Genomic DNA, 57,671 nt, shown 5'->3' with positions numbered 1-57,671 from the left:
CTGTCGAATCAGCGGGCCGTCGTAGTCGACAGCCGCGCCGACGACATCCGTGAGCGCCACATCGCCGTAGAACTCGTGCTCGGTGATGATGCAATGGATTACAACGGGCAGACCGTGCAGATTCGCGCCGACGAGGTCTCCCATGACACCCGCGCCGGATACAAGTCGACCAGCGTGACCCTGCAGCGCGGGTTCGGCGGCTTCTTCGACGCGTTGTGAGCGGGAACGGTTCCATCACAAGACGCGCCAATTGCGCACTGAGTATGCATTTCGTAGGGTTGTGGCCAACGTAACCAATACTCAACCGAGCAGAGGGGTGCACAGATGCCGGAACGTCGCAGCACCCCGCTCCCCGTCGCACTGGCGGGCACGGCGTTACGCACCATCCGACCCCAGGACGTCACCGATACCTACGCCCATCCCCGCCCCGAGTTTGCACGACTGGTCGAACGAGGAGTCCTGCACCGGGTTGCGCGCGGCTATTACGTCGTGATTCCGCAAGAACACCTCGGCCGGCCATGGCTGCCCGACCTCGAAGCCACCGCGGCGGGCATCGCCTCGGCAATCTACGGGCCCGAGCAAGCGATCCTGATGGGGATCAGCGCCGCACGGTTGTGGGGGGTGATCCCTCGCGCGCTGGCCACCGCGATCGTCGCCGTCCCCAAGCAGCACGGCACAGTTGCGTTGACGGACCGTCTCGGGACCGTCAGGTTCGTCAAACGCGACACGGATGCGCTCGACGCCGAGCTGGCTCAGACCCCGTTCGGGGCGGCATTGGTCACCACCGTCGAGCAGACCGCCCTCGATCTCGCACGACGACCGATGCTGGGCGACGCCGAAGTCGACGTTCCCGCAGCGATCGCATCGCTCTATCACCGCAGCGACAAGCAGCGGCTTGCCCGGATAGCGTCCGCGCAGCGCCTCACCGCGGCACTGCGCCGCGCCGAAATGTGGGCGAGGGCGCAATGATCCCCGACGAACTCGACGTGGTCGCGGCACAGTTTGCGGTGGCACCCGAACAGGTCGAGCGCGATCACCTCATCTCCCACCTTCTTGCGATACTCAGCGAGGGTTTTGGCGACCGGATCCACTTCATCGGTGGAACGGCACTTGCGCGCACCCACCTGCCTGCTGGTCGGCTCAGCGAAGACATCGACCTGATCGCGCTCGGCAATCGTGGTGCCCTCGCCGCCGAATTGGATGCGGTGCTGCCGCGTTCGGCTGCTCGCAGCCACGGCCGCCTCGCCTGGGCGCCCGCTTTAAGCGAAGTCCCTGACACCATCGCGGCGAACTTGCACACCGATCGCGGCGTGTCCGTCAAAATCCAGCTGCTCTCGGCGCGTGACCGGACAGTGTGGCCCACAGAGCGTCGAGACCTCCTGCGGCGCTACAACGACGTCCCGCCCGCAAGCCTGATGGTGCCCACCTTGCCGGCATTCGCCGCCTCGAAGACGGCAACATGGCACGATCGTCGCGCACCGCGCGACCTCTGGGACCTGTGGGCGCTGAACGAAGTCGGCGCAATCGACGATGCGGCCGGAGACTTGTACTGCCGTTACGGTCCCACCAACCGGCTGCCGGGAGCGCACTTGTTCGAGGCTGCACCAGCCGAGATCGCCTGGCGTTCGCAGCTCGCCGGCCAGACTCAGCTCACCGTCACCGCCGACACAGCGCTGCGGGAAGTGCGTGAGGCGTGGCGACTTGTCACACAATCCGGGCCGTTCCAGGAAGATGGGTGACTGTGACCGACTCCGCTGCTTCCGCCGCACAAGAACGATCGTTGTCGCCCCTCGACGTCAAAGCGAACGCCGCATTCCCTGGGCTGGTCGTCCGCAAGGACCTCGTCGGCAGGGTGCGCGGTAATGCGGTGGTTCCCGGATACGTCTTGGAGTACCTCCTCGCTCAGTACTGCGCGACCGACGACGAGGCCACCATCGATGCCGGGATCGACTCGGTTCGCGACATCCTCGCAAAACACTATGTGCATCGGGGTGAAGCCGAGCTCGTCAAGTCGACAATCCGGGATCGGGGCCGGCACCGCATCATCGACAAGGTCGGCGTCGTCCTCGACGACAAGAAGGACATTCATACCGCCACGTTCGCAAACCTGGGATTGAAGGGGGTGCCGATCGACGACGGTACCGTCAAACGGCACCCAAAGCTTCTCACCGGCGGGGTGTGGTGCATGGCCGATCTCGAGTACGCGCCCGGCGAAGCTCACGAGGACCGCTGGATCATCTTCGGGCTCAAACCAATTCAACTCGGACAGTTCGATGCGAACAGTTACGTCGAGGCCAGGGCGCAGTTCTCCACCGCGGAGTGGATCGACCTGCTCACGCAAACTGTCGGCTTCGCGCCTGATCGGCTGTCGCCGCGTACCAAGATCCTTCAGCTCGTCAGGCTCATTCCCTTCATCGAACGCAACTACAACCTGGTCGAACTCGGACCGAAGGGTACCGGCAAATCCCACATCTACTCCGAGTTCTCGCCGCACGGCATGCTCATCTCCGGCGGCGAGGTGACCGTCCCGAAACTGTTCGTCAACAACGCCAATGGGCGCATCGGCCTCGTCGGATTCTGGGATGTCGTGGCTTTCGACGAGTTTGCCGGACAGAAGCGGGTCGACAAGTCGTTGGTCGACATCATGAAGAACTACATGGCCAACAAGACCTTCTCTCGCGGCGTCGAAACCATCGGTGCCGATGCGTCCATGGCGTTCATCGGCAACACGTCTCGACCGGTCCCGGCGATGCTCGCGCACTCCGATCTGTTCGAAGCCCTCCCCGAGTCGTATCACGATGCGGCATACCTCGACCGATTGCACCACTACCTGCCGGGTTGGGAAGTAGAGACAATTCGCCGCGAGTTGTTCACCGACGGGTACGGGTTCGTCGTGGACTACCTAGCCGAGGCTCTCGCCCATTTACGGGCACAAGACTTTTCGGACGTTTACGCGAAACACTTCGCGTTGTCGGAGGAGATCTCCACGCGCGACCGCGATGGTGTGCGCAAGACCTTCTCCGGGCTGATGAAACTCATCTATCCGCACCGGGATGCCTCAGTAGACGAGATCGAGGAGTTGTTGCGTTTTTCGATCGAGGGCCGTAAACGCGTCAAGGACCAGATTGTGCGTATCGACCACACCATGGATCCGGTCCGATTCGGGTACACCGACACTGCCGGAACCTGGTACGACGTCCTGACCCAAGAAGAGCTGGACTTTCCGCACCTCTACCAGCGAGACGCCCATCGAGCTGATTCCGAGACGGTCGAGGCGGCCGTCGATACCGGCAGGAATTCGGGCAGCGCACCCGAAACGCTAGAGTTGCGCACGGGGCCGCTCGACATCCCCGACAACGCTCTGGGCTACTCCTTCGCGGATCTTTTCGCGCCGCATCTGCGCGGTGCGGTGAAGATCGAGATCGTCGATCCCTACCTACGGGCCCCGCACCAGTTACGCAACCTCTATGACCTGTTGATGGAGATCATCGTCGCCAAACCGGTCGACGAGATCGTCGAGGTGCACATCGTGACCGGCGCGGAAACCAGCAGGGAGGATTGGCAGCGCAATCAGCTAGTCGGCCTTTCCGAGATCAAGGACGCGACCGAGGATGCAGGCATAGAACTCACCTGCGAGTTCGCCAAGAACCTGCACGACCGCCAGATTTCCACCGACACGGGCTGGCGGATTCTGCTGGGACGCGGACTCGATATTTTCCAGCCCTTCACCAGCGCCAACCGGTACGACTTGCGGCTGCATTTGCAGGAGCGGAGACGGACCAAGGCGTGCACGATCACTTATCTCCGGTCATAGCCAGGGTCCTCAACTGGTGTCGTTCGCACGGTGAGCGTGGCTGTCGGATTTCCATACTCGGCCGGTATTGATCGGCGCTCGAGCCTGCCTACATCACCAACCGCCAGATCGAGTCGGCGCGTATTGCAATGACTCGCCACATCAAGCGCGGCGGCAAGATCTGGATCAATATCTACCCGAATCGCCCGCTGACCAAGAAGCCTGCCGAGACCCGCTTGGGTTCCGGTAAGGGTTCGCCGGAGTGGTGGATCGCGAACGTCAAGCCCGGTCGGATCATGTTCGAGATGACCTACCCCAACGAGGAGACCGCTCGTGAGGCCCTGCGCCGCGCGATGCACAAGCTCCCGTGCAAGTGCAGGATCGTGACAAGGGAGGAGCAGTTCTGATGGCTACTGGAACACCGGCCGCAGAGCTCCGCGAGCTCACCGAAGAAGAGCTTGTCGCGAGACTGCGTGAATCCAAGGAAGAACTGTTCAACCTTCGTTTCCAGATGGCTACCGGTCAGCTGGACAACAACCGCCGCCTCCGCACTGTTCGTCACGAGATTGCGCGGATCTACACGGTCATGCGCGAGCGCGAGCTCGGTTTGGCTGCAGGCCCGGCAGGTGACGCAGCATGAGTGAGGACAAAGTGACCACGAGTACTGAAGAGCGCAACCGCCGGAAGGTTCGCACCGGCTACGTTGTCTCCGACAAGATGCAGAAGACGATCGTGGTGGAGCTCGAAGACCGGGTCAAGCACCCGCTCTACGGCAAGATCATCCGTCGCACCACCAAGGTGAAGGCGCACGACGAGAACAGCACCGCTGGTATCGGCGACCGCGTCCAGCTGATGGAGACCCGTCCGACCTCGGCGACCAAGCGCTGGCGTCTGGTCGAGGTGCTCGAGAAGGCCAAGTAACACAAGCACAACTCACAGAGCCCGTCCTCTTACGAGGGCGGGCTCTTTGCGTTCGCAGGAAGACGCTGTTGTAAGGTTAGGCTACCTTTCTTATAGCGACGGACGGATCATTCGCATGCGCATCGTGACCTTCGGGTACCAGACCTGGGGCCGCAAGACCCTGCAAGCCCTCATCGATTCGAAGCACGAGGTGGTGCTGTCGGTGACGCACCCGCCGAGCGATCATGCCTACAAAGGGATCTGGTCGGATTCGGTGGAGAACTTGGCTCGCGAGCATGGCATCCCGGTGATCCTGACCGAGAAGGCCGACGACGCGCTGATCGAGCAGGTGCGCGCTGCCGAACCGGACGTGATCGTCGTGAACAGCTGGTACACCAAGTTCCCCAAGGAGCTCTACGAACTGCCGCCGCACGGCACCCTGAACCTGCACGATTCGCTGCTGCCCAAGTTCACCGGATTCTCGCCGGTGCTGTGGGCGCTGATCAGCGGCGAATCGGAGGTGGGCCTCACCGTGCACCGGATGGACGAGGACCTCGACACCGGCGACATTCTGATTCAGAAGACGATGCCGATCGATCCCGACGACACCGGCACCAGCCTGGTGCTCAAGACGATGGAGCTCATTCCGGACGCCGTCGGCGAGGCACTCGACGCGATCGAATCGGGCACTGCCACCTGGACACCGCAAAACCCGGCGCACCGCACGTTCTTCCACAAGCGGTCCGAGCGTGACAACCTCATAGACTTGAGTTGGCCCGCAGCGGATTCCGCGCGACTGATCCGGGTGCTGTCCGACCCGTACCCGCCGGCGTTCGGCTACTACCGGGGTCAACGGGTGCAGCTGCTGGAGGCAGGAGTCTCGGCGGGACGCTACGGTGGCACGCCAGGTCGCGTCGTGGTGCACGGTGACGGCGCTGTGGTGGTGACCGGGCCGGAGGCTTTCCGCGGCAACAACCAGGGTCTGGTTCTCTACCGCGTGCGCACCGACGACGGCGTCGAGCATGCCGCTGCGGAGTTCTTCGCCAAGGGTGGCTACGTCACCGATTCAGTACCTGTGGCGTAGGGAGCGCAAGCCGATCGAGCTTGCCGTGCGCCGTCACCGGAATCTCGTCGATCACGGCAAATGCCGTAGGGGCCAGATACTCCGGTAGCAACAACGCAACATGGCGGTGTACGGCGGCCAGGTCTATCGGCCCGTATCCCGACTGTCCGACGAGGTATGCCGCAAGGATCCGGCCCTCTTCGGTCTCGGTCGGCAGCACCACACACTGTGCGACGGCGGGGTGGGTTGCCACAGCTGATTCCACCTCGCCGAGTTCCACTCGGACGCCGTCTATCGTCACCTCGGTATCGGCGCGGCCGACGAATTCGATGTTGCCGTCGCTGCGTCGGCGAGCCAGATCGCCACTGCGGAACAACAATCCGCCCGTGACAAACGGATCGGCAACGAAGCGCACGGCAGTCAGACCTGCGAGATTGGCGTAGCCCCTTGCGATCTGGTTGCCGCCCAGATAGATCTCGCCCACGGCATTGTCCGGGACCAACCGGAGCCCGCGGTCGAGCACGTAGAGGTAGACGTTTCGGTTCGGCTTGCCGATAGGCACGGTACGGGCGCCCTGCGCGTCATCGATCGCGAACCTGGTCGCGGAGACGATCGCTTCGGTGGGGCCGTAGTTGTTCGAGAGCGCGGCGTCGCACACGGTCGCGAGGCGGTCGGCCACTTCGCCGGGCAGCGGTTCGCCACCGACAGGAATGTGACGCACGGTGAGCCACTGATTGACCTTCGACAACAGCAGGAACGTCCGCAACATCGACGGCACCATGTGAACCACGGTTGCTCGCTGCGCCACGATGAGCTCGGCGATGTACGGATAGTCCCGTGCCGCATCGGCTTTCGGGACGATCAACTGGGCGCCGCCTGCAAGGGTATGGAAGATCTCGAGCAACGACGCGTCGAAGCCGATGGACGAGGTCTGCAGCAGACGATCGTCGGCGGCAAGAGCGAACTCTTCGCGCAGGCCGGCCATATGTTCTGCGATGGCCTCGTGCGACACCAACACGCCCTTGGGGATTCCGGTCGACCCCGACGAGTAGATGACGTAGGCAAGGTTCGCCGGTCGCAGTGGGCGGATCCGGTCGTGATCGGTGGGGTCGGTATCCGGGAGGTCGCTCAGGTCGGGCAGCTCGTCGAGTACCGACACCGGTCGAGCATCGGCAAGGAGGTAGTCGACGTGATGGGCGGGGTAGTCCGGATCGATGGGCAGGTACGCGGCACCCGCCTTGAGGATGCCAAGCATCGCGGTAACGACATCGGCGAGGCCTGCGACTCGAATGGCCACGACATCCTCGGTCCCGATACCGTCGCGAATGAGACTGTGCGCCAGCTGGTTCGAACGCCGATTCAACTCACGGTAGGTGATCTGGATGTCGTCGGAGCCCAGTGCGACGTGGTCGGGTGTCGCGGCCACCTGGGCCTCGATCATCGCGATCAGCGTGTTCGGCGGTGTGTCCGCCAGTACGCCGTGCGAGGCGTCGACGAGGGCGTCGCGAGTGAGCGGGCCGAACAGTTCGAGGTCGTCGACAGGCGTGGTCGGGTCTGTCAGGGCCTCGGTCAGCAGATGTACGTATGCCGCGGTGAGTTGTTCCAGTGCAGTCGGTTCGAGCACGCCGGTCCAGCATTCGGCCTCGACCACCGCATTGGTCGCATCGTCGAACTCGACGGTGAAGTTCACGGGCAGGTCCGCGGTCGATTCGACCAGTGGCAGGCGGGTGGCATCGACGCCGGCAAACTCGGGATCGGCGACCCGTGGCCTTGTGCGAAAACTCAACCCGCCGGGACGGGCCGGCCTTGCGATTCCCAATTCGGCGGTGGCCCTGTCGATATCGGCATGTTGGTGCGCCGCTGCCGCGGTGCGAAATCGATCCGTCCGCGCGACGACGTCGGCGAAGCTGTCGGTGGGTCCGATCGTCGACCGCAGGAGCAGCGACCTGTCGAAATTGCCGATCGCGGAGCTGTCACTCCTCGCATCGGTCAGCAGGGTTACGGCGAAATCCGTTGTCGCCGTGTAGCGGTAGATCAGCGAGTCGTAGGCGGCCAGCAGCAACGTCGACGACGGCACTGCGAGCTCGCGGGCGGCCGCTCGGACGCGATCCACCAGCTCCGGCGGCAGTGCCTGCACACATCGATGCGACCGATGCGGGCCGGGCGCGCGAAAGGCTCGCTCGCCCGGCAATGCGGGCTGGCCGGGCGGGGGAACGAGCGCTGTTCGCCAGTGGGCGATGTCGGCGTCGTCGAGCCGATCGGCAGGCGGCGCGAGGTAACCGAGGATGGTTGTTCGGTCGGCGCGGCGCACACCGTTGTAGTGCTCGCCGATCTCGGCGAACAACAGGTTCCAACATGCGTCGTCCCAGCGGTCGCGCCGCGCGACGACGACGAGAACAGCGGTCGCGGGATCGGTGTCGATCAGCTGCGCTCGGAGGGGCGCGGTCGATCGAGCGTCGAACGGTCGGGCGAATTCTCGTCGAACCAAGACCTGCAACCGTCGTTCGCGCGAACCTTCGCTCACGTCGGAGAGCGAGGTCTGAGCCCACGGCAGCTCCGAATCGCGCATCGAGCGGCGGTCGAGGAACGCGGCGAATGCCTCGCGTACCTTCGTCGCGTCGATGGGGCCGGTGAGTCGATACACGACGCCGGTGTTCGCGGTGGCTGTGGCAGGACGAGCGTGCCGTCGCGGTGAAATCGACGTGGTCATGAGGATAGGCTAACTTACCTATGGGTACCCTGACTTGGTTGCCCACCGCTTGTCGAGAGGACTGCAATGCCCATATCGCTGTCGCAGCAGGCCGCGCTGGTACCGGAGCGAATGGGGCGATCGACCCCCGCGACCGCTCTGTTCGTGGCGATCGAGCTGGCCGATGTCGATGTGTCGGCGTTGGAGCAGGTCGTCGCAGTGTTGTTGGCCGACAACGAGATCCTGCGCACCGTGTACCCGGACGATCGGCGGCTCCCGTACGCAAAGGTGCTCCCCGCGCCGACGACTGCCGTCGAGGTCGTCGGATCGGACCCCGATCTCGACGCGGACGCCGCACATCGATTCGATCTCGTCGACGAGATTCCGATTCGTATCCGCTTCTACCCGAGCCGTTCCGTGTTGTCGATCGCTGTGCACCCCGTCGCCGCCGACGATCGTGCGCTCGACCTGCTGGTAGCGGCGATCACCGACGGCACCCCCGTCGCAGGCCAGTTCGGCGACTTCGGTGGTGCGCAACTGAAGAATCTCGCAGCCACGGCAGCGAACGATCCAGCCCTGGCGTACTGGACCGACCGACTGGCCGACCTGCCAGATCTGGTCGCGGCGCCCCCGCTAGCCGAGACTCGATCCTTTCGCCTTCCGACTGCCGACACCGCCGCTATCGTCGCGGTGATCGCCACAGCGCTGCGGGACGCGGGAATCGGCAACGACGTGGTGGTCGGCCTCGTAGACCCGGCGCGATCGGCTCCTGGGGCCCAGCACGTGATCGGCCCGTTCGCCAACCAACTGGTGCTGCGGCTCGACCTCGCGGCGACAGTCGATCCGATCGCCGCCGCCTCGCAGGCCGTCGCGAAGGCGCGCGAGCACGCCGGAACGCGCATCGAGCGCCTGGCGCATCTCCTGAAACGCGACTCGCTGTTTCAGGTTCTGATCAGCGTGCGCGCGGCAGGCAGACACGAGATCGCTCGTCGCATTGCCCGCCCGCACGGGGTAGCGGTGGTGTTCGACGTCGTCACGGACGCGGATTCCGCAGTCGTGACGGTGGACCTGCCCGCCGCCTTCGTCGAGCATGCCGAGCGCCTCGCAGCGGGTTCGCCTGCGGGACAGTACGGTCCGGCGCTGTTCGAAGCTGCGGTTCCCGAATTCGACCATTACGCACCGGGGCAGGGCGGCGAGCCGGTCACCGACGACGAACGGGCCATCGCCGCCGCGATCCGCGTGGTGCTCGATCTGGACGCCGACGACGAGGTGGGTCGCGAGGACACCTTCTTCTCGCTCGGCGGTGACAGCATCGCGGCGCTGCGCCTCGTCACTGTTCTTGCCGATGACGGTCATGCCCTCGACGTGCAGACGGTGTTCGAGTACCCGGTGATTGCGCAACTCGCGCAACAACTTGCGAACACGACCCCGGAGCAGGCGCCCGCGCCGTCGACCGCGGCGATGAGCGCGTCCGGGCTCGACGGCGCCGCGTTGGCCGCACTAGGTCGAAGGTTTTCGTCGAAGTGAGCGTGGAGATCCTCGACGTAGTTGCGTTGTCACCGCTGCAACGCGGGCTGTACTCCGTTTCCACCCTGACCGGCGACGTGGATCCGTACCTGGTCACTTTCTCGGTTCGGATCGACGGCCTCGCCGATCCCGCTCCATTGCGGCAGGCGTTCGACGCTGTCCTGCAACGCTATCCGCACCTCGGTGGGGCAGTGGTGAGCGACGGCATGCCGCATCCCGTCCTTGTCGTCACCGCAGACGGTCGAATCGACTGGAACGACGTTGACCTGCGCGACGCAGCCGATCCGGACTCCGCTGCGGTACAGCTCTATTGGGATGCCGGTCGGACCCGGATCGATCTGGACAACGGTCCGCTGTTCAGGGTCACCGCGGCACGAGTGGGGGATCAGTGCTACGAGCTGATCTGCTCCGCGCATCACATCGTCGTCGACGGTTGGTCGATACCACTGCTGTTCACGGACCTGATTGCGCTGTACAGCGGAGTAACGGACCTGCCGCCTGCGCCCCCGCTGCGTGAGCACGCCGCGTGGCTGGCATCGCGTGACACCGCCGCCTCGATCTCCGTGTGGACCGATGCGCTCGCCGATCTGATCCCCATGCCGATGATCGGACCGCCGTCGCCTGCCGACCTCGACTTGCCTGTGATCGGCGAAGCCCGATTCGACCGCACTGCAACGGAATCGATCGCCGGCTGGGCGCGCACGCGCGGCCTGACGATGAACACCGTGCTCCAGTTGGCCTGGGCGAGAACACTGTCCGGTCTGACCGGTCGTGACGACGTGGTCTTCGGTCAGACCACGTCCGGGCGAGACTCGTCGCTACCGAACGCGGATCGTATTGTCGGGGCGCTGGTCACGACGATCCCCGTGCGCGTTCGCATCGACGAGCGCGATCCCGCCGCGATCGGCGCAGAGCTGCAACGCGATGTGGCGCGCCTGCGTGCGCACGAGTACCTCGGCATCGCCGACATCACCCGGCACGCGGGCGTGGGGCAACTCTTCGACACGCTCTTGGTTTTCGAGAACTCGCCGACCGGATCAGTCTCGGCGCAGGTGTCTCTTGGCGACGGCGCATGCCTTGCCTTCCGTCGAATCGATTCGCCGAGTCATTATCCGATCGCCGTTGTTCCGGTGGTCGCCGGCGGCGAGTTGATCTGTCGCGTCGAGGTGCGACCCGACCTGGTGGCGCGCTTCGACCCGGACCGACTCGCGCGACGGGTTCTCGCCGCGGTGCTGGGTATCGTCGACGCGAGCCGAGCCTGCGATGCCGACATCTTGCTCGATGACGAGCCGGCCGTGCTGGTGTCGCCGCACCGTATTTCGAACGCGCACCGATCGGTGCCGAACGCCCTGTTTGCCGCTGCCGACGGTGCGCCGGGCGCCACCGCCGTCATCGACGATGCGGGGGAGCAGACCTTCGGCGAGTTCGGCTCTGCTGTGCGGGCTTTGGCTGCGAACCTGCGTGCAGGTGGGCTGCAGCCACGGGAAGCTGTTGCCGTGATGCTGCCGCGAGACCGTCGCGTCTTGCAGGCGCCGTTCGCCGTCGGCCACGCGGGTGGAGTCTGCGTGCATGTCGACCCGGCCACTCCTGCCGACCGCGTCGCCTACCTGCTCGAGACCGCCAGGGTGCGGATCGTCCTCGCCGACGAATCTTCGGCCGGTGTGCTGGCGGACGTACGTGCACAGGGCGTCGACGTGATCCATGCGGTCCCCGATGTCGATGGCGGCGTGGTGCTTCCGCGTGGATCGTCCGTAGCGCTACCGGCGTCGACCGAGGTGGACGACCCCTTCTACGTCGTCTTCACCTCCGGCACGACCGGGAGGCCGAAAGGCGTTGTCACGTCGCACAGGGCGCTGCTCAACCATTGGTCGAATCACGAGCGTCGCATCTTCACGCCGTCCGCGGCACAGGCAGGGCGCCGGCTGCGCGTCGGTCACGGCTGGTCGACCGGCTTCGACGCGGCGTGGCAGCCGACCGTGGCTCTCCTCAGCGGCCATGCCGTCGTCCTGCTCGGGGAGCAGGCACGCACCGACGCCGAGCAGATAGTCGAGGCGATCGACCGGCACGGCATCGACATTCTCGATACGTCGCCGTCGATGCTGAATCGTTTGGTCGATGCCGGTTTGTTCACCTCGACCCTCGACGGAGAGTCCTGTGCCCTTTCGGTCCTCGCGCTCGGCGGTGAGGCGATCAGCCACGACACGTGGACTCGCCTGAAGGGCCTGACGAGTACGCGCGTCATCAATTTCTACGGCCCGACCGAGGCCACCGTGGAAGCTCTGATGGCCGACGTGGACGCGCACGACGACCCGACGATCGGTGGGCCGTTCGATGGTATGGCTGCCGAGGTGCTCGACCATCGGCTGCGACCGGTGCCACCCGGTGGGCAGGGCGAGCTCTACCTATCGGGTGCTCAGTTGGCGCTGGGCTACCTCGGCCGACCGGGGACCACAGCGTCGGCTTTCGTTGCCTGCCGGGGCGGGCGGCGCTATCGCACAGGCGATCTGGTGCGTCGCAACTCGGACGGCACGGTCGTTTACGAAGGCCGCATCGACAGTCAGGTGAAGATCAACGGCTATCGCGTCGAGCCTGCCGAAGGTGCGGTGGTGCTCCGCGAACTCGACGGCGTGCAGCACGCCGAGGCGTTGGCGTTCGTCGAGAACGGGCGGACCCGACTCGGTGCGCTCGTCGTCAGCGACCTGCCGATCGTCGAGATCCGATCGGCAATGGCGAAACGACTTCCGCAGTTTCTGATACCGACGCGGATAGTGCAGGTCGCTCGGATTCCGTTGAACCGCAACGACAAACTGGACGTGCACCTGGCAACGTCGTTGCTGGTCAAACCCATCGGTGCTGGAGTTGCGGTCGAGCCCGCCACAGATACCGAACACGAACTGCTCGCGATCATCGATGCGATGGCGGACGGCGGCAAGACCGGTGTGTTGGACAGCTTGCTGGATCTGGGCATCGACAGCATCGGCGTCATCGATCTGGTCTCACGGTTGCGCGGCGCGGACTATCCCGTGACCGCGCACGATGTGGTTGCAGCCGCCGACATTCGAGACCTGGCAAGGCGATTGGACGAACTTGTGGCGCTCGGTCCTGATGCTGCCGTCGACGTGATTCCTGCCGGAACACTACTGCCGTCGACCCCGCTCGCACGGGAAATTCTCTCGCTCGGCCATTACCGCTACCTCGCGCAGACGCAATTGATCGAGCTGCCGCCGGATGTAACCGTCGACCTGATCGTGGACAGGCTCGAATCGCTGGCCGTTGCACATCCGACGCTGCGCTCGCGGCTCGCTACAGGTCCCGATCAGGAACCCGTGTTGATCGTCGGCGAGACTTCCAGCGCTGCATCGCATATGGCGGTAGTGGACGATGCACCCGGTGACAGTGCGGCGCTGCTTGCGGCCACCGTCGAGCGGCTCGATCCCGACGCTGGGCACATGATTGCGGCGACGGTGCTGCGGAGCGCCGGTCGGTGCAGGCTGCTGTTGTCGGTCCACCACTCGGCCATCGATGTGGTCTCCTGGCTGATCGTTCTCGACGATCTGCGACGGATGGAGCGAGGGGAAGCACCCCTCAACGAGAAGTACGTCGAGACGCCGGCCTTCCCTGCCGAACGCCCTGACATCCTCGGCGCGCCACTCGGCGGGCGATTCACCGATCCCGCAATCGACAAGAACAGCAACGCTGTTCACCGAGTGGTCGAGTTCGATGCGGATGCCACCGAACGACTGCTCGACCGTTACAAAGATTACCGGCTGGAAGACGTGCTGCTGCGCGCGTGCGCACTCACGTTCGCCGACGCGGGTCACGACGGTCGCGTCGCCGTGACCAGAGAGTCACACGGTCGCGCCGCGGACGACGATTCGCGACGGGTCGGCTGGTTTACCGTCGAGGAGACCACGCTGGTACCCCTCGACGAGGACGCCGAGTGGATGGCTGCGGACGGCCGCGGCCAGATTCGGCTGAATCATCTGGGTCGGTTCGACGTTTTGTCGTTCGGGAGCGGTCCGTGGTCGCCGATCCCGTTTGCCGACTTCACGGCCGAATTCGGAGTGGCCGGTCATCCCGACCTGCCGTTGCGATTCAGTGCTGATGTCTCGACCGCCGTCGTCCTTCGCGACGGCCGACCATGCTTGGTCACTCAATTCTCCTGCAACGCAGCGGTCCTCGACGAAACCGAGGTCGAGGCCCGCGCGGCCACCTGGCTTGCCGTCCTGGGGGAGACGATCGTGCTGGAAAGGAACCGTTCATGACTGACTTGAAGCCGGATCGGGTTGCGCTCAAGCAACAGCAGAAGCTCGACGCTGCCGCGCGCAGGGAAATTCTTGCGCCGGTGAGTGGGGCACTGTCGCTTGCAAGCCTGGTGATCGTGCTGGCATCGGTGTGCACGATCGCGCCGTTCATCCTGATCGTCGAGGCGTGCCGCCAGTTGCTGCAGAACCCGGTCGATACCGGCCACGTCTGGCGTCTCGTCATCGCGGCGATCGCGGTGCTGGTCGTCCGCGGCCTACTGCAAGCCGGCGCGTTGGTCTTCACCCACTTGGTCGACGCGAAGTTCCAGCTGACATTGCGGCAGTTGCTTGCCGCCAAGTTGACGCGGGTTCCGTTGGGCTGGTTCACCGATCGCAGCTCCGGTGAGGTCAAGAAGTTTCTGCAGGACGATGTGGAAGCGCTGCACTACCTGGTAGCGCATGCGCGACTCGAGTTCGTCGGTGCGATCACAGTGCAGCTGGTTGCGCTGATCTACCTGTTCACCGTCGAATGGCGGCTCGCCTTCGTGCTGCTGATTCCGTTGGTGCTCTACGCCGTTGCGTTGAACGTGATGATGAGCCCGAGCAACAACGCGCGGCTCGAAGTGTTCACGAGCTGGGAGCGCAAGGTGGAACAGAGCACCATCGAGTTCGTCGACGGCATCCAGGTTGTGCGTGCGTTCGGACAAGCACGCAAGGCGCACAAGGTGTTCCAGGATGCGGTCGACAACGCGGCGGCGAGCCTGTTGGCATGGAAGATGCCGATGACTCGTATTCAGTCGGGTGCCGAAGTGCTGCTCACGCCTGTGTTCATGATGCTGGTGGTTGTCGTCGCAGGTGTCGGCTTTGCCGACCTCGGCTGGGTTTCTGCCGTCGATGTGCTGCCGTTCCTGCTGGTCGGCGTGAGTCTCGGCGGCGCGATGCTCGGTATCGGCTACGGCGGTCAGGCACTTCGCGAGGGCGCCGCGGCAGCGTTGCGCCTCACCGAGTTGCAGCGGACGCCGGAGCTGGCGAGCGGCAAAGAAAATGGAGGCAGCGACGCGGTTGCCGGTGCGGTCCGATTCGAGGACGTGAGCTTCGGCTACCGCGCCGACCGGACGGTCTTGCACAACATCGACATCGAGCTGTCGCCGGGCACCATCACGGCGTTGGTCGGGCCAAGCGGGTCGGGCAAGTCCACGCTGGCCCGCCTGCTGCCGCGGTTCTACGACGTGACGGACGGTCGCATCACCATCGGCGGCCACGACCTGCGTGACCTGTCGACCGAGCAGCTTTACCGCACAGTCGGATTCGTGCTCCAGGATGTTCGGTTGATCCGCGGCACCATTCGTGACAACCTGCGACTCGCGAGACCCGACGCCGATCACGCGGCTGTGGAGAACGCTGCTCGCGCCGCGCAGATCCACGATCGAATCGATGCCCTGCCGCGTGGCTACGATTCCAAGATCGGGGTCGACGCCATGCTGTCCGGCGGTGAAGCGCAACGACTCTCGATCGCCCGCACCCTGCTCGCCGACACTCCAGTGTTGGTTCTCGACGAGGCAACCGCCTTCGCCGATCCGGAATCGGAAGCCGCAGTCCAGGATGCGCTGGCCGTGTTGGTTGCCGACCGCACCGTACTGGTGATCGCACACCGACTGCACACGATCACCAGCGTCGACCGGATTCTCGTTCTGGACAACGGCGTCGTCGTCGAGAACGGCAACCACGACACACTCCACCGAGCCGGTGGGCTGTACCAGCAGCTGTGGGAAACGAACGAAAACGCACTCGCGGGGGAGGTCCGATGATCAGGGGTGTCTTAGCGCTCATCCCCGATGAGTTCCGTAGATTCACGCCACGCTATCTGGCGCTGGTCGTACTGCTGGCGCTGAGTCAGGCTGCGGCGTATCTGCTTTCGGTGCCCGTACTCCAAGCACTGTTCGACGGGAACTACGGCGACGCGTGGCGCTGGACCAGTTGGTTGGCCGTCGCGGTCGCCGCTACGGCGGTGTTCGGCTACTTGCAGTCGATGGTCGGTTTGCGTATCGGTGTCGGGATGCTGCGCAGTGTGCAGACGCGGCTCGGTGACCACCTGAGCACGTTGCCGCTGGGCTGGTTCGGCACCACCGGGTCGGGCGCCATCTCGCGGATCATCGTCGGGAACGTTCGGGAAATCCTCGGTGTCTTTTCGCATCTGCTCTCGCCGGTTCTGAATGCGGTGCTGGTTCCGATCGTCGTTGCTGTCGGCATCCTGTTCGTCGATTGGCGTGTCTCGGTGGCGATGTTGATCAGCCTTCCGCTGCTGCTGGTGGTGAATCGGTTGGCCAACGTGGGCTACTCGCGGTCGAATCAACGGATCCACGATGCGGCGTCCGAAGCCAACTCTCGCGTGGTCGAGTTCGCGCAGGCGCAGCCGGTGCTGCGTGCTTTCGGTGCGACCGGCGCAGGCAACAAAGCGCTCGACGGTGCGCTGCGTCGGCAGCAGAAGGCATCGACCGATGCGGTATTCGCCAGTGTCCCAGGGCTGATGGTGTTCGCGCTCTGCGTGCACGCCGTGTTTCTGCTGCTGGTGTATGTGGTGATCGGACGCGCAACGGGTGGTGATCTGTCGATCGCGTCGGCGATCGCCTTGATCGCGGTGAGTTCGCGGTTCATCGAACCGCTCAACCAGGCGGCCCAGCTGAGCAATGCACTGCGCAGCGCGGGCAGCGCGGCGCAGCGCATCAATACATTTCTCGCTGAGCGAGAGCTGGCCGAAGCGACTGCGCCGGTACAGCTTTCGGAGCCGAGCATCGTGTTCGACGATGTCGCCTTCGGTTACAGCGAGGACGAGCCCCTCATCACCGGTGCGTCGTTCGAGGTTTCGGCTGGCACGACGACCGCGATCGTCGGACCGAGCGGTAGTGGCAAGACCACGCTCCTGCGGTTGGCGTCGCGCTACTACGACGTCGACTCCGGGTCGATCAGCGTCGGTGGACACGATGTGCGGCAGCAGCCGTCCGAAACCCTGTTGGGTCAGGTGTCTCTGGTGTTTCAGGACGTCTACCTCTTCAACCAGACGATCGAGGAGAACGTTCGACTCGGTAGGCCCGACGCTACCGCTGACGAGGTTCGTCGTGCGGGCGAGATGGCGCGGGTCGACGAGATCGTCGAGCGGCTTCCCGACGGCTGGGCAACGGTCGTTGGTGAGGGCGGTGCCTCCCTGTCCGGTGGTGAACGCCAACGGATTTCGATCGCACGCGCGCTGTTGAAGGATGCACCGATCGTGTTGCTGGACGAGGCGACGAGTGCGCTTGACCCACACAGCGAAGCCGTTGTTGTCCGCGGGATTCACGAGCTGACGCGGGACAAGACCGTAGTCGTCGTCGCTCACCGACTCTCGACCATCGCTCATGCCGATCAAATTCTGTTCGTCGACGCAGGTCGGATCGTAGAGCGTGGCACACACGACGAGCTGTTGGAGCAGGGTGGCCGCTACGCCGCATTCTGGGGCGAGCGTTCGCGTGCGACCGGTTGGCACTTGGCACCTAGTACTTACCGTTCCGACCTCAACGGTGCGCTGGGAGGGTGAATCCGTGGTGGCCGAGTTTGTTGGTGGCGTGGATGATGCCGTCGCGGAGTAGTTCGTAGGTCCAGAATTTTGCGGTTTTGAGTTGGTGGTGACCCAGGCACAAACAGTGCAGGTTGGCGAGGATGGTCCACCCGCCGGCTTCGGGATGCGCTTTGAGGTAGGCGACGAGGTGATCGAGTTGGCAATCCGCTGCAGGGACCGCGCAGCCGGGGTGGCGGCAGGTGCCGTCGCGCAACCGAACGACAGCAGCAAGCAGGTCTGACGGGTGGTAGGTCAGTGCTCCGGGTGGTGGTTCGGTGAAACCACCATGACCGTCCGGGAATTCTGGTTGCGCCAGACTGGGGTTGGCGTGGTAGCGGTCGAGGATTGTGTTCAACTCGGTGCTACGGCTCGTTGCTTGGTGGCGGCGGTCGGGTGGGAACACCATTCCGGGATCGAACGGTGGTGTCTTGATCACCACCGTGCCCGCCGTGGTGGCCAGACCCGCGGACGGTGCCGCTGGTGACCAGAGGTCACGGCGCCGCACGAGGTGTTGAGGATCCTCGGTGAGGAGGCGCTCGAACTCGGCGGTGGTCTCAAATGCGGCAGCCGGATCGTGCTTGTTGTAGTGCGCTTTCGCCCAGCTGATCATCGCCTGCCAGGTCGCGTCCTGGGCCAGGTCACGCAGGGTTTGCGGGTCGATCGCACCGTAGCCGGCGAGGTAGCCGGGGTTCTTCCCGAGCCCGAGGAGGGTGTCGAGGCTGCACATCAGCTGTAACCGAATATCGGGTCGCACATCGTTGCCGGTGCCGTCTGCCCGGCCGCAGCCGCATTCACAGGCCAGGGTGGTGCAACCGCGCAGGATCGCGAGGTAGGCGTCGACCCGCAACTGTTGCGGATCCCGCGGATCCTGGGCACAGACCGTGCCCACCATCTCGTTGATCAGGGCGGTGACTTCGGCGGCTTCGGCAGCAGACAGGGTGGCGGACACCTCGGCCATCCCATGCGCCCGCCGACGGGTGCACACCCGCCGTGCTGCATGACCGCGGTCCTTGCTGCGTTCCGTCGCATCGGGGTCGGTCTCCAGCAACAACCGGTCGATTTCTTCACCCAACGCCCGCGTCGCCAACCGTTGCGCAGCGCTGACGATCCGACCTTCGATGAGCCGGGTCACTTCGGCCGGGGCACCAGCGGTGTGCGTCAGGATGGTCCGGACCTTCGCCAAGGGGATCAGCCCGGCCTCGAAGGCGTCCGCTACGTAGGGGAATCGTTCGAGGGTGAAGCTGATCCGCACCCATTCCGACACCGCGTGATACGTCGTCGACAAGGTCAACGCGATTTCCGCGATCGCGGACCGACCCGCCATATCGGTATCGAACCGGGCATCCAACCCAGCAGCCCGGAACGTGGTCCGCGACTCGAAGAAGACCTTCGTCAATGCGAGCTTGCGGGCATCCGCAGCGTTCGCAGCCCGAGAGATATCGACGAGGTCACCGAGCATCGACTGTTCTACCTCCAACACCCCCGTATCGCTCATGTGTTCGAGTGTACGCGCGCCCACCGACACGGAATTTCGGGCGAATGATGATCGTTCCTCCCACTCCCGTTCTCATCCGCCCACCCCTGATCGCGGGTGGGCGGCGTCGAATCGGGGTGGGACGACGCTACTTCCAGTACGCCTGTGCCTTGATGTTGTGCTTTTCCAGATTGTGTTGCGTCTTCAAGGTTTTCGTGATCGAACGGGTGGTCGCGCCGTCGCACGCAACCCAGGCAAACGCGTCCGGCTTGCACTCCAGCTGCTCGGCTTGCTGTCGCAGCAATTGGCCGAATTGCACGCGTTCCAACCATGTCACGTCCGCACTCGAGCCGTTGCGCACGGGGAGTGACTTGTCCGACTCGAACTGCCATTCCAGCCACACTCGGGCGGGGACGTCGCCGATCGCGTCGAGCAGTGAATTGATCGCGGGGAGCGAAGCGGTGTCGCCGAAGATCAGGTACTCGGACGGAACCTTTTCGGGGACTGCGAATTTCGAGCCCAACACCGTTGCTTCGAGTACATCGCCGATTACCGCGCTCTGCGCCCACTGCGATGCCGGACCGCCGTGCAGCGCGAATTCGATATCGAACGTTCCCTCGGCGGGATTCGGGTCCACCAAGGTATAACCGCGCTGCTGTTCCTTACCTGCGGCGTCGGCGAACCAGATTCGGATCCACTGGGTGGGATGCACGGGATGGTCCGCGAGCAATCCGCCGGACGCGAAGCCGATGCGAACGTACTTGTCGGTGATCATGCTGACCGACGTGACGGTGAGTCGGTAGTCGTCGGCACGCATTGCTTTCAGCACGAGACCGTTGATGCCTTTGCCCATGGAGATAGGTTAGCCAAAGGTAACTCGCTTCGGTGCGGTAGGGTGAGCTTTCAAGTTAGGCAAGGCTTGCCTTTTGGGATGCGTAGCCGGGTACCGGCTGGTGAGGAGTTCCATGCTCGACAGGGCTGAGCTGCGGAAAGTGGTCGCGACGGAGATCGAACTCGCGCCCGAGGCCGTTGGCTACGACGACGACCTGGTGAGCCTTGGTATGCATTCCATGAAGTTGATGCGGCTCGCAGCGACATGGCGCAAGCAGGGATACGACGTGCGAAGCTCGGCGCTGGCACTCGAACCGACCGTCGACGCATGGGCGAAATTGCTGGCGGCCGGCCGCGTGGAGACCGAGTCGGTGGCGGTCGATAGTGCGCCGACGGACGCATCTGCCGAGTTCGATCTCGCCACCATGCAGCACGCTTACTGGGTCGGTCGCAGGCAGGATCAGAGCCTCGGCGGTGTCGCGGCGCACCTCTTCGTCGAGTTCGACGGCACCGGGTTGCAGGTCGACCGGATGCAGCGCGCGGTCACCCGATTGGTTCGGCGCCACGAGATGCTTCGCGCGCAATTCCTGGACAGCGGAACCCAGCGGATCCTGCCGGAGCCCGCCGTTCCCGTTTTCGACGCCATCGACTTGACCGCGTCCGATTCCGTTGCGCCAGAGCTGGAACGGATTCGGCAGGACAAGAGTCACCAACGCATGGATGTGTCGGCGGGCAAGGTTGTCGACATCACCGTGACCCTGCTGCCCGACGGTAGGCATCGGCTGCACCTCGACGTCGACATGCTTGCCGCGGACGCGCAGAGCTACCGTCGCATCCTCGACGATCTTGCAGCACTGTACGAGTCCGACGACGACGCGCTCGATCCCATCGGCTTCACCTTCCGCGACTACCTGGTAGAAAAGAAGCGATCGGCACCTGACAACTCTGCCGACCAGACCTGGTGGGACAACAAGATCGGCGCGCTCCCTGACATCCCGTCGTTGCCGGTGGTCCCGGAGAGCGACCGCCGCGATCCGTCGCGCAGCATCCGATTGCACCACCGTTTCGATTCCGCAGCGAGAGCGCAGCTGGCCAAGGCTGCGCACGGAAACGGGGTCACCCCTGCTGTCGCACTGGCCACTGTGTTCGGCGAGGTGATCGCTCGTTGGTCAGCGCAGCAGCGATTCTTGCTGAACGTCCCGCTGTTCGCGCGTGAACCGCTGCATGGTGACATCGATCAGGTGGTCGGCGACTTCACCAACTCCGTTCTCGTCGACGTCGATGCGCGCGAGACCGAATCGACGGTTACCCGTGCCAAACGGTTGCAGCGCGAATTGCACACCTGCGCTGCGCATTCCAACTACGAGGGTCTGGATGTATTGCGAGACCTCGGTCGACTGCGCGGCGGCGCCGTCACACCGTCCGTGGTGTTCACTTCCGGTCTCGACCTCGGCGAACTGTTCTCCGACCGCGTCACACAGGTTTTCGGCGAGCCCGTCTGGATTCTGTCGCAGGGCCCGCAGGTGGATCTTGACGCGCAAGTGGTCGAACTCGACGGCGGCCTACTGGTCAACTGGGATGTACGACGCGACGCGCTGCCCGCAGGCGTCGCCGAGGCGATGTTCGACGAGTTCACCCGCCTGCTCGATGCATTGGTGGAGCCTGGCGCCGACTGGACCGCAGACCTGTCTGTTCCGTTGCCACTCGCGCAAAGACAAGCGCGTGCGAACGTCAACGACACTGCAGCAGAACTGAAGGAACGCACACTGCACGACGCGTTCTTCGCTCTGGCCCAACAGAATCCTGATCTGCCGGCCCTGCTGTGGCGTGCTGGGGGAGGCTCGACGTACGGCGAATTGTCCGCGCAGGCTCGCGCCGTTGCGCAGTCGCTGATCGACTCCGGCGTCCAGTCGGGCGATACCGTTGCAATCGTTGTTCCGAAGGGGCGTCGACAAATTCCGGCGGTGCTCGGCGTTCTCGCCGCCGGTGCGACGTACCTGCCGATCAGCACCGATCAACCCCCAACTCGCCGCAACAAGATACTCGAGCGTGGCGGCGTCCGCGTCGCCCTAGTCGACGACGCAACCGAACTACCGGACGACGTGACACCAGTGCGCCTCACCGAGGCACTGACCGCCAACCCGGTCGACCGAGTGCGCAACGCAACGCCCGAATCCATTGCCTACGTGCTGTTCACATCAGGATCCACCGGCGAGCCCAAGGGTGTCGAGGTCAGCCATCGCGCTGCAGCGAACACCGTCGACGGAATCGATACCGAGTTCGGTATCGGCGCCGACGACCGGTTGATCGGTTTGTCTGCACTCGAATTCGATCTGTCGGTGTTCGACATCTTCAGCCCCTTGTCGGTCGGTGGCGCGCTGGTTTGTGTCGATGCGGAGATCGAGCGTGACGCGATGGCCTGGGCAGAGTTGATCGCGGATGCGAAGGTGAGCGTCGTCAACTCTGCGCCCGGTCTGATCGGCATGCTGCTCGACACTGCGACTCCAAAGCAGATCGCCTCGGTGCGGCTGGTGCTTACCGGTGGCGACCGTGTGAAAACCGAACTGGGACAACGGCTGCGCGCTGCGGTGCCGGGTTCGCGATTCGTCGGACTCGGTGGAACGACGGAGACCGCGATTCACTCGACGGTGTGCGAACTGACCGACGAGTTCCCCGCAGAGTGGTCGAGCGTTCCCTACGGCACACCGCTACCGAACGTGGCGATGCGCGTGGTCAACAGCCGCGGCGAGGATGCGCCGGATTGGGTGGTCGGCGAGCTGTGGATCGGCGGCGCCAGCGTCGCCGACGGCTACCGCGGCGATCCGGAGCGAACCCTCGACAGGTTCGTCGAACGCGACGGAATTCGGTGGTACCGCACGGGCGATCTCGCTCGCTACCTGCCTGGCGGCATCGTCGATTTCCTCGGCCGCGCCGACCATCAGGTGAAGATTCGTGGCTACCGTGTCGAATTGGGAGAGGTGGAAGCGGCTTTGACCGCACTGCCGGGTGTCCGTGAATCCGTAGCGCTCGTCACCGAGTCGGGCCGATTGGCCGCCGCCGTGACAGGCTCGGTTCAGATCGATCGGATCGACGACCGACTCCGTGATGTGCTGCCCGCCCACATGATTCCCGACGTTGTCGAAATACTCGACACCATCCCGTTGACCGGCAACGGCAAGTTGGACCGTGCAGCTGTGTGCCGCACGATCGGTTCCGGCGGCGTCGGGCCTCGCGATGCCTACGTTCCCCCTGCCACTGCTGCGGAGGCAGCGGTCGAATACATTGCGGCGCAGGTGCTCGGTGTAGCCGAAGTCGGTGCGGAGTCGATAGGTGTGGAGACGGATTTCTTCGATGCCGGCGGCAATTCCATCCTGGCCACCACCCTTACCGCGAAGATTCGTGGCTTACTCGCGGTCGAATCGTTGGGCGTGACAGCGGTTCTCGAAGGTCGTACGGTACGTCGAATCACCGCCGGCCTGCTCGATGCGGAGACGACGCCCGGTCGGCTGGAACAGGTGTCGCGAATCCTGCTCGATCTCGCGGATGTCGCCGTCCCGCACGAGATGGCCGCGGCGCAGTAGATGAAGTCGCTCGAAGACCTGCAAGAGGCAATGCTGGCCAGGCTGGAATTGGAAGGCTTGGCCGCCGCCCCAGCCGTCCCTGCCAGACGCGATCCGGAACGGGCACCGCTGTCGTTCGGTCAGCGTTACGTCTGGGCGCACCAGCAGATCTCGCCGAACAGCTCGGCCTACAACCTGTGTCTGGCTCTGACGTTTGACGGTGATGTCGACAGTTCCGCACTGCGCCAAGCGTTTCTGGCGCTGGTGCAGCGGCACGAAGTGCTCCGGACCACCTATCACAGCGACGACAACGGCGATCCATACCAGCGGATCCACGATTGTCTGCCGCCGCGCTCGAGCGAGGTCGACGGCCCAGACGACCTCACTGCTTTGATGCACGCAGCCGCCCGCGAACCGTTCGATCTGAGTACCGAGTCGTCGTTGCGGGTGATTTTCGCGCGAGTCGACCAGCGCCGGCTGGTCGCCATCGTCACGATCCAGCACATCGCGTGGGACGGTATGACGCTGCCTGCGCTGTCGACGGACCTGGAGGGCTTCTATCGGTCCGCGAAGGCGGCGGGCGGCACCATCGCGGTGGAGCCGCTACGACTGCAGGTCGCCGACTTCGCCGAGTGGGAGCAGGACCGCTTTCGGTCCGACGACCATTCCGACGATCGTGGCTTCTGGGAGGCCAGGTTCGACGGTGAGCTTGCCGAGTTGGCGCTGCCGTACGACCGCAGGCCCGCAACGGTTTCCGAGCGTGGTGCCCGTTCGGATCGACCTCTCGGTGCCGCTGCGGACGCGAACCTGCGCAACCTGAGTGCGTCGTTGCGTGTCACACCGTTCTCGGTGTTCCTCGCCGCGTACTACGTTGCGCTGCGGCAGATCACCGGTCAGAGCGACGTGATCGTCGGGACGACCGTGGCCAACCGCGAAGAAGCGGGAATGGAACTGCTGATCGGCAATCTCAGCAACATGCTGCCGTTGCGGTTCACCGCGGACGGCGGCGACACCTTCGCCGAGTTGATCGAGTATGTGCAGACTGTCACCACAGATGCGTTTCGGCACAAGCACTTCCCGCAGGAGGAGGTGGTCCGGGCGGTCAACCGGGTCACCGGGCACGTCGGGTCTGCGCTGTTCGACACCATGGTGCTGTTCCTGCATCAGAAGATCGACGGCCCGCAGCTGCCGGGTGCCGTAACCAGCTGGGAGCTCGTGGACAACGGTGCAGCCTTGTTGCCTGTCGTCGTCGAGGTGTTCATGCACGACGACTGCGTCGACGTGCAGATCACCTACCGCACCGACCTTTTCGAGTCGACCACCATCGATCGTCTACACGAGTACATCGATCAGGTCCTTGCTGCTGCCACGTCCGATCGGACGCTGAATGACCTTGCGGTGCTGTCCGAATCCGATCGGGCGAACGTGAGCATGTGGTCGCGCGGAACCGAGGTGGCGATCATGCCCGACACCGTCGACGCAATGATTCGGGAGTCGGCGCAGACCTATCCCGATCGGATCGCCGTCGTATTCGGCGAGACCGAGCTGACCTACGCTGATTTCGATGCGCGGGTGAACAAGCTTGCTCGACTGCTCATCGCGCGCGGAACCCGTACCGGCGACCACGTGGGCGTGTTCGCCGAACGCAGCGATCAGCTGCCGATTGCCTTCGCTGCGGTGTTGCGCGCAGGCGGCGTCTACCTGCCGATCGATCCGAGCTACCCGGCGGACCGAATCGACTACGTGCTCGACGACGCGCGACCAGCGTTGGTGCTGCAATCGGCATCGACCGTCCTGAATACCGATCTCCCCACGATCGACCTCGGCGACCGCGCGGTCCGCGACGAACTGGACACTCTGGACTCGGCGCAATTGCGACCCGACGAGCTGACCAGGGCTATCCATCCACTCGACGCCGCTTACCTGCTCTACACCTCGGGAACGACTGGACGCCCCAAAGGTGTTGTCAACAAGCACCGCTCGGTCGCCAGCCATGTGCAATGGATGCGCGATCACCTGGAGTTCGGATCCGAACGCATCCTGCAGAAGGCGCCGATCGGCTTCGATGTATCCGTGTTCGAGATGGTGAACGCACTGTGCACCGGCTCGGCATCCGTGTTGCCACCGCCGGACTGGTGGGCGGCGGACGTACACGCGCTGGCCGACATCATCGAGACGCAGCGCGTCACCCAGCTCTCGTTGGTGCCCAGCGTTCTTCGCGCGTTCCTCGATGCCGTACCCGACACCGACCGCCTGATTTCGATGCGCTTCCTCTACCTTGGCGGCGAGGCGGTGCCGCCTGCATTGGTCGAGGAATCGACGAGGGCTTTCGGCTGCACCGTGCTGGGTCTGTACGGACCGACGGAAGCCGCGATGGACCTGATGCACGAGGACTTCGTCGGAGCACCGGATCAGGGCCCTGCGCTGATCGGTAACCCCGAATCGAACACGACGGTCCACGTTCTGGATGGGCAGCTGCGAGAGGTCGCGCCCGGAATCGTGGGCGAGCTGTATCTCGCTGGGGCACAACTCGCTCAGGGCTATCACCGCAGGCCAGGGCTGACCGCGAGCACCTTCGTCGCGTGCCCGTTTGCCGATCGGCTCGGCGATCTGATGTACCGCACCGGCGACATCGCGCGGTGGAATACGGGTGGGCGGATGGAGTACCTCGGGCGGGTCGACGATCAGGTCAAGATCCGCGGCCATCGCATCGAGCTGGGTGAGGTGGCATCGGTGCTGCGTCAGGCACCGGGTGTCCTGTCGGCGGCTGCCGTAGCACTGTCTCGCACCGGCGGGCCGGTGTTGGTTGGGTACTACGTCAGCTCCGATGGCGACGCCGATTCGATCCGAAAGTATCTGGCGGAGCGCCTGCCCGACTACATGATTCCGTCGGCGCTGGTGCGTCTCGACTCGCTACCGCTGACCGCGAACGGGAAGCTCGACAGAAAGGCACTGCCCGCGCCCGATCTCGGCGAGAACACCGGACGCGGACGACCGTTGCAGGGGATCGACGAGCAGACGGTCGCTGCTGTGGTACGGCAGGTGCTCGGGATCGCAGATACGGTCGATTTGGCCGCCGACGACGATTTCCTTGCTCTCGGTGGCGATTCCATCAGCGCGATTCGGATGGCATCGACGTTGAAGAAGAGTGGGTTGGCGATCACCACAAGCGCACTGTTCGACGCGCGCACCATCGCAGCGATAGCGGCCGCGACCGAACCGATCGTCGACTCCGGCGGACCTGCATTGATCGACGCCGGGGATGGTGACGGGTGGATTCCGTTGAATCCCATCGCAACGATGCTCACCGACAGCATCGCCGACTACGCGGGATACAGCCAGGCGACGGCGGTGGTGACGCCCTCGGAATGCACTGCGGACCGCCTGACAGCGCTGCTGCGCGGGGTTGTCGACCGACATCCGATGCTGCGCTCACGCATTGCAACCGATCCCGCCGGCGATACCGCCTATTACGTGCCTGCCGCGGACGAGCCGATCGAGTACCCCGGGGTTCTTGACGTGGTGATCGACACCGACTCGTGGGCGGACTCCGCGCCGATTCGCCTGCAGGAGCAGTTGCACGAGATCGGTGCCACGCTCGACCCGCACTCCGGCCGAATGCTCGGTGCCACATGGGTTCACACGAGCGACGGTTCGCACGGGCGCCTGTTGCTTGTCATCCATCATCTGGTTGTCGACGGTGTGTCCTGGCGCATCATCCACGACGATCTGCAGCAACTGTGGCTCGACAAGACAGTCGACGCCGACACCGGCACCTCGGTGAAAACGTGGAACACCAACCTCGCCCAGCTGGCGACCGACGACGCTGTCGTCGACACGCTTCCGTACTGGCGTGGTGTTGCGCAGAGCGTCGATCCGCTGCTCGGCGATCGGGCTTTCGACCCGATGACGGATACCGTTGCCACGCTGCACGAGGTCACGACCGAGTTGGACGCCGACGCCACCGGGTTCTTGACGACCACTGGAGCTCAGGCGTTCGGTTGCGACTTCCTCGACATCCAGGTTGCGGCACTCGCCGTGGCAGTCCGCGGGTTTAGGCAAGCGAAGAACCGCGACGCGGCTACGGTGTCGTTGACCATGGAGCGCCACGGTAGGAACGAAACTATCTTCGCGGGAGTGGATCTCGCGAATGCCGTCGGCTGGTTCACGTCGGCCTATCCCGTCGCACTCGACGCCGGTGTCGACGTCGTTGCTGCGGTCAAGGCAGTCAAGGAACAACTGCGTGCGGTGCCCGAATCCGGGATCGGCTTCGGGCTGCTCCGGTGGCTCAATGCCGAGACCGCTCCCGTCCTCGGAGCGAGCCCGGCGCCGCAGGTCAGCTTCAACTACATGGGTAGGTTCAGCGCCGAAGCGGCGGAACGGGATTGGGGACCGGCGGTCGAGTTCGGTTACCTGGGCGGGCATGCCGACGAATCGATGCCTGCGGCAGCGTTGCTCGACATCAACACGGTGACACTGGTGGACGACGACAAGTCGGGGTTGCGGGCGTCCTTCCGTTTTCCCGCCGGACCGCTCGACGAAAGCGACGTCCGCCAGATAGCAGACCGGTGGACCCACGCGTTGCGCGAGCTGGTGACGGCGTTGCGGGACAACCCAGGTCGGTTCCTGACGCCGAGCGACGTCCTCGCCCGTGATGTGACGCAGGCCGATCTGGATCGCTGGCAGGCGTCGTACGGAAGCGTTGCCGATGTGTATCCCCTCGCGCCGCTGCAGGCGGGGCTGTATCTCACGGCCATGAGCAATCCGGGCGCCGATGCCTACACGGTGCAAACGACCATCGGTATGCGTGGTGAGCTGGACGTTGCGCGGCTTGCGCACTCGGTCGACACCGTGCTGAACAGGTATCCGAATCTTCGAGTCGCCATGTCGGTGTCGTCCGCGGGCCAGCCGTATGCGATCGTCGCCGATCGAATGGCGTTCGAAACCAAGGAAATCGACTTCTCCGCTCATGCCGACGCGCAGGACCGGCTGCTGGCATTCCTCGACACCGATCAGGCTGGGCGGTTCGATCTGTCGCGCGGCCCGTTGATGCGTGCCACCGTCGTTCATCTTCCGGCGGGCGAACACATGCTGGTGCTGACGTCGCATCACATCCTCACCGACGGCTGGTCGGGGCAGTTGCTGCCACGGGAGATCTTCGCGGACTACACAAGTCGGGGGAGTGCGGCCGCGCTCGGCAACCCGGATACCTTCGCTCGGTTCCTTTCGATGACCGAGGAGCGGGAACGCGCCACCGAAGACGCGTGGAGCGGTTACCTGGATCAGGTGCAACCCTGCATCGTGGCGCCGAACCGCGAGCCCGGCAGCTCGGGAGTTCCTGCCATGCATAGATTTCCGATCGACGCATGGGTTGCAGACACGCTGCACCAACTCGCGTCAGATGTCGGAACCACGTTCAGTGTCGTATGCCAGCTGGCGTGGGCGAACGTGCTGCGCAGCGTGACAGGGAATTCGTCCGCAGTGTTCGGCGAGGTGGTCTCCGGTCGTCCAGCCGATCTGGACGACGTCGACAACGCCATCGGCTGTTTCGTCAACACCATTCCGGTCGCCATCGCCGTGGAATCCGACATGTCGTGGCGTGCTCACCTGACGGCGGTGCAGCGGCGTCGTATGGAGCTGTTGGAGTTTCACCAGTACCGACTGACGTCGGCCAATCGCGCGGCAGGCGCTCGCACACTGTTCGACAGCATGTTCGTGTTTCAGTCCTACCCGTCCGGGCGCGACGAACTGGAACGCCTACTGAGTGTCGAGCGCCTGGATCTGGTGTCCTTCGAAGGCCGCGGTGCTACGGACAACGCGTTGCTGCTCATGGTCTTTCCCGCTGATCTGCTGTTTCCCGGTGAGCCGCTACAGGCGGTGGTCTTCTACGCCGAGGACTCGTTCGAGCCGGACGACGCGCGGATCATCGAGACCGCGTACTCGAACACGTTGCGTGCCATGGCCGAATACCCGGACCGAGCGGCCGGCGATGTGTCGACGCTCGATGACGACGACGAAGCCGCATTGGTCATGCGGCGTATGTGGCAGTGAGAAGTTGAAGGAGAGAAGACAATGGCTAGCACTCCGGGCTGGATCAGAAAGTTTCACAAGACGCGGGCGACGGACAATCCGCCGCTGCTGATCTGCCCGCATGCGGGTGGCGGCGCATCGACTTACCGGCCGTTCTCCAAGGCTCTGAGTGAGAACTTCGATGTGAGCCTGTTCCAGTACCCGGGCCGCCAGGATCGGGCGCAGGAGCCTGCCAAGGCGTCCCTCCCCGAGCTCGCGGGCGGAGCATTCGACGAGTTCGCGCGCTCGCCGCTGAACACCGGTGCGCCCATCACCATCTTCGGCCACAGCATGGGAGCGATCGTGGCGTTCGAGATCGCGAGACGGGCGGAAGCCGCCGGCGCAGCGGTGCGGCTGCTCGCGGTCTCCGGCGCGGTGGCCCCGAGTGCGGTGGAGCAGATGCCGCCGCATCCCACCGAAGACGAGCAGCTGCTCGATCACGTGTCCGGACTCGACGGCACCGGCAGCGATGTGCTGGGCAACCGAGAACTGATGCGAATGGCGTTGCCCGCCTTGAAATCCGACTATGCCGCATTCGACGCGTACTCGTGCGCCGACGACGTCGTTGTCGATGCAGCGGTACACGCATTGGGCGGCAGCGACGACGACTTCGTGACCATGGGCCATCTGTACGGGTGGCAGCAGCACACCGCGCAAGAGCTGGAGGTCACGATGTTCGACGGCGGCCACTTCTATCTGCACGATCATGTTGCGGGAATCGCAGACGTACTCGTTGGCGAATCGGCACGGCAGCCGGTGACCCGATGACCTCGTTGGTGGACATCGATCACATCGTCATCGCAGGTATGGCGGTCGAGGCCCCCGGCGGTGTCGAAACGCTGTCTCAGTATTGGTCCGCGCTGGCGGAATCGAAGGACCTCACCGGGCCGTTCCCGCGCGATCGCGACTGGCCGATCGATCAGCTGCTGTCGCTTTCCGATCTGGAGGGCTGGGGGCGGGTCTGCGATTCGGGCGGGTTTCTCGATGGTGCAACGGAATTCGACCCTGCCTTCTTCGGGATATCACCGCGGGAAGCGGTTGCAATGGATCCGCAGCAGCGCGTGATTCTGCGTGTCGCCTGGCGCGCGTTGGAGAACGCGGGAATCGATCCGGCGACGCTCGACGGTGCCGACGTCGGTTGCTACATGGGTGTATCCGTCACCGAGTACGGTCCACCCGCCGCGGCCGTCACCGAGCACAGCGGATACCGGGCGACCGGAACGGCTCTCGGCGCGGCCGCGGGTCGGATCTCCAATTGTCTTGGCCTGGTGGGTCCTTCGATCAGTGTGGACACGGCGTGTGCGTCGTCGTTGTCTGCCCTGCATCTGGCGGCGAATGCCGTGCGCGATGGTGAATGCGAGTGGGCGCTCGCAGGTGCGGTCTGTGTGATGGGATCGCCCGCAGCTTTCTTCGAGTTCTCCAAGAACAATGCGTTGTCGACGGACGGCCACTGCAGGCCCTACTCCGAGGATGCATCGGGGACCCTGTGGGGCGAAGGCGCTGGTGTTGTGGTCGTCGAGTCGGAATTGCGAGCCAGGCAGCTCGGGCATCGTATCTACGGGCGGGTGCTCGCGACTCGCATCAATCACAACGGCAAAGGTGCTGCGATCGCTGTACCGAGTGCCGATGCCCAGGAACAACTGATTCGTAAGACGGTGCGCGCAGCGGGTATTGCAGCGTCGGACGTGGCCATGATCGAGGGCCACGGTACCGGTACAGCCGTCGGTGACCCGTTGGAACTCGGCGCGCTGCAACGGGTGTACGGCACCGCGGGGGCTCCGGTGCTCGGCTCGGTGAAGTCGAATCTTGGCCATTCGCAGGCAGCGTCCGGGATGTTGGGGTTGATCAAATTGCTGCTCAGTGGCTTTCACGGCCAGATCGCGCCCACCCGCTTCGCCGACAATCCGTCGCGCAGCGTCGACTGGGAGGGTTCCGGCCTGCGTCTGGCCGAGACGCTGCAGGACTGGGAGCCCGTCGACGGCGTTCGGTATGGCGCAGTCTCGTCGTTCGGGGTCGCAGGAACCAACGCGCACACCATCGTTGCCATGCCCGTGATGGAGGAAGCCCGTGGCTGACTATCGACTTCCCGACGGCACCGTTCCGGTGCTGCTGAGCTCGGACTCAGCGGAGTTGCTGCGTCGCGAGGCGGCAGCCATCCTCTCCTATGTCGAGGACCGGCCGAACGTCACGCCGAACGCCGTGTCCGACGCGCTCTTTCGCACGCGCACCGCCCGGCGCTACCGCGCACTGGCGATGGTCACCGACCGCGACCGATTGATCGACGCACTACGCGCTGTCGCGGACGGCACCGAACACGTGGATGTGGTCGTGAGCGCCGGGGCGGCCACCTCCCGACGTATCGGCTATGTCTTTCCCGGCCAGGGCAGTCAGTACCCAGGGATGGGCACCCTCTATTACCGGCTCTCGCCCGCGTTCAAGACTGCCGTAGACGAATGCGAAGCCATCTTCCAAGAGCTGTACAGCATTTCGCCGCTCGCGTACCTGCTCGGCGACGGTGAATTCGGTGACGATGTGACCGTGGTGCAGCCCGCGCTTTTCATGCAGATGATCGGGCTTGCCGCGATGTGGCGCGACGTCGGCGTCGCACCGGCTGCCGCGGTCGGACACAGTCAAGGCGAGATCGCCGCGGCATGTATCGCCGAGATGCAGACGTTGGCCGACGGCGTGCGTGTGGTAACGCTGCGGGCGAAACTGGTGGACACTCTCGAGGTACACGGTTACTCGATGGCCGTACTGGGAGTCGATCGCGACGAATGCGAGGACCTGCTCGCGCGCAATTCGGGCTGGGCGGAACTGTCGGTGATCAACTCTGCCCACGTGCTCGCCATCTCGGGAGAACGACCGACCGTGCTGGAGATGGTGGCCGAACTCACCGCAAAGGGAAAGTTCGCCAAAGAGATTCGTGTCGCCTATCCCGCGCATACGTCGATCGTCAGCAAGTTCCGTGCCGAGATGGGTGCCGAACTGCTTGGCAAGCTGGACAACCCGGAATTCGCGGAACCGCAGATTCCATGCATCGGCGCCACCCTCGGTGGCCCGATCACCGCAGATCTGCCTGTCGGCGAGTACTGGTACTGGAACCTGCGAAACAAGGTGCGCTTCGATCGCGCGATCACCGACGCTGCTGCGCACGGTGTGGACACCTACGTGGAGATCGCAGACCATCCTGCGCTCCTGCTCTCCATCCAGGAGAATCTGTCCACGGTGCCGGAGCCGCGCGCATTCCAGGTGATCGGGACGTCGCGACGCAAAGCCGAGACGTTGCGCGAATTCACCCGCAACGTCGCGGCGGTTGCTGTCAACGATGCAGGGTATCGGTGGGATGCATTGCGCAAGAGCGGAGACGACACACCGCGCCCGCCGTTGTTCGACTTCCCCAACACCTCGATGGCGGCGAAGAAGCTGTGGGCGCGTTTCGACTACGCCGTCGAACCGAGCCCGGTGCGCGAGGTCCAGACGCACCCGCCGCAGCAGTTGGTCGAATCGTGGGTACGCCTCGAGCGTCGGAAGCTGGTGCGACCACGTTCCATCGCAATCGTCGATCACACCGGCCGATGCGATGGTTTCGCGGCGGACGTGATCGCAGCGGCGCCACGACAGGGTGCGACTGCTGCCTTTTCGGATGTCGGTGCCGACACCGCCGTCATTCTCCTTCCACCAGGTGCCGGTGAAATCGGTGGCGCGGTGGATGAGTTTGCCGGGTTCGTCGGCGAGCAGACTTGGTTGCCGTCGTTCGACGGTGGCATCGAGGAAGTTTGGCTCGTCACCGTCGGTGGCGAAGCGGTGCTGCCCGGCGATTCGCTCGCACCTTTCCATGCGGCCGCGGCGTCGGGTTTCCGCTGCCTCGCATCCGAGCATGTCGGCGTTGCCTTCCGCCATCTCGATCTTGCTGCGGGTGAGGAACTCTCGGGTAAAACACTGCTGGCCGCTATTCACACGGCGAGCGAACCCGAACTGGCTGTCCGGGACGGCGGCATCTACGCGAAGCGGCTGGTCGTCGAAGATGCGACGCACGACGATCCGCTCGATGTTGCAGCGTTACGTGAAGTGGTGATCGTGGGCGGTACGGGCAAGCTCGGACTCGAGTTCTGCGAGCAGTTCGCTCTGCGCGGTGCCGGTCGAATCACGTTGCTCAGCAGGTCGGGAGGCTCGGCAGCCGCTCTGGAACAGGTGACTCGAAGTCGGAGTCTGGGTGACACCGAGGTGGTGGTGCGTGTCTGCGACGTCGGAGACGAAGGCGCTGTTCGTGCACTAGCCGCCGAGTATGCGGTCACACCTGCCGACCTGATCGTCCATGCGGCCGTCGACTACGACGCCGCCGCGTCGGGTGACGTGCGGGCTGCCGCCGCAGCGAAGGTGATCGGTATCGATACTGTGCTGCAACACTTTCCGACCTCGGACGATGTCAAGGTTGTCTTGTGCTCGTCGCTGTCTGCCACGCTCGGCGGGCGCGGACACCTGGTGTATGCGGGAGTCAATCGATTGCTCGATGCCCTTGCCTACGAGTACCGCGGCCGGGGCATCGATTGTGTGTCGGTGCAGTGGGGGCTGTGGCGAGAGACAGGCTCGAGCAATGCCGATGCCGAATCACGTATCAGCGGTGCGGGTTTGCTCCCGATTGCTCCCGCGGATGCTGTTGCCGCGGGTATCACTGCGCGTGCAGGCAACTCGATTGTCGCGGCAGCGAACTGGAGCCGCATTCGGGAGATCTTCGCCGTCTACGGCTTCGGCCCGACGTTCTCGGAACTCGACGATCAGGGAGCGGCACCGGCCGAGGTCGTTGCGCCGCAGCCTGATCCGGAACCGACCGTGCCCGGTCCAGTGGACACCGCCGAGCGAGTGCGGTTCGCGCTGCGCACGGTGATGGGGATGGACACCGCCGAGGCGATCGACGGCTCCGTGCCGTTGGTCGCCCTCGGATTGGATTCCTTGCAGGCCTTGGATCTTCGTAAGCGGATCGAGTCCGAGCTGAAGCGCGATCTACCGGTCACCGCGATTCTCGGCGGTGCCTCGTTGGACGAAGTGGTGTCTCTGATCGGCTGAAGCCGCCGACGCCGCTCTCAGTCGGGGTGAACGCAGCACGCGGTCGGATAGCAGCCCCAGGCTGCTTAGATTTGGGAAACCAGGTCCCTGCGCGACTCCCGCGAGGTTCGGTAGGAAGAGTTTGGGTGTCAGACCTTGCACGGCGAGGTCGTAGCCGATCGACGATTCGATCTGCTCCTGGCTGGTCGGCCAGCCGACCGCAAGCTCCAGTGCATCGACGGCGTCGGGTGTCAGGAGGTCGAGAAACCACAGCGGCTGACCGCCTGTCGCGTCGACGACCAGATCGAAGGCGTGGGTCTGCTCGAGCTGCGAGTCGTTGTGCAGCGTCAGTTCCACCAAGTCGCCCCTGGAATGTGCGCCGGTGACTCGACCTTGCAGGTGATAGATGCGGTCGTCGCCGAGCAGCGAATCGAGCACGCGAATCGAGAAGACGCCGCGATCGGTGCGGCGAATGACGTCGCGTCGTTGATCCACGCTCAACGCGCTCCATTTGGCGGGATCGCTGAACATCGCGTTCTCGAAATAGCTTTCGCCGCGGCTGTAGAGCGTCGCGGTAGGGGAGATCACCGAAATGGTCATGGCGTCGTGGCGTGCCAGCTCGTTCAACGCCGAGCCGGCGGTCTCACCGCCGCCGATTACCGCTGCCTGCAGTGCGGTAGGGAGTTCGCGTCGACCGGCCAGGTCCCAGAACTCGGCGATGCTCAGTATTCGCGGATGCCTGCTCAGGGCGGAACCGCTTGCGCCGGGGCCGGTGATCATCAGCCCATCCGCGTCGAGTTGTGTCGTGGTGCCGTCGGCGCTTTCCACCGTCACGTCCCAGCGGTCGCCGTCGAGTGTCGCTGCCGTCGCTGTGCCGATGACGAGATCCAGTTCGATCTTGTGGGCAACCCATTGCAGATAGCCGGCCCAGCGGTGGTGCTGCGGGTTGGGTCGGCCTCGGTCGATCCACTCCGCGTAGTTGCCGTGCTCGATCAGGAACGAGATCCAACTGAACCCGAGCATCTTCTCGTTGATCCGATGGTTGTGCCCGCGGACCACGCTCGATCGGTACGGAAATCCGATGTCCTTCTCGGGGCTGGTGCCGAGCCGATGGCTACCGTCGGTCCAACCGCCGATGCCCAGCCAGTTCGCGCCGACGGCGTGAGACTCGACGACTACTACGCGCGGCGCGTCCAGGCCGAGTTCTCGCATGACGGCGGCCTTCGCTGCGACCGCGAGCGCTTTCGGTCCGCCGCCGACGACCAGGAGTGTGTCCACCGGGCCCCATTTCGGTTCTGCTTGCCAGATTGGTTAGGCTCACCTTATCTGGTTCTTCTTCGTGCGGTGCGCGAGGGCAAGATTTGGTGTCGACCTGGGGTTTCGCATAGGCTGGACCGGTTGCTCGCGGGTCGTTATGCCCGCAATTCGGCAGTGAACCTCAGTGGTGGCATCAAAACCGCTGGTAGGCGCTGTCCGGGTGGTGACATGACCATGTTCGTCGGGTCGGAAATCCGGCGGACATCGAATTCTCGATCAGCGCTCACGCGTGCCGTCGAGGTTCGAACTTCAAGCCAGGTCAAGGAGAATTGAGTGATTCAGCAGGAGTCGCGAGTGCGCGTCGCTGATAACACGGGAGCCAAGGAAATCTTGTGCATCCGCGTTCTCGGTGGCTCGTCGCGCCGCTATGCCGGGATCGGCGACGTCATCGTCGCCACAGTGAAAGACGCCATCCCCGGCGGCAACATCAAGAAGGGTGAGGTCGTCAAGGCCGTCATCGTGCGCACCGTCAAGGAGCGTCGTCGCCCGGACGGTTCGTACATCCGCTTCGACGAGAACGCAGCCGTTCTCATCAAGCCGGACAACGACCCCCGTGGTACCCGCATCTTCGGCCCCGTCGGCCGTGAGCTGCGTGAGAAGAAGTTCATGAAGATCGTTTCGCTCGCCCCGGAGGTGCTGTGATGAAGGTGCACAAGGGTGACACCGTTCTCGTCATCTCGGGTAAGGACAAGGGCGCGAAGGGCAAGGTCATTCAGGCCTACCCCGCGACCGAGAAGGTCCTGGTCGAAGGCGTGAACCGAATCAAGAAGCACACACCGGTCTCTGCGAACCAGCGCGGCGCATCCTCGGGCGGCATCGTCACCCAGGAAGCCCCGATCCATGTGTCGAACGTGGCTGTCGTCGACTCGGACGGCAACTCCACTCGCGTGGGTTACCGCACCGACGACAACGGCAAGCGGGTTCGGATCTCCCGTAAGAGCGGGAAGGACATTTGATGACTACCACAGAAAATGCAGCGAACACCAAGGTTCAGCCTCGACTGAAGGCGCGCTACCGCGCCGAGATCAAGGACGCGCTGAACGCAGAGTTCAACTACGCCAACGTCATGCAGATCCCCGGCGTCGTCAAGGTTGTCGTGAACATGGGTGTCGGCGACGCCGCCCGTGACGCGAAGCTGATCAACGGTGCGGTCAACGACCTCGCCCTGATCACCGGCCAGAAGCCCGAGATCCGCAAGGCTCGTAAGTCCATCGCGCAGTTCAAGCTCCGCGAAGGCATGCCGATCGGCGCGCGCGTCACGCTGCGCGGCGACCGGATGTGGGAGTTCCTCGATCGTCTTGTCTCCGTTGCGCTTCCGCGTATCAGGGACTTCCGCGGTCTGTCGCCGAAGCAGTTCGACGGCAACGGCAACTACACGTTCGGGCTCAACGAGCAGTCGATGTTCCATGAAATCGACGTGGACAAGATCGATCGGCCGCGCGGTATGGACATCACCGTCGTGACCACGGCTACCAACAACGAAGAAGGCCGTGCGCTGCTCAAGCAGCTCGGCTTCCCGTTCAAGGAGAACTGAGCATGGCGAAGACAGCGCTGGTCAACAAGGCCAACAAGAAGCCCAAGTTCGCGGTTCGCGCATACACGCGCTGCCAGCGGTGCGGTCGTCCGCACGCTGTCTACCGCAAGTTCGGCTTGTGCCGCATCTGCCTCCGGGAGATGGCACACGCCGGCGAGCTGCCGGGTGTGCACAAGAGCTCCTGGTAAGCGCACCTGCGAAACCGAAGGTCACCTTCCTGCCGTTAGACGGTGGGAAGGTGACCTTCGGTCGTTGGGGGCGTCGCGCTATCCCGGATACGTTCCCGCGGTGAATGCGCCTTTCACCGTCAGCGATTTGCCGAACGTGCCGGTCGGGATGTCGTAGGCGGACACCGATGTGTCGAGATTGAGCAGCGTCGCCCAGTACGCCTCGTCCTTCGCGTAGTACTGACCGATCAACGGGTTCCATGCCGGCAGCCATGCGCCGTCGGCCACGGTGGTGATGTAGGCGGTCTTACCATCACCGGAGAAGCCCGCGTACACGGCGCCGCCCTGCGTGGGGATGGTCCGCACGATTGCTCCGGTAGCAGTGTCGGCGACGATGATGTTGTTCGCCTGGTAATTGCAGATCCAGATTTGTCGGCCGTCCGGGGTCAGTGTCGCCGAAATCGGCCCGTCGGAAATTGCGGTCGGGATTACGTATTTCACTCGCCAGGATTGCGTGTCGACCGCTGTGACGCCGCCGAAGAAGTTCACCGAATAGAAGGTTCGGCCGTCAGTGCTGGTGGCGCCCCAGCCGCCGGCGGTGCCGTCGAGAAATATCGGCGGCGCGAGTGGTGCGCCGCTGGCGGTGTCGTATTTCGTTCCGAACCCGGCGGAGTTGACCGTGTAGAACTGCTTGTCGTCCGGCGACAACTCCACATGACCGATGCTCGGCGGAAGCCACAACGGGATCGTCCGCACGACCGCGAGTGAATGCGTGTCGATCACCTGCATGACCGAGGCCGCGGTCGGCACGTAGAGATAGCGGCCGTCGTGCGACAGCTGGATCACGCAGTACGAAGCCAGCAGCGTCGGTATCCGCGTGATGACCGATCGGCTCGCGACGTCGATCACCGAGATGTACGAGGAGAACGGTCCGAAGTTGGCGACGAAGAGCCTGGAGTGATCAGGAGTCTCTTCTTTGATCACGAGAGGGTGATCGCCGGCGTTCGGAATCGTCGTCTCGATCTGCATGGTTGCCGGGTTTATGGCAATGATCGAATCGTTGCCGTAATTCGGCAGCCAGATCGGTCCGGCGGCACCACTCGAACTTCCCGGAATGGACGGATTGGCCGAAGCGATGGCCGGCAGTCCGACAAAAGAGACCATTGCCGTCAACATCAGGCATAAAACCGCGCGGTAGTTCAGAGACAACGACCGTATTTGCACGCCAAACAGGCTAACTCCGCTGAAACCTGCCACGCAGACAATTCGCTGAAAATTTGCCATTTCGGGGTAGCGGATCGACGCAGCGGCGTCGATCGGACTGCCGCCCGTCGTATCGACGGCGTAACAAGGGTCATTCGGGACATATCGTCGTACCCGAGGCGGTCGGCGTAGTCGATTTGGCCCCTAGCGCCGAGTTCTCTACACTAGAGCGGTTGCCTGGGCACAGCTGTGCCTGCAGGTGGCACGAACTCATGCCGATCGGCAACTGTCGATCGGACCAGCCGAATTGTTGTAGGCCCACGATCCGTGCGCAAGTGCGGATGTTGAATGGGAACCGCAACGAGAAAGGTGTCGAGGTCGAACCATGACCATGACCGATCCCATTGCAGACTTTTTGACACGTCTGCGCAACGCCAACTCGGCGTTCCACGATGAGGTGAAGCTTCCGCACAGCAAGATCAAGGCGAACATCGCCGAGATCCTGAAGCGTGAGGGCTACATCTCCGACTTCCGCACAGAGGACGCCGAGGTGGGCAAGACCCTCATCGTCGACCTCAAGTACGGCCCGAGCCGCGAGCGCAGCCTCGCCGGCGTGCGCCGTGTCTCGAAGCCCGGCCTTCGCGTATACGCGAAATCCACCAACCTGCCCAAGGTCCTGGGCGGCCTCGGCGTGGCGATCATTTCCACGTCGACCGGTCTGCTCACCGATCGTCAGGCGGCCAAGCAGGGAGTAGGCGGGGAAGTCCTCGCCTACGTCTGGTAGGGGAGGCCACACCATGTCGCGTATTGGAAAGCTTCCTGTCACCGTCCCCGCGGGCGTTGACGTCAACATCGATGGCCAGAAGGTCGCGGTCAAGGGCCCCAAGGGCGCCCTGGAACTGACCGTCGCCGAGCCGATCGCCGTTGCCAAGGACGAGAGCGGCGCCATCAGCGTCACCCGTCCCGACGACGAGCGTCGCAGCCGCGCGCTGCACGGCCTGACCCGCACCCTGGTGCAGAACCTGGTCACCGGTGTGACCCAGGGCTACACCACGAAGATGGAGATCCACGGCGTCGGTTACCGCGTCGCACTCAAGGGCAAGGACCTCGAGTTCGCACTCGGTTACAGCCACCCGGTTCCGATCGAGGCACCCGACGGCATCACGTTCGCCGTCGAGACGCCCACCCGGTTCTCGGTCTCCGGCATCGACAAGCAGAAGGTCGGCCAGATTTCGGCCAACATCCGCAGGCTGCGTCGCCCCGACCCGTACAAGGGCAAGGGCGTGCGGTACGAGGGTGAGCAGATCCGCCGCAAGGTCGGAAAGACGGGTAAGTGATATGAGCCAGACTGCAAACCAGAAAGCCAAGCGCATTCCGCTGGGCAAGGATGCGTCCACCACGCGTCGTCTGTCGAAGACGCGTCGTCATTTCCGCTTGCGCAAGAAGGTTTCCGGCACCGCGGATCGTCCGCGCCTCGTCGTGAACCGTTCCTCGCGCCACCTCCATGCACAGCTGGTGGACGACCTGACCGGTCGCACCCTGGCAGCAGCGTCGACCATCGAGGCCGACGTCCGTGCATTCGAGGGCGACAAGTCGGCCAAGGGTGCCAAGGTCGGTCAGCTCATCGCTGAGCGCGCCAAGGCAGCCGGCGTCGAGGCCGTGGTCTTCGACCGCGGTGGCCACGACTACCACGGCCGCATCGCGGCCCTGGCAGACGCGGCCCGCGAGAGCGGATTGAAATTCTAATGAGCACGAAGTCGAACGGAAGGAAAGCCTGATGCCGGGACGTCAAAGGCGTGACGGCGGAAGCGGACCCGCCGGAGCAAACGGTCCAAGCACCGATAACAACAACAACCGCGGTGGCGACAACCGCGGGGGTCGCGGTGGCCGCGACAACGGTCGCGGAGCGCCCGCCGAGAAGAGCAATCATCTCGAGCGCGTCGTTGCGATCAACCGTGTGTCCAAGGTGGTCAAGGGTGGTCGACGCTTCAGCTTCACCGCCCTCGTCATCGTGGGTGACGGCAACGGCCTGGTCGGTGTCGGATACGGCAAGGCCAAGGAAGTTCCCGCCGCCATCCAGAAGGGTGTCGAGGAGGCTCGCAAGAGCTTCTTCCGCGTCCCGATGATCGGCTCCACCATCGTCCACCCGGTTCAGGGTGAGGCGGCGGCCGGTGTCGTCATGCTGCGTCCGGCCAGCCCGGGTACCGGTGTCATCGCCGGTGGCGCATGCCGTGCAGTCCTGGAATGTGCGGGAATCCACGACATCCTCGCCAAGTCGCTCGGTAGCGACAACGCGATCAACGTCGTCCACGCCACCGTTGTTGCGCTCAAGAGCCTGCAGCGCCCCGAAGAGGTTGCGGCTCGCCGTGGCCTCACCGTCGAGGAAGTGGCACCGGCCGGAATGCTGCGTGCACGTGCACAGGCAGCAGCAGCTGGGAGTGTGAAGTAATGGCTGACATTCGCGTCACCCAGATCAAGAGCACCATCGGCACCAAGCAGAACCAGCGCGACAGCCTGCGCACTCTCGGACTGCGCAAGATCCGCCAGTCCGTCGTCCGTGAGGACAACGCGCAGAACCGTGGCCTGGTCAATGTTGTGCGCCACCTCGTGACAGTTGAGGAGGTCTGATATGACCATCAAGTTGCACCATCTCAAGCCTGCCCCGGGTGCCAAGTCCGACAAGATCCGTGTCGGCCGTGGTGAAGGTGGCAAGCGCGGTAAGACCGCGGGTCGCGGTACCAAGGGCACCAAGGCGCGTAAGAACGTGCCAGCGGCGTTCGAGGGTGGACAGATGCCCCTGCACATGCGGCTTCCGAAGCTCAAGGGCTTCACCAACCCGTTCCGTACCGAGTACCAGGTCGTCAATGTCGGCGACATCGCCCGACTGTTCCCCAAGGGTGGACAGATCGGTGTCGAGGAACTCGTCGCAGCAGGCGCGGTCCGCAAGAACCAGCTCGTGAAGGTTCTGGGCGACGGCGAACTGACGGTCTCCGTTCAGGTGACCGCGAACAAGTTCACCGGTTCCGCGAAGGAAAAGATCACGGCAGCCGGTGGCACCACCACCGAGCTGGCCTGACAGCTTGATCTGATGGCCGTGCGGCAGCCCTGTGCTGCCGCACGGCCATCGAAGCAAGTACCGTCGGATAGCTCGTCGGGTCGGCGCACCAGGCGCCACTGTTAGAGTTCAAGAGTTGTCTGTCCAGACGTACCGGCGAATAGCTCAGTCCAACGAGCCGATTCGCGGTTACGTCGCTCGCCAGGAGGATTAGTGCTTTCCGCCTTCGTGTCGGCCTTCAGGACCCCGGACTTGAGGCGGAAGATCCTCTTCACGCTGGGGTTGGTTGCCCTGTACCGCTTCGGCGCGGCTCTGCCGTCGCCCGGCGTCGACTACAAGAACGTCAAAGCCTGTATCGACCAGGTTTCCGGTGGCGATTCGGCTGGCATCTACCAGCTGATCAACCTCTTCTCCGGCGGCGCGCTGCTACACCTGTCGGTCTTCGCGATCGGCATCATGCCGTACATCACGGCGAGCATCATCGTCCAGCTGCTGACGGTCGTCATTCCCCGGTTCGAGGAACTCCGCAAGGAGGGCCAGTCCGGTCAAGCGAAGATGACCCAGTACACGCGCTACCTGTCGATCGCGCTGGCAATTCTGCAGGCCACCGGCCTCGTCGCCCTCGCCGCTCGCGGTCAGTTGCTGCAAGGCTGTGAACAAGACATCATCGCCGACGAGAGCATCTTCGGCCTGATCATCATCGTGCTGGTCATGACCGCCGGCGCCGCGATGGTCATGTGGTTCGGCGAACTGATCACCGAGCGTGGCGTCGGCAACGGCATGTCGCTGCTGATCTTCGCCGGTATCGCATCGCGCATTCCGTCCGAGGGCAAGGGCATCCTCGACAGCCGCGGCGGCCTGGTCTTCGGGCTGGTCTGTGTTGCGGCCCTCGCGATCGTGACCGCCGTCGTCTTCGTCGAGCAAGGCCAGCGCCGCATTCCTGTGCAATACGCGAAACGCATGGTCGGCCGCAAGATGTACGGCGGGTCGTCGACCTATCTGCCGCTCAAGGTCAACCAGGCCGGTGTCATCCCGGTGATCTTCGCGTCGTCGCTGCTGTATCTGCCGAACTTGGTTGCTCAGCTGACCAACTCGAACACCGCGGCCAATCCCAGCTGGTGGCAGAAGATTATCCAGCAATACCTGGTGAACCCGGGTAACCCCGTCTATATCGCCATCTACTTCGGCTTGATCGTCTTCTTCACGTATTTCTATGTCGCGATCACCTTCAACCCGGAGGAACGCGCCGACGAGATGAAGAAGTTCGGCGGCTTCATTCCCGGTATTCGACCGGGTAGGCCGACGGCGGATTACCTCCAGCACGTCCTGAGTCGAATCACTCTGCCCGGCTCGATCTACCTGGGTATCGTCGCCGTACTGCCGAACCTGTTCCTCGACATCGGCTCGTCGGGTGGTGCGCAGAACCTGCCGTTCGGCGGTACTGCGGTACTCATCATGGTGAGCGTCGGGTTGGACACCGTGAAGCAGATCGAAAGCCAGTTGATGCAGCGTAACTACGAAGGGTTCCTCAAGTGAGACTCGTATTGCTTGGTCCCCCCGGTGCCGGAAAAGGCACGCAGGCCGACCTGTTGTCGGAGAAGCTCGGCATTCCGCACATCTCGACGGGTGACCTCTTCCGGGCCAACATCGGCCAGGAAACACCGGTCGGTCTCGAGGCGAAGAAGTACCTCGACGCCGGCGATCTGGTGCCGAGCGAGATCACCAATCGCATGGTGCAGGCGCGCGTTGTCGAGCCCGACGCGGTCAACGGCTTTCTGCTCGACGGCTTTCCGCGCACGGTCGATCAGGCCGAGGCGCTCGAAGGCATCCTCGCCGATCTGAACACCAAGTTGGATGCGGTGCTCTCGTTGGTGGTCGACGAAGACGTGGTCGTCGAGCGCATGCTCGCCCGCGGTCGCGCCGACGACAGCGAGGACGTAATCCGCAACCGCCTTCGGGTCTACCGCGACGAGACCGCTCCGCTGCTCGATCACTACGACGGTCTCGTTGTTTCCGTGGACGGCATCGGCGAGGTCGACGAAGTCAACAAGCGCGCTCTGGCTGCAATCGGCAAGTGATGGCTTTCGGCCGCAAGCGGAAGGTCGTCCCGTTCCGCACAGCAGGTGAGCTCGATGCGATGGCCGCGGCCGGCGCGATCGTCGGAGCCGCTCTGGTTGCCGTTCGCAAAGCGGCTGTACCCGGCGTTTCGACGCTGGAACTCGATCGCATTGCCGAGCAGGTCATCCGCGACGCCAACGCGGTGCCGTCGTTCCTCGGCTATCACGGATTCACCGGCTCGATCTGCTCGTCGGTGAACGACCGTGTGGTGCACGGGATTCCGTCCGCCACCGAGTTGCTGGCCGAAGGCGATCTGGTGTCGATCGACTGCGGCGCCATCCTCGACGGGTGGCACGGCGACTCGGCGTGGACCTTCGGTGTCGGCCAGATCATCGAGGCCGACCAGCTACTCAGCGATGCCACGCGCACCTCGATGGAGGCAGGCATCGCCGCGATGCTGCCGGGCAATCGGCTGACCGATGTGTCGAACGCTATCGAGCAGGGCACCTACGCTGCCGAGGCGAAGGACGGACGCAAGTACGGGATCGTCGACGGCTACGGCGGTCACGGCATCGGTCGCGAAATGCATATGGAACCGTTCCTCGCAAACGAGGGTGCACCCGGTCGTGGTCCGGATCTGGTGATCGGGTCGGTGCTGGCGATCGAACCGATGCTCACGCTCGGTACGACGCAGACCGAGACTCTCGACGACGACTGGACTGTGGTCACCACCGACGGCACGCGTGCTGCCCACTGGGAGCACACAGTTGCTGTCACCGAAAACGGTCCGCGGATTCTCACGCTGCGACCGGAGTAGTTCGCTGCGCGAAACGTTCTGTTTCGCGCATTCGACGTAGTAGTCATGAAGGCTCGCGCGATCGTAGGGATTCTTTCCGGGTTGATTGCCGCCGGTGTGGTTGCGGGAGCCGGCAACGCCGCCGCAGATCCGGTCGTCACGTCGTTTCCGCTGTCGAGTACCGGATTCACGGGCGACCCGTGGCCGATCAGCACCGAAACGGTCACCGCGACGACCGGTCAGGTTCCGGGTCGCACGGTGTTCGACGTGACTCCGATGTGCAACGCATTCAACCCGAGCCTCTGCATGTCGGCGCATGTGATGGACGTGCACTGGGTGAATCTGTCGACGGGCGCTGCCGGAACCACCCCTGTCGGCCCGTTTCACACGATGATCTACCCGCCGGGAGTGTTCACCGGCGCCGGCCAGATCGTGGCAACGGTGACCTGGAGCGACGGGGCAAGCACGCTCGTGCCGGGATTCGAAACGTTCGCTGCGACGTGATCGTCAGAGCTCGACGAGGATGGTCACCGGGCCGTCGTTGACCAGACTGACCTGCATGTGTGCGCCGAAGACTCCTGTCTCGACGGTCGCTCCGAGCTTGCGTAATTCGGTCGCGAAGGCGTCGACCAGTGGTTCGGCGATCGCGCCGGGCGCCGCAGCCGACCAGCTCGGCCGCCGCCCCTTCGCCGTGTCCGCGTAGAGGGTGAACTGGCTGACCACCAGAATCGGTGCATTCAGATCGGCCGCCGACCGTTCGCCGTCGAGAATCCGCAACGACCAGACCTTCCGGGCGAGAGCAGTTGCAATCGCGTCGGTGTCGGAATGCGTGACGCCGACCAGCACCACCAAACCTTGTCCGTCGGGTTCGATCCTGCCGACTACCCGGCCCTCGACGCTGACCGACGCCGAACTCACCCGCTGTACCAGTGCTCGCATCGCTCCGATGGTGCACCACAGGGAATCTCACGCACGCATCGGTGGTTGGGCGAAGTATGGCTGACATCGATTTGGGGAAGTACGGAGTATGGCGGCACTACGGCGGATTTACGCCGGAGTCGGCAGCGGAGATCGAGCGGCTGGGTTACGGCACGTTGTGGCTCGGCGGCTCACCGGGAAACGAACTGGAGATGGTCGAACCGTTGCTGCAGGCGACGACCACGTTGAAGGTCGCGACCGGCATCGTCAACATCTGGAGCACGTCCGCCAAGGCGATCGCGGAGTCGGTGCATCGGATCGACGCGAAGTACCCTGGCCGGTTCTTGCTGGGAGTCGGCGTCGGGCATCCGGAAGCGACGGCCGAATATCGCAGCCCGTACCAAGCGCTCGTCGACTATCTCGACGAGCTGGATCAGCACGGCGTGCCTGCCGACCGGCGGGTGCTGGCGGCGCTGGGGCCGAAGGTGCTGACGCTGTCCACGGCAAGGGGAGCCGGTGCGCACCCCTATCTGACGACGCCCGAACACACCCGCGAGGCGCGCGAGATTCTCGGGACCGAAGCAATTCTGGCGCCCGAGCAGAAGGTCGTTCTCGACGATCACGCCGATGCCGCGCGCGCGATCGGCCGCAAGACCGTCGACAATCCGTACCTGCACCTGAAGAACTACGTGAACAACTTGAAGCGGCTCGGATTCACCGACGCGGACATCGCCGACGGCGGCAGTGACCGACTGATCGACGCACTGGCTCTGCACGGCAGCGCCGCCCAGATCGCAGCAGGTCTCCGCGCGCATATCGACGCAGGCGCCGATCACGTCGCGATCCAGGTGCTGCCGCCGAAGGACAGCCCGATCCCGACCTTGAGCGCGCTCGCCGAGGTGCTGTTTCCCCATTGATCACGAGTAGAAGGTGGCGATCCGCGAGTGGATTGCCACCTTATGCTCGTGATCAGCGCAAAGGGGAGCGGCAGGCGGCATTTGGCCTGGTGGGTAAATTCCCGTAAAGTGGATCAACGGTGCGCTCTGCGCGCCGGTTGTCTGCGTGCCCGATCCAGGTTCTTCCTGACCCGGCCTACGTTCTGCGGCCGGTGGATCGAGCCAGTGCGCATCACCGTAACGGAAACAGCTGCAACCAACCAGGGTTTACGAGCCAGGATCGCGGAGGATATGGCGAAGAAGGACGGGGCCATCGAAGTCGAGGGCCGAGTAGTCGAACCCCTGCCCAATGCGATGTTCCGCATTGAGCTCGAGAACGGCCACAAGGTACTCGCGCACATCAGCGGAAAGATGCGTCAGCACTACATTCGCATCCTTCCCGAAGATCGGGTGGTCGTTGAGCTTTCGCCCTACGACCTTTCGCGCGGGCGCATCGTTTACCGCTACAAGTAAGCCTTCTCGGCCGTTTCGGCCGGGGACAACTGTGCCCATGATCAGTGGGCACGACAAACAGGAGATTGGACAGACGTGAAGGTTCAGCCGAGCGTCAAGAAGATCTGCGAAAAGTGCAAGGTGATTCGTCGTAACGGGCGAGTCATGGTGATCTGCGAGAACCTGCGCCACAAGCAGCGTCAGGGCTAGCTAGCACCACCCGAGTACCGATCGCGATCGGCTTGGCAAGAAGTAAGAAGTGTTAGACCGTGACGACCTGCAAGCAGTCGTCACAGAAGACCTCCCAGAGCCATCCGCACACACAGTGCGGATCACCCCCGGACCGGAGGCCGGGGCCCCACAAGACGAGGGGACGGACTGGGAGAAAACCTCCAACAGCGATAAGGAAAATGCCACATGGCACGTCTTTCGGGTGTTGATCTGCCCCGCGAAAAGCGGATGGAGATCGCACTGACCTACATCTACGGCATCGGCCGTACCCGCTCCAAGGAAATCCTCAGTGCAACCGGCGTCAACCCGGACCTGCGCAGCAAGGATCTGAACGACGAGGATCTCGCGAAGCTTCGCGACTTCATCGAAGGTTCGGATCTCAAGGTCGAGGGTGACCTTCGCCGCGAGGTGCAGGCGGATATCCGTCGCAAGATCGAGATCGGCTGCTACCAGGGTCTTCGCCACCGTCGTGGTCTGCCCGTTCGTGGACAGCGCACCAAGACCAACGCGCGTACCCGTAAGGGCCCCAAGCGCACCATTGCCGGCAAGAAGAAGGCGAAGTAATGCCCCCCAAGACACGGACCAGCGGTCCGAAGAAGACTCAAAAGGCGCGTCGCAGGGACAAGAAGAACATCCCGCTCGGCAACGCTCACATCAAGAGCACCTTCAACAACACGATCGTCTCGATCACCGACCCCAACGGCAACGTCATCTCGTGGGCGTCGTCGGGCCACGTCGGCTTCAAGGGCTCGCGCAAGTCGACTCCGTTCGCGGCCCAGCTCGCTGCGGAGAACGCTGCCCGCAAGGCCCAGGAGCACGGTGTCAAGAAGGTCGACGTGTTCGTGAAGGGTCCCGGCTCCGGCCGCGAGACCGCGATTCGTTCGCTGCAGGCTGCCGGACTCGAAGTCGGCACCATCTCTGATGTCACCCCCCAGCCGCACAACGGCTGCCGTCCGCCCAAGCGTCGTCGCGTCTAGCGGGAAGGAAGAAAAACAATGGCTCGTTATACCGGACCCATCACCCGCAAGTCGCGTCGTCTGCGCGTCGACCTCGTCGGAGGCGACCAGGCGTTCGAGCGTCGCCCCTACCCGCCCGGCCAGCACGGTCGCGCGCGGATCAAGGAGAGCGAGTACCTGCTCCAGCTGCAGGAGAAGCAGAAGGCTCGCTTCACCTACGGCGTCATGGAGAAGCAGTTCAGCCTGTACTACAAGGAGGCCAACCGCCTCAAGGGTAAGACCGGCGAGAACCTGCTGACCATTCTCGAGACCCGTCTCGACAACGTCGTGTACCGCGCCGGACTTGCTCGCACGCGCCGCCAGGCTCGTCAGCTCGTCAGCCACGGCCACTTCTTGGTCAACAACAAGAAGGTCGACATCCCCAGCTACCGCGTATCGCAGTACGACATCATCGATGTCAAGGAGAAGTCGCTGGCGACGCTGCCGTTCCAGATTGCCAAGGAGACCCAGGGCGATCGCCCGGTCCCCGGCTGGCTGCAGGTCATCGGTGGCCGGCTGCGGATCCTGGTTCACCAGGTTCCCGAGCGTGCGCAGATCGATGTTCCGCTCCAGGAACAGCTGATCGTCGAGTACTACTCGAAGTAAGGCATACGGCCGTGCGTGAAGTTGGGTGCCAGAGCACCCGACTTCACGCACGGCGGCGTAGCCGCACAAACGTGGGCGTCAAATAGCGGACGTCCGTACAGGAGGAAACACACATGCTCATTTCGCAGCGACCGACATTGACCGAAGAGGTCCTTGCTGACGACCGTTCGAAGTTCGTCATCGAGCCGCTCGAGCCTGGCTTCGGCTACACACTCGGCAACTCGCTCCGCCGCACGCTGCTCTCGTCGATCCCCGGCGCTGCTGTCACCAGCATCCGCATCGACGGCGTCCTGCACGAATTCACCACCGTCCCCGGTGTGAAGGAAGATGTCACCGACATCATCCTGAACCTCAAGGGTCTCGTCGTGAGCTCCGAAGAGGACGAGCCGGTCACCATGTACGTCCGCAAGCAGGGCCCCGGCGCTGTCACCGCAGGCGACATCGTGCCCCCGGCCGGCGTCACCGTGCACAACCCGGACATGCACATCGCCACCTTGAACGACAAGGGCAAGCTCGAGATCGAGCTGGTCGTCGAGCGCGGTCGCGGCTACGTCCCGGCTGTTCAGAACAAGGCGTCCGGCGCCGAGATCGGCCGCATCCCGGTCGACTCGATCTACTCGCCGGTGCTCAAGGTGACCTACAAGGTCGAGGCCACCCGCGTCGAGCAGCGCACCGACTTCGACAAGTTGATCCTCGATGTCGAGACCAAGAACTCCATCACCGCACGGGATGCGCTGGCTTCGGCCGGTAAGACCCTGGTGGAGCTGTTCGGTCTCGCTCGTGAGCTGAACGTCGAAGCCGAAGGCATCGAGATCGGACCCTCGCCCGCCGAGGCCGATCACATCGCATCCTTCGGGCTGCCGATCGAGGATCTGGATCTCACTGTCCGGTCGTACAACTGCCTCAAGCGCGAGGGTGTTCACACCGTCGGCGAGCTGGTTGCCCGCACGGAGTCCGACCTGCTCGACATCCGCAACTTCGGGCAGAAGTCCATCGACGAGGTGAAGGTCAAGCTGCATTCGCTGGGCCTCTCGCTCAAGGACAGCCCCGCGTCGTTCGACCCGTCGCAGGTTGCCGGATACGACGCCGTCACCGGCACCTGGAGCGACACCGACGCCGGTGCGTTCCACGATGCCGAGGGCACCGACCAGGATTACGCCGAGACCGAACAGCTGTAATCAGCTCACTGGGTCCTTACTAGGAGATTTGAAATGCCCAAGCCCAAGAAGGGTGCTCGCTTCGGCGGGTCGGCTTCGCACCAGAAGGCGATTTTCGCCAACCTGGCAACCGCGCTGTTCGAGCACGGCCGCATCACCACCACCGAGTCCAAGGCAAAAGCGCTGCGTCCGTACGCGGAAAAGCTCGTCACCCATGCCAAGGCAGGCACGCTCGCGCATCGCCGCGAGGTGCTGAAGGTGATCCGCAACAAGGACGTCGTGCACGCCCTGTTCGCGGAGATCGGCCCGTCGTTCGCGGACCGTGACGGTGGCTACACCCGGATCATCAAGACCGTCCCCCGCAAGGGTGACAACGCTCCGATGGCCATCATCGAGCTGGTCCGTGAGAAGACGGCCTCCAACGAGGCGACTCGCGCAACCCGCGCGGCCGCGTCCAAGAAGGCGACTGCGGCTGCCGCAGCCGACGATCAGAACGTGGTTGCGGCCGTCGAGGCCGACGCCACCGAGGCCGAGGTTGCCAACGCCGACGCCGTCGCCGAGGGTGTCACGGACGAGTCCAGCGCAGCTGCCGCCACCGAGCTTCCCGCCGGTGCGCACGCTCCGCTGGAAGACGGTTCGCAGCCGGAAGGTTTCCCGATCAAGGGCAACGCCGACTCGAAGCTGTACCACGTCCCGGACAGCCGTTTCTACAACTCGACCGTCGCGGAGATCTGGTTCGCGACTGCCGACGACGCGGAGGCCGCAGGCTACCTGCTGCCGCCGTCGCAGCGTGAGTCCTAGTCACTAGGCACTGATGCTGTCGGAAGACAACACCGACGACGAGCCCGTCACCGAGAACATCGGTGGCGGGCTCGTTGCTGCTGGTACCCGCCTGCGACTCGACATCGCCTACGACGGAACAGATTTCTCCGGCTGGGCTCGCCAGCCCGACCTGCGCACCGTGTGCGGTGTGCTCGAGGATGCGTTGAGCCGGGTGCTCCGCGAGCCGCTGCTGCTGACCGTCGCCGGACGTACCGACGCAGGCGTGCACGCGCAGGGGCAGGTGGCGCATGTCGATGTCAGTTCCGTGCCGGACGACTTCGATCGCCTGGTGCACCGGCTCGCACGATTGTTGCCGCCGGACGTGCGGATCACCCGAATCTCTGTTGCCCCAACCGCGTTCGATGCGCGATTCTCTGCGATTCGACGTCACTACGAGTACCGTTTCAGCACAGCGCTGTCCGGTGCCGATCCGCTGGAAGCTCGGAGTGTGGTCAGTACGCGCAGGCCGTTGAACATCGACGCCATGCAGACGGCGTCCACCGGAATGCTCGGCCTGCACGATTTCGCCGCCTACTGCCGACGCAAAGAGAATGCGACGACCATCCGTGAACTGCAGCGTTTCGAGTGGGTGCAGGTTGGGGATCGGCTTACCGCGCACGTGAGCGCGGACGCGTTCTGTTGGTCGATGGTGCGAAGTCTGATCGGCGCGGTCCTTGCCGTCGGTGAGGGGCGTCGAACGCCGGAATGGGCGATCGGCCTGCTCGACGAGCGGCAGCGCTCCAGCAGCGTGTTGGTCGCTCCCGCACTGGGATTGAGCCTGGTTCGGGTCGACTACCCGGCCGACGACGATCTTGCCGCGCGCAATGCCGAGACGCGTGATGTGCGGCCTGCGTTGCCCGGGTGCTGCGGCTGAGCTCGAGGGTTGGGGCACAATCGAGGACATGCCCAGCAGCTCACCGGATCTATCGCCCACTCTCGCCATCATCGGCGGTAGCGGCTTCTACGACTTCTTCGGCTCCGACGCTCGCAGCGTGGATGTGGAGACGCCGTACGGCAGCCCGAGTGGTTCGATCACCATCGGCATGGTCGGCGAGCGGACGGTGGCCTTTCTGCCGCGGCACGGCGCGAAGCATCAGTTCTCGCCGCACACCGTGCCGTATCGCGCGAACTTGTGGGCCTTGCGATCACTGGGTGTGCGACGCATTTTCGCGCCGTGCGCGGTGGGAAGCCTGACGCCCGAACTCGGCGCGGGTTCCATCGTCGTACCCGATCAGCTGGTGGATCGGACATCCGGGCGCGATCAGACGTATTTCGATGCAGGCGGCGTTCATGTGTCGTTCGCCGATCCCTATTGTCCCGAACTGCGTTCGGCTGCTGTGCAATCCGGCGGCGATGACGGCGGAACCATGGTGGTCGTGGAAGGCCCGCGCTTCTCCACGCGCGCCGAGAGCCAGTGGTTTGCAGCGCAAGGTTGGCGCTTGGTGAACATGACCGGCCACCCGGAAGCTGTTCTCGCACGCGAGCTCGAAATGTGTTATGCCGCAATTGCCCTGGTGACCGACCTGGACGCAGGCGTGGAAGCAGGTGCAGGCGTGCGGGCTGTCGATGTGTTCGCCGAATTCGAGCGCAACATCGGACCGTTCAAGTCGCTGGTGAGTCGGGCTGTCGCCGCGGTCGATGGTGACGACACCTGCGAGCACTGCAGAGTTCACGACGGCGTGACCCTTCCGATCGAACTGCCGTAGGAGAAACGCATGCGAGTACTGCTCACGGGCGCAGCGGGTTTCATCGGAGCACATGTCCATTCTGCGCTGATCGACGCGGGGCACGACGTCGTCGCGCTCGATGCGCTGATCGCATCGGCTCACGGTGAGGATCCGTCTGTGCCGAACGGCCTGCGACGCAGCGATGTTCGCGATGGTGCTGCTCTCGACGATGCCTTGCAGGGGGTCGACGTCGTGTGCCATCAGGCTGCTGTCGTCGGGGCAGGCATCGGTGCGCAAGATGCGCCTGCCTACGCCAGTCACAACGATTTCGGTACGGCAGTACTACTCGCGGCGATGGATCGCGCGGGCTGCCACAGGCTGGTGCTGGCGTCGTCGATGGTGGTCTACGGCGAGGGGCGCTACCGGAGCGCAACGTCCGGAACGGTGGAGCCTCTCCCTCGTCGCCGCGAAGACCTCGACAACGGCATCTTCGACAATGTCGATCCAGCGACGGGAGAGACCCTCACCTGGGAATTGGTCGACGAGGACGCGCCGCTGCGGCCGCGAAGTACCTACGCCGCAAGCAAGGTTGCGCAGGAGCACTACGCGCTGGCATGGGCCGCCGCGGTGGGCGGCAGCGTGGTGGCGTTGCGCTATCACAATGTCTACGGCGATCAAATGCCAAGGGACACGCCGTATTCCGGTGTCGCCGCAATGTTCAGGTCGGCGTTGGAGGCGGGTCAGCCACCTCGCGTGTACGAAGATGGATTGCAAGCGCGCGACTTCGTGCACGTCACTGATGTGGCAGCAGCGAACCGGGCTGCTGTGGAGGCGCAGCTCGACGGGTTCGTTCCGCTCAACGTGTGCTCCGGTCATCCGATCACGATCGGCGAGGTTGCTGCGACGCTGTCCGAACGCTGCGGTGGTCCTGCACCCGTCGTCACCGGGCAGTATCGATCGGGCGACGTGCGCCATATCGTCGCGAGCGCGCAGCGCGCATCCGGGCTGATCGGCTTCACAGCACAGGTGTTGCCGACTGACGGTCTCGCTGATTTCGCGACGGCACCGCTGCGTGAAGCGTCAGGGCATTCGGCACCTCAAGTGTGATCACGGTGTCCAGGCTGGTGCCGGAATCTTGTTGATCTGCTTGCGATATCGAGTGAACAGTCGTGGGTTGTCCATTGCGAACGTGGCAACCACGCGATCCTCTCTTTCGTAGACCACAGTGAACGAAGCCGATTTCGCGTCGCCGTCGACGAAGCGAACGTCGTCCGTGTATTGCCGATGACCCGCGAACTGAAGCATCTTGCCGTACTGGTTCGACCAGAAATACGGTGCGGGCGTGGGGATCTGCGGTGCCTCCATAATCCGTCGTGCAGCGATCTGTGCCTGCACGGTGGCGTTTGTCCAGTGCTCGCTGCGGTGATAGGCGCCGAGCACGGTGTCGAAGGTGCGAGCGCAGTCGCCAATGGCGTAGATACCGGGAACTGCTGTTGCACAGAGTGAATCGGTCACGAAGCCGTTGTCGATGCCGAGGCCGGATTCTGCTGCCCACTCGACGTTGGGAATGGCCCCGATCCCGATGACCACCACGTCCGCGGGCAGTTCTGTTCCGTCGCCCAAGATCACCGCTGTCACCCTGTCGTCGCCGACCAGTCGTTCCACGGCGGCGCATGTCAACAGTCGAACGCCGTGCGCTTCGTGCTGTGCGACGCAGATTTCGGCAACGGTCGGGCCGAGTACCCCAGCCAGCGGCGCGGTCGTCGCTTCGACGATCGTCACGTCCAAACCGCGGGCCACCGCTGTGGATGCCACTTCCGCACCGATGAAGCCTGCCCCGATGACGACGACGGTGCGGGCAGTCGACAGCGAGAGTCGCAGTGCCTGAGCATCATCGAACGTGCGCAGGGTGTGGACACCCGCAAGTTCGCCTGCCCCGATCAAGGTCCGAGCCCGCGCACCCGTCGCGATGATCGCGACGTCCGCGGCGATGGTGGTTGCGTCGTCGAGTGTCACTTCGCGGCGGCCGTCGTCCGTCGCGCCGAGTGCGACGGCGCGACGGCCCAACAGCCATCGGGCGTCGAGTTGAGTGGCCTCGCCTGCGGCGTCGTCGAGCAGCACCACCTGGTTGTCGTCGACGCCGTGCAGAAAGTCTTTCGACAGCGGTGGACGGTCGTAGGGCATGTGCAGCTCGTCCCCGACGACCGCGATGGTGCCGGTAAAGCCCTCGGTGCGCAGTGCCCGGACAGCGGACAGTCCTGCGAGCGATGCGCCGACAACGACGACGGACCGCGGAACGGTCATGGCAACGGCGGTAGTTGCAACACGACGACGCCCTCGACCACGGACACCGCATGCGTGCGGACGGCCACCTTGGCGGGAGGGCCGGTGACGGCGCCGGTGCGCAGATCGAAGCACGAGTCGTGCAAGGGGCACTCCACGGTGCAGTTCTCCACCCAGCCGTCGGCCAGCGACGCGTCTTGATGTGTGCAGGTGTCGTCGATTGCGAAGAGCCCGTCCTCGGTGTGGAAGACGGAGATCTTCGGGTGACCCGGAGCGGCCACGGTTACCACTTCGCCTACGGGCAGGTCGGCGAGATTGCAGACAGCGGCTGTCGAGACATCGACTGGAATAGCAATGGTGGTCATTCGTGTCCTTCGAACGGGCGGTTCATCTGGTGTTGCACCCATTGCAACAGACGCTTTCTACGCAACAGCGTGCCTGTTCGCGGTTTCGGCGTCAAGGCCGAATCAGCTGTGTCGTGTGGCTAGGGATAAGCGGTGTTCTCGATGGCTCGATAGCCGGTGCGATGGGCTTGGGCCGGTGGACCTGTGCGTGGTGGCGATACGCAACGATCTCGGCATCATCTGTCTCGCACCTAGACAGACAGCACCTGCCGATGGACTTCCGGCAGTGAGGCACTGTGCGGATCTAGCTACGGATCGTCGTCCTCGGATTCGTTTGCCCCTTCGATGGCTGCTTTGACGGCTCGGTCGAGTAGCTCTTCTGGGTGGTGGCAGTGGTTGATTCTCGGCTTCTGTTCCGGATCGATATGTTTGGGTGCAATCCACAGAGTTCGGCCAGGGAATTCATGGTCATCCCCGGCTTTGATGGTTTTCCACCCGGTTTCTGTTTTCGTGACCAGGGCGTGGCAGCCGTCGCAGGCGAAGGTTTCGTTCTCGATATCGGTTTTGCCGTCGTCAGCCCATTCTTCGGGGTGATGGACCGCGCAGAGCGATGGTGGCTTGTCGCATCGGGGTTTGGTGCACCCCCTATCGAAGGGGATCAGGACAAGGCGTTGTTCTCCGCTGGCGAGGCGGCTGGTTCTGCCGAGGTGTAGCGGTCGGCCGGCGTGGTCGAAGATCGCCAACCACGGTCGCGTCTTTTCCGCCATTTTCAGTGCGTCGGAGACGGGGATACGGCCACCGGTCGCGGTGGTCGCGACTCCGGCGGCTTCTTCGAGCTGATCGAGGGTCATGGTGATGATCGCGGTGACGGGGAGTCCGCGGTGGCTGCCTGATACGCCGGATTCCAACGCGATTTCGCAGATCCGTTTGAGCGCATCATGGTTGCGTTGGGCGGCGGTTCTGACGTCTTTCGTGGCGGCGTCGGCGGGATCGGCCGGGTTCGGATCGTCGGGGTTGTTCATCCCGGGCCGGGCGTGCTTCGCCAACAACGCATCCAGCAGGGCCCGCGCGGTGGGGTCGATGCACCCGGACACCGGTGACATCAAATCCGGTCCTTGCGGTCCGATCCGAAACGCCCGTCGTCGGGCCCGGTCGCGGTCGTCGGTGAGCTTGCCGTCCGGATCGAGGTAGCTCAACAGTCGGTCACCGGCTTTGCGAACGTCCTCGGGTGTCCCGTCCCTCGCGCACTCGGCGAGGATCTTTTCCGCTTCGTCCCGATGCGCTCTAGGTAAGGCGGCGGGAACGTCGTGCATGACGGCTGCGATCTTGCGGGCATGCTCGGGGCTGATGTCACCGCCCTGTTGTGCTGTGGAGGTTGCGGGCAGATCGACCGGAATCGGGTGTCCGCCGACGTCGTGCCAGGTACCCAGCTTCTTTGCCGCGGTGACGCGACCGGTGGCATCGGAGCGGGACAGCCGCAACACGTCTTGCAGATACGACGCGGTCGAGGTGCACCCGGCTCGGCGTGGGATGGAGCGTTCTTCGGTTTCGACGAGGGCTTTGGTGAAGAACGCGGCGAGTTGGCGGGTGCACCGCTCGGCCATCCGCAGAACCTCGGTCACCTGGTCGTCGGAGTAGCGGGTCAGGTCGTCATCGAGCACCGCGGACACGTCAGCAGCGAGTGCTGCGACAGGTCCTTCGGTGATCGAATGCATGTGCTAATTCTAGCGGCACCCACCGACACGAAATATCCTGAAACTGTTGGGGCTCAATGGGTTAGCGCGAGCACTCGACCTTCGTGATCACGAGCAAATGGTGGCAATTTTCGCGATTTTGGCAACCCATCTACTCGGTGTCGCCGTGGAGTGGACGCCACACGAAAAGTGGCCGCCCTCCCGGATTGCGGGAGGAAGGCCACTGTGCTGCGACAGGGCAGTTGGGAACACAGGCCGATGGCTCACGCGCAGAATTGCGGCGTGCTCCAGCGGTTGACAAGCGCCTTCACGCAGGTCACGCTTTTGTAGCGCAATATGGCAACAGTTGCGCATTACGCAACATGTGGAGGTCTGGTGGCGCAGCCCAAGGTAGTTGTCATCGGTGCGGGCATCGTCGGGACGTCGCTCGCGGACGAGATCACGCAGCGCGGCTGGACCGATGTGACCGTGCTCGATCGAGGCCCGCTGTTCGCGACAGGCGGCTCAACATCGCACGCACCCGGGCTCGTGTTCCAGACCAATCCGTCCAAGACCATGTCCGAGTTTGCGCGCTACACGGTCGAGAAGTTCGGCGCGCTCGAGCATCCCGATGGCTGGTGCTTCAACGCGGTGGGCGGCCTCGAAGTTGCG

51 protein-coding genes and 1 pseudogene (2 of these 52 cut by a window edge) are annotated in these 57,671 nt (G+C 64.1%); 43 read left to right on the top strand and 9 right to left on the bottom strand.

Translation table 11 applies throughout. The annotated features are described in order from the left end of the window. From pglZ to FOY51_RS18580, 8 genes and pseudogenes are all read left to right on the top strand, one after another. Nucleotides 1-219 carry the end of a BREX-1 system phosphatase PglZ type A gene (gene pglZ / locus FOY51_RS18615; RefSeq protein WP_149431761.1) on the top strand. It extends 2,328 nt beyond the left edge of the window, so the window shows 219 of its 2,547 coding nt (coding positions 2,329-2,547); the start codon falls outside the window, past its left edge; the stop codon is at nucleotides 217-219. Nucleotides 220-324: 105 nt separating this feature from the next. Then, nucleotides 325-969 carry a type IV toxin-antitoxin system AbiEi family antitoxin domain-containing protein gene (locus tag FOY51_RS18610; protein ID WP_149431760.1) on the top strand — a complete coding sequence of 215 codons (645 nt, stop codon included), beginning with the start codon at nucleotides 325-327 and terminating at the stop codon, nucleotides 967-969. Further along, nucleotides 966-1,739 carry a nucleotidyl transferase AbiEii/AbiGii toxin family protein gene (locus tag FOY51_RS18605; protein WP_149431759.1) on the top strand — a complete coding sequence of 258 codons (774 nt, stop codon included), beginning with the start codon at nucleotides 966-968 and terminating at the stop codon, nucleotides 1,737-1,739. Before FOY51_RS18610 ends, FOY51_RS18605 begins: the two co-directional genes overlap by 4 nt. After that, a complete protein-coding gene (gene brxL, locus FOY51_RS18600; RefSeq protein ID WP_235916478.1) occupies nucleotides 1,736-3,814 on the top strand; it encodes a BREX system Lon protease-like protein BrxL in 2,079 nt (692 codons plus the stop codon). Before FOY51_RS18605 ends, brxL begins: the two co-directional genes overlap by 4 nt. A 74-nt stretch (nucleotides 3,815-3,888) precedes the next feature. Then, nucleotides 3,889-4,200 (top strand): annotated as a pseudogene (gene rplP, locus FOY51_RS18595) (50S ribosomal protein L16); the annotation flags it as partial. Continuing rightward, the gene (rpmC, locus tag FOY51_RS18590; protein WP_149431758.1) at nucleotides 4,200-4,433 is read left to right on the top strand and encodes a 50S ribosomal protein L29; all 234 of its coding nucleotides are present in this window, start codon (nucleotides 4,200-4,202) and stop codon (nucleotides 4,431-4,433) included. The pseudogene rplP and the gene rpmC, both read left to right, overlap by 1 nt. Beyond that, nucleotides 4,430-4,714: a 30S ribosomal protein S17 gene (gene rpsQ / locus FOY51_RS18585; RefSeq protein WP_149431757.1), complete on the top strand. Its 285-nt coding sequence runs from the start codon at nucleotides 4,430-4,432 to the stop codon at nucleotides 4,712-4,714. The genes rpmC and rpsQ overlap by 4 nt, the downstream gene beginning before the upstream one ends. Nucleotides 4,715-4,829: 115 nt before the next feature. Continuing rightward, a complete protein-coding gene (locus FOY51_RS18580; protein WP_149431756.1) occupies nucleotides 4,830-5,777 on the top strand; it encodes a methionyl-tRNA formyltransferase in 948 nt (315 codons plus the stop codon). Here the strand turns inward: FOY51_RS18580 and FOY51_RS18575 are convergent. Beyond that, entirely contained in the window at nucleotides 5,752-8,466 is a 2,715-nt protein-coding gene (locus FOY51_RS18575; RefSeq protein WP_149431755.1) for a non-ribosomal peptide synthetase, read from the bottom strand. The two genes, FOY51_RS18580 and FOY51_RS18575, sit on opposite strands and share 26 nt — an antisense overlap. A 66-nt stretch (nucleotides 8,467-8,532) precedes the next feature. Here FOY51_RS18575 and FOY51_RS18570 point away from each other — a divergent pair, with 66 nt between their 5' ends. From FOY51_RS18570 to FOY51_RS18555, 4 genes are read left to right on the top strand one after another with little or no spacing between them, the layout of a single operon-like run. After that, a complete protein-coding gene (locus FOY51_RS18570; RefSeq protein WP_149431754.1) occupies nucleotides 8,533-9,972 on the top strand; it encodes a phosphopantetheine-binding protein in 1,440 nt (479 codons plus the stop codon). Next, complete coding sequence (locus FOY51_RS18565; RefSeq protein ID WP_149431753.1) at nucleotides 9,969-14,237, top strand: AMP-binding protein; 4,269 nt, start codon at nucleotides 9,969-9,971, stop codon at nucleotides 14,235-14,237. The genes FOY51_RS18570 and FOY51_RS18565 overlap by 4 nt, the downstream gene beginning before the upstream one ends. Continuing rightward, nucleotides 14,234-16,024: an ABC transporter ATP-binding protein gene (locus tag FOY51_RS18560; protein ID WP_149431752.1), complete on the top strand. Its 1,791-nt coding sequence runs from the start codon at nucleotides 14,234-14,236 to the stop codon at nucleotides 16,022-16,024. Before FOY51_RS18565 ends, FOY51_RS18560 begins: the two co-directional genes overlap by 4 nt. After that, nucleotides 16,021-17,787, top strand: a complete 1,767-nt coding sequence (locus FOY51_RS18555; protein WP_149431751.1) for an ABC transporter ATP-binding protein — start codon at nucleotides 16,021-16,023, stop codon at nucleotides 17,785-17,787. The genes FOY51_RS18560 and FOY51_RS18555 overlap by 4 nt, the downstream gene beginning before the upstream one ends. Here the strand turns inward: FOY51_RS18555 and FOY51_RS18550 are convergent. Both FOY51_RS18550 and FOY51_RS18545 read right to left on the bottom strand, forming a co-directional pair. Further along, nucleotides 17,765-19,303, bottom strand: coding sequence for an HNH endonuclease signature motif containing protein (locus FOY51_RS18550; protein ID WP_149431750.1), 1,539 nt, complete (start codon nucleotides 19,301-19,303; stop codon nucleotides 17,765-17,767). The genes FOY51_RS18555 and FOY51_RS18550 overlap by 23 nt on opposite strands. Before the next feature lie 127 nt (nucleotides 19,304-19,430). Next, nucleotides 19,431-20,135: a siderophore-interacting protein gene (locus tag FOY51_RS18545; RefSeq protein WP_149431749.1), complete on the bottom strand. Its 705-nt coding sequence runs from the start codon at nucleotides 20,133-20,135 to the stop codon at nucleotides 19,431-19,433. A gap of 112 nt (nucleotides 20,136-20,247) precedes the next feature. On the opposite strand from FOY51_RS18545, the gene FOY51_RS18540 reads away from it, so the two are divergent. From FOY51_RS18540 to nbtC, 5 genes are read left to right on the top strand one after another with little or no spacing between them, the layout of a single operon-like run. Then, a complete protein-coding gene (locus FOY51_RS18540; RefSeq protein ID WP_149431748.1) occupies nucleotides 20,248-23,694 on the top strand; it encodes a non-ribosomal peptide synthetase in 3,447 nt (1,148 codons plus the stop codon). Then, on the top strand, nucleotides 23,695-29,724 hold the full coding sequence (locus FOY51_RS18535; RefSeq protein ID WP_149431747.1) for a non-ribosomal peptide synthetase: 6,030 nt from the start codon (nucleotides 23,695-23,697) through the stop codon (nucleotides 29,722-29,724). Between the two features lie 21 nt (nucleotides 29,725-29,745). After that, on the top strand, nucleotides 29,746-30,510 hold the full coding sequence (locus FOY51_RS18530) for a thioesterase II family protein (RefSeq protein WP_149431746.1): 765 nt from the start codon (nucleotides 29,746-29,748) through the stop codon (nucleotides 30,508-30,510). Beyond that, nucleotides 30,507-31,817, top strand: a complete 1,311-nt coding sequence (locus FOY51_RS18525; RefSeq protein WP_149431745.1) for a beta-ketoacyl [acyl carrier protein] synthase domain-containing protein — start codon at nucleotides 30,507-30,509, stop codon at nucleotides 31,815-31,817. Before FOY51_RS18530 ends, FOY51_RS18525 begins: the two co-directional genes overlap by 4 nt. After that, nucleotides 31,810-34,806, top strand: coding sequence for a nocobactin polyketide synthase NbtC (gene nbtC, locus FOY51_RS18520; protein WP_149431744.1), 2,997 nt, complete (start codon nucleotides 31,810-31,812; stop codon nucleotides 34,804-34,806). The genes FOY51_RS18525 and nbtC overlap by 8 nt, the downstream gene beginning before the upstream one ends. On the opposite strand, the gene FOY51_RS18515 is transcribed toward nbtC, so the two are convergent. Next, the gene (locus tag FOY51_RS18515) at nucleotides 34,744-36,063 is read right to left on the bottom strand and encodes a SidA/IucD/PvdA family monooxygenase (protein ID WP_235916477.1); all 1,320 of its coding nucleotides are present in this window, start codon (nucleotides 36,061-36,063) and stop codon (nucleotides 34,744-34,746) included. The two genes, nbtC and FOY51_RS18515, sit on opposite strands and share 63 nt — an antisense overlap. A gap of 312 nt (nucleotides 36,064-36,375) precedes the next feature. Between FOY51_RS18515 and rplN the strand changes: the two genes are divergently transcribed. Genes rplN through FOY51_RS18495 form a run of 4 tightly spaced genes read left to right on the top strand, consistent with a single transcriptional unit; the run spans nucleotide 36,376 to nucleotide 37,824 of the window. After that, complete coding sequence (gene rplN, locus FOY51_RS18510; RefSeq protein ID WP_149431743.1) at nucleotides 36,376-36,744, top strand: 50S ribosomal protein L14; 369 nt, start codon at nucleotides 36,376-36,378, stop codon at nucleotides 36,742-36,744. Beyond that, nucleotides 36,744-37,058: a 50S ribosomal protein L24 gene (gene rplX, locus FOY51_RS18505; protein WP_149431742.1), complete on the top strand. Its 315-nt coding sequence runs from the start codon at nucleotides 36,744-36,746 to the stop codon at nucleotides 37,056-37,058. The genes rplN and rplX overlap by 1 nt, the downstream gene beginning before the upstream one ends. After that, nucleotides 37,058-37,636: a 50S ribosomal protein L5 gene (rplE, locus tag FOY51_RS18500; protein ID WP_149431741.1), complete on the top strand. Its 579-nt coding sequence runs from the start codon at nucleotides 37,058-37,060 to the stop codon at nucleotides 37,634-37,636. The genes rplX and rplE overlap by 1 nt, the downstream gene beginning before the upstream one ends. Nucleotides 37,637-37,638: 2 nt before the next feature. Next, nucleotides 37,639-37,824 (top strand): type Z 30S ribosomal protein S14, encoded by a 186-nt coding sequence (locus FOY51_RS18495; protein ID WP_149431740.1) that lies wholly within the window; start codon nucleotides 37,639-37,641, stop codon nucleotides 37,822-37,824. A 78-nt stretch (nucleotides 37,825-37,902) separates the two neighbouring features. Here FOY51_RS18495 and FOY51_RS18490 read toward each other — a convergent pair whose 3' ends face one another. Next, the gene (locus tag FOY51_RS18490) at nucleotides 37,903-38,967 is read right to left on the bottom strand and encodes a YncE family protein (protein ID WP_149431739.1); all 1,065 of its coding nucleotides are present in this window, start codon (nucleotides 38,965-38,967) and stop codon (nucleotides 37,903-37,905) included. A 424-nt stretch (nucleotides 38,968-39,391) separates the two neighbouring features. Between FOY51_RS18490 and rpsH the strand changes: the two genes are divergently transcribed. From rpsH to FOY51_RS18440, 10 genes are all read left to right on the top strand, one after another. Further along, on the top strand, nucleotides 39,392-39,790 hold the full coding sequence (gene rpsH, locus FOY51_RS18485) for a 30S ribosomal protein S8 (RefSeq protein WP_149431738.1): 399 nt from the start codon (nucleotides 39,392-39,394) through the stop codon (nucleotides 39,788-39,790). Nucleotides 39,791-39,803: 13 nt separating this feature from the next. Next, entirely contained in the window at nucleotides 39,804-40,343 is a 540-nt protein-coding gene (gene rplF / locus FOY51_RS18480; protein WP_149431737.1) for a 50S ribosomal protein L6, read from the top strand. A 1-nt stretch (nucleotide 40,344) separates the two neighbouring features. Continuing rightward, nucleotides 40,345-40,752 carry a 50S ribosomal protein L18 gene (gene rplR, locus FOY51_RS18475; protein WP_149431736.1) on the top strand — a complete coding sequence of 136 codons (408 nt, stop codon included), beginning with the start codon at nucleotides 40,345-40,347 and terminating at the stop codon, nucleotides 40,750-40,752. A gap of 31 nt (nucleotides 40,753-40,783) precedes the next feature. Then, a complete protein-coding gene (gene rpsE / locus FOY51_RS18470) occupies nucleotides 40,784-41,455 on the top strand; it encodes a 30S ribosomal protein S5 (protein WP_149431735.1) in 672 nt (223 codons plus the stop codon). Next, on the top strand, nucleotides 41,455-41,634 hold the full coding sequence (gene rpmD / locus FOY51_RS18465) for a 50S ribosomal protein L30 (protein ID WP_149431734.1): 180 nt from the start codon (nucleotides 41,455-41,457) through the stop codon (nucleotides 41,632-41,634). The genes rpsE and rpmD overlap by 1 nt, the downstream gene beginning before the upstream one ends. A 1-nt stretch (nucleotide 41,635) precedes the next feature. After that, nucleotides 41,636-42,082: a 50S ribosomal protein L15 gene (gene rplO / locus FOY51_RS18460; RefSeq protein ID WP_149431733.1), complete on the top strand. Its 447-nt coding sequence runs from the start codon at nucleotides 41,636-41,638 to the stop codon at nucleotides 42,080-42,082. A gap of 192 nt (nucleotides 42,083-42,274) precedes the next feature. Next, entirely contained in the window at nucleotides 42,275-43,597 is a 1,323-nt protein-coding gene (gene secY, locus FOY51_RS18455; RefSeq protein ID WP_149431732.1) for a preprotein translocase subunit SecY, read from the top strand. After that, nucleotides 43,594-44,139 (top strand): adenylate kinase, encoded by a 546-nt coding sequence (locus FOY51_RS18450; protein WP_149431731.1) that lies wholly within the window; start codon nucleotides 43,594-43,596, stop codon nucleotides 44,137-44,139. Before secY ends, FOY51_RS18450 begins: the two co-directional genes overlap by 4 nt. Continuing rightward, nucleotides 44,139-44,936, top strand: a complete 798-nt coding sequence (gene map / locus FOY51_RS18445) for a type I methionyl aminopeptidase (RefSeq protein ID WP_149431795.1) — start codon at nucleotides 44,139-44,141, stop codon at nucleotides 44,934-44,936. Before FOY51_RS18450 ends, map begins: the two co-directional genes overlap by 1 nt. Nucleotides 44,937-44,981: 45 nt before the next feature. Continuing rightward, nucleotides 44,982-45,419 carry a hypothetical protein gene (locus tag FOY51_RS18440; protein WP_149431730.1) on the top strand — a complete coding sequence of 146 codons (438 nt, stop codon included), beginning with the start codon at nucleotides 44,982-44,984 and terminating at the stop codon, nucleotides 45,417-45,419. A 3-nt stretch (nucleotides 45,420-45,422) separates the two neighbouring features. Here the strand turns inward: FOY51_RS18440 and dtd are convergent, their stop codons facing one another. Next, nucleotides 45,423-45,854: a D-aminoacyl-tRNA deacylase gene (gene dtd, locus FOY51_RS18435; protein ID WP_149431729.1), complete on the bottom strand. Its 432-nt coding sequence runs from the start codon at nucleotides 45,852-45,854 to the stop codon at nucleotides 45,423-45,425. Between the two features lie 56 nt (nucleotides 45,855-45,910). Here dtd and FOY51_RS18430 point away from each other — a divergent pair, with 56 nt between their 5' ends. The 11 genes from FOY51_RS18430 (at nucleotide 45,911) to FOY51_RS18380 (ending at nucleotide 53,806) form a co-directional block, all read left to right on the top strand. Further along, entirely contained in the window at nucleotides 45,911-46,750 is an 840-nt protein-coding gene (locus tag FOY51_RS18430) for an LLM class F420-dependent oxidoreductase (RefSeq protein WP_149431728.1), read from the top strand. A gap of 270 nt (nucleotides 46,751-47,020) precedes the next feature. Then, nucleotides 47,021-47,242: a translation initiation factor IF-1 gene (gene infA / locus FOY51_RS18425; protein WP_003418601.1), complete on the top strand. Its 222-nt coding sequence runs from the start codon at nucleotides 47,021-47,023 to the stop codon at nucleotides 47,240-47,242. Nucleotides 47,243-47,317: 75 nt separating this feature from the next. Next, nucleotides 47,318-47,431, top strand: coding sequence for a 50S ribosomal protein L36 (gene rpmJ / locus FOY51_RS18420; protein WP_003938068.1), 114 nt, complete (start codon nucleotides 47,318-47,320; stop codon nucleotides 47,429-47,431). 207 nt (nucleotides 47,432-47,638) lie between these two features. Continuing rightward, nucleotides 47,639-48,016: a 30S ribosomal protein S13 gene (gene rpsM / locus FOY51_RS18415; protein WP_149431727.1), complete on the top strand. Its 378-nt coding sequence runs from the start codon at nucleotides 47,639-47,641 to the stop codon at nucleotides 48,014-48,016. After that, nucleotides 48,016-48,429: a 30S ribosomal protein S11 gene (rpsK, locus tag FOY51_RS18410; protein ID WP_149431726.1), complete on the top strand. Its 414-nt coding sequence runs from the start codon at nucleotides 48,016-48,018 to the stop codon at nucleotides 48,427-48,429. Before rpsM ends, rpsK begins: the two co-directional genes overlap by 1 nt. Nucleotides 48,430-48,447: 18 nt before the next feature. Beyond that, nucleotides 48,448-49,053 carry a 30S ribosomal protein S4 gene (gene rpsD, locus FOY51_RS18405; protein ID WP_149431725.1) on the top strand — a complete coding sequence of 202 codons (606 nt, stop codon included), beginning with the start codon at nucleotides 48,448-48,450 and terminating at the stop codon, nucleotides 49,051-49,053. Nucleotides 49,054-49,166: 113 nt separating this feature from the next. Beyond that, a complete protein-coding gene (locus FOY51_RS18400; protein ID WP_149431724.1) occupies nucleotides 49,167-50,231 on the top strand; it encodes a DNA-directed RNA polymerase subunit alpha in 1,065 nt (354 codons plus the stop codon). Nucleotides 50,232-50,264: 33 nt separating this feature from the next. Then, nucleotides 50,265-51,011, top strand: a complete 747-nt coding sequence (gene rplQ, locus FOY51_RS18395) for a 50S ribosomal protein L17, sunset domain variant (protein WP_149431723.1) — start codon at nucleotides 50,265-50,267, stop codon at nucleotides 51,009-51,011. Nucleotides 51,012-51,024: 13 nt separating this feature from the next. Then, nucleotides 51,025-51,906 (top strand): tRNA pseudouridine(38-40) synthase TruA, encoded by an 882-nt coding sequence (gene truA, locus FOY51_RS18390; protein ID WP_149431722.1) that lies wholly within the window; start codon nucleotides 51,025-51,027, stop codon nucleotides 51,904-51,906. Between the two features lie 28 nt (nucleotides 51,907-51,934). Then, on the top strand, nucleotides 51,935-52,738 hold the full coding sequence (locus FOY51_RS18385; protein ID WP_149431721.1) for an S-methyl-5'-thioadenosine phosphorylase: 804 nt from the start codon (nucleotides 51,935-51,937) through the stop codon (nucleotides 52,736-52,738). A gap of 9 nt (nucleotides 52,739-52,747) precedes the next feature. Next, nucleotides 52,748-53,806 (top strand): NAD-dependent epimerase/dehydratase family protein, encoded by a 1,059-nt coding sequence (locus tag FOY51_RS18380; RefSeq protein ID WP_149431720.1) that lies wholly within the window; start codon nucleotides 52,748-52,750, stop codon nucleotides 53,804-53,806. Here the strand turns inward: FOY51_RS18380 and FOY51_RS18375 are convergent, their stop codons facing one another. From FOY51_RS18375 to FOY51_RS18365, 3 genes are all read right to left on the bottom strand, one after another. Then, nucleotides 53,807-55,003: an NAD(P)/FAD-dependent oxidoreductase gene (locus FOY51_RS18375; RefSeq protein WP_149431719.1), complete on the bottom strand. Its 1,197-nt coding sequence runs from the start codon at nucleotides 55,001-55,003 to the stop codon at nucleotides 53,807-53,809. Continuing rightward, on the bottom strand, nucleotides 55,000-55,347 hold the full coding sequence (locus FOY51_RS18370) for a bifunctional 3-phenylpropionate/cinnamic acid dioxygenase ferredoxin subunit (protein WP_149431718.1): 348 nt from the start codon (nucleotides 55,345-55,347) through the stop codon (nucleotides 55,000-55,002). Before FOY51_RS18370 ends, FOY51_RS18375 begins: the two co-directional genes overlap by 4 nt. Before the next feature lie 287 nt (nucleotides 55,348-55,634). Further along, nucleotides 55,635-57,041, bottom strand: coding sequence for an HNH endonuclease signature motif containing protein (locus FOY51_RS18365; protein WP_149431717.1), 1,407 nt, complete (start codon nucleotides 57,039-57,041; stop codon nucleotides 55,635-55,637). Nucleotides 57,042-57,395: 354 nt separating this feature from the next. On the opposite strand from FOY51_RS18365, the gene FOY51_RS18360 reads away from it, so the two are divergent. Next, a protein-coding gene (locus FOY51_RS18360) for a GcvT family protein (protein WP_371830466.1) crosses the window boundary here: on the top strand, nucleotides 57,396-57,671 show its start. 2,178 nt of this gene lie beyond the right edge of the window; 276 of the gene's 2,454 nt are visible here — the first part of the coding sequence; the start codon lies at nucleotides 57,396-57,398; its stop codon lies beyond the right edge, outside the window.

Origin of the sequence: Antrihabitans cavernicola (assembly GCF_008297975.1) — a bacterium.
Lineage (GTDB): Bacteria > Actinomycetota > Actinomycetes > Mycobacteriales > Mycobacteriaceae > Antrihabitans > Antrihabitans cavernicola.
The sequence above is the reverse complement of the archived record's forward strand: the minus strand, read 5'-3'. Positions and strand labels throughout refer to the sequence as shown.

Coding starts and splice junctions, on each gene's coding strand:
- FOY51_RS18610 (WP_149431760.1), top strand. CDS start 325: ATGCCGGAACGTCGCAGCACCCCGCTCCCCGTCGCACTGGCGGGCACG.
- FOY51_RS18605 (WP_149431759.1), top strand. CDS start 966: ATGATCCCCGACGAACTCGACGTGGTCGCGGCACAGTTTGCGGTGGCA.
- rpmC (WP_149431758.1), top strand. CDS start 4,200: ATGGCTACTGGAACACCGGCCGCAGAGCTCCGCGAGCTCACCGAAGAA.
- rpsQ (WP_149431757.1), top strand. CDS start 4,430: ATGAGTGAGGACAAAGTGACCACGAGTACTGAAGAGCGCAACCGCCGG.
- FOY51_RS18580 (WP_149431756.1), top strand. CDS start 4,830: ATGCGCATCGTGACCTTCGGGTACCAGACCTGGGGCCGCAAGACCCTG.
- FOY51_RS18575 (WP_149431755.1), bottom strand. CDS start 8,466: ATGACCACGTCGATTTCACCGCGACGGCACGCTCGTCCTGCCACAGCC.
- FOY51_RS18570 (WP_149431754.1), top strand. CDS start 8,533: ATGCCCATATCGCTGTCGCAGCAGGCCGCGCTGGTACCGGAGCGAATG.
- FOY51_RS18560 (WP_149431752.1), top strand. CDS start 14,234: ATGACTGACTTGAAGCCGGATCGGGTTGCGCTCAAGCAACAGCAGAAG.
- FOY51_RS18555 (WP_149431751.1), top strand. CDS start 16,021: ATGATCAGGGGTGTCTTAGCGCTCATCCCCGATGAGTTCCGTAGATTC.
- FOY51_RS18550 (WP_149431750.1), bottom strand. CDS start 19,303: ATGAGCGATACGGGGGTGTTGGAGGTAGAACAGTCGATGCTCGGTGAC.
- FOY51_RS18545 (WP_149431749.1), bottom strand. CDS start 20,135: ATGGGCAAAGGCATCAACGGTCTCGTGCTGAAAGCAATGCGTGCCGAC.
- FOY51_RS18540 (WP_149431748.1), top strand. CDS start 20,248: ATGCTCGACAGGGCTGAGCTGCGGAAAGTGGTCGCGACGGAGATCGAA.
- FOY51_RS18535 (WP_149431747.1), top strand. CDS start 23,695: ATGAAGTCGCTCGAAGACCTGCAAGAGGCAATGCTGGCCAGGCTGGAA.
- FOY51_RS18530 (WP_149431746.1), top strand. CDS start 29,746: ATGGCTAGCACTCCGGGCTGGATCAGAAAGTTTCACAAGACGCGGGCG.
- FOY51_RS18525 (WP_149431745.1), top strand. CDS start 30,507: ATGACCTCGTTGGTGGACATCGATCACATCGTCATCGCAGGTATGGCG.
- rplX (WP_149431742.1), top strand. CDS start 36,744: ATGAAGGTGCACAAGGGTGACACCGTTCTCGTCATCTCGGGTAAGGAC.
- rplE (WP_149431741.1), top strand. CDS start 37,058: ATGACTACCACAGAAAATGCAGCGAACACCAAGGTTCAGCCTCGACTG.
- FOY51_RS18495 (WP_149431740.1), top strand. CDS start 37,639: ATGGCGAAGACAGCGCTGGTCAACAAGGCCAACAAGAAGCCCAAGTTC.
- FOY51_RS18490 (WP_149431739.1), bottom strand. CDS start 38,967: ATGGTCTCTTTTGTCGGACTGCCGGCCATCGCTTCGGCCAATCCGTCC.
- rpsH (WP_149431738.1), top strand. CDS start 39,392: ATGACCATGACCGATCCCATTGCAGACTTTTTGACACGTCTGCGCAAC.
- rplF (WP_149431737.1), top strand. CDS start 39,804: ATGTCGCGTATTGGAAAGCTTCCTGTCACCGTCCCCGCGGGCGTTGAC.
- rplR (WP_149431736.1), top strand. CDS start 40,345: ATGAGCCAGACTGCAAACCAGAAAGCCAAGCGCATTCCGCTGGGCAAG.
- rpsE (WP_149431735.1), top strand. CDS start 40,784: ATGCCGGGACGTCAAAGGCGTGACGGCGGAAGCGGACCCGCCGGAGCA.
- rpmD (WP_149431734.1), top strand. CDS start 41,455: ATGGCTGACATTCGCGTCACCCAGATCAAGAGCACCATCGGCACCAAG.
- rplO (WP_149431733.1), top strand. CDS start 41,636: ATGACCATCAAGTTGCACCATCTCAAGCCTGCCCCGGGTGCCAAGTCC.
- map (WP_149431795.1), top strand. CDS start 44,139: ATGGCTTTCGGCCGCAAGCGGAAGGTCGTCCCGTTCCGCACAGCAGGT.
- FOY51_RS18440 (WP_149431730.1), top strand. CDS start 44,982: ATGAAGGCTCGCGCGATCGTAGGGATTCTTTCCGGGTTGATTGCCGCC.
- dtd (WP_149431729.1), bottom strand. CDS start 45,854: ATGCGAGCACTGGTACAGCGGGTGAGTTCGGCGTCGGTCAGCGTCGAG.
- FOY51_RS18430 (WP_149431728.1), top strand. CDS start 45,911: ATGGCTGACATCGATTTGGGGAAGTACGGAGTATGGCGGCACTACGGC.
- infA (WP_003418601.1), top strand. CDS start 47,021: ATGGCGAAGAAGGACGGGGCCATCGAAGTCGAGGGCCGAGTAGTCGAA.
- rpsM (WP_149431727.1), top strand. CDS start 47,639: ATGGCACGTCTTTCGGGTGTTGATCTGCCCCGCGAAAAGCGGATGGAG.
- rpsK (WP_149431726.1), top strand. CDS start 48,016: ATGCCCCCCAAGACACGGACCAGCGGTCCGAAGAAGACTCAAAAGGCG.
- rpsD (WP_149431725.1), top strand. CDS start 48,448: ATGGCTCGTTATACCGGACCCATCACCCGCAAGTCGCGTCGTCTGCGC.
- FOY51_RS18400 (WP_149431724.1), top strand. CDS start 49,167: ATGCTCATTTCGCAGCGACCGACATTGACCGAAGAGGTCCTTGCTGAC.
- rplQ (WP_149431723.1), top strand. CDS start 50,265: ATGCCCAAGCCCAAGAAGGGTGCTCGCTTCGGCGGGTCGGCTTCGCAC.
- truA (WP_149431722.1), top strand. CDS start 51,025: ATGCTGTCGGAAGACAACACCGACGACGAGCCCGTCACCGAGAACATC.
- FOY51_RS18385 (WP_149431721.1), top strand. CDS start 51,935: ATGCCCAGCAGCTCACCGGATCTATCGCCCACTCTCGCCATCATCGGC.
- FOY51_RS18380 (WP_149431720.1), top strand. CDS start 52,748: ATGCGAGTACTGCTCACGGGCGCAGCGGGTTTCATCGGAGCACATGTC.
- FOY51_RS18375 (WP_149431719.1), bottom strand. CDS start 55,003: ATGACCGTTCCGCGGTCCGTCGTCGTTGTCGGCGCATCGCTCGCAGGA.
- FOY51_RS18370 (WP_149431718.1), bottom strand. CDS start 55,347: ATGACCACCATTGCTATTCCAGTCGATGTCTCGACAGCCGCTGTCTGC.
- FOY51_RS18365 (WP_149431717.1), bottom strand. CDS start 57,041: ATGCATTCGATCACCGAAGGACCTGTCGCAGCACTCGCTGCTGACGTG.